Annotated in this window: 52 protein-coding genes; 32 read left to right on the top strand and 20 right to left on the bottom strand. The window is 64.7% G+C overall.

All coding sequences use genetic code 11. The features are described from left to right. Nucleotides 1-180: 180 nt before the first annotated feature. Together LJ737_RS23290 and LJ737_RS23285 are read left to right on the top strand one after the other, a co-directional pair. Nucleotides 181-504, top strand: a complete 324-nt coding sequence (locus LJ737_RS23290) for a helix-turn-helix domain-containing protein (protein WP_227769183.1) — start codon at nt 181-183, stop codon at nt 502-504. A 4-nt stretch (nt 505-508) separates the two neighbouring features. Then, nucleotides 509-1,786, top strand: a complete 1,278-nt coding sequence (locus tag LJ737_RS23285) for a type II toxin-antitoxin system HipA family toxin (protein WP_227769182.1) — start codon at nt 509-511, stop codon at nt 1,784-1,786. 55 nt (nt 1,787-1,841) lie between these two features. On the opposite strand, the gene LJ737_RS23280 is transcribed toward LJ737_RS23285, so the two are convergent. The 8 genes from LJ737_RS23280 to LJ737_RS23245 all read right to left on the bottom strand — a co-directional run bounded on the left by LJ737_RS23280 (nt 1,842) and on the right by LJ737_RS23245 (nt 6,071). After that, nucleotides 1,842-2,363, bottom strand: a complete 522-nt coding sequence (locus LJ737_RS23280; RefSeq protein ID WP_227769181.1) for a hypothetical protein — start codon at nt 2,361-2,363, stop codon at nt 1,842-1,844. Between the two features lie 45 nt (nt 2,364-2,408). Then, nucleotides 2,409-2,684: a hypothetical protein gene (locus LJ737_RS23275; RefSeq protein WP_227769180.1), complete on the bottom strand. Its 276-nt coding sequence runs from the start codon at nt 2,682-2,684 to the stop codon at nt 2,409-2,411. A gap of 55 nt (nt 2,685-2,739) precedes the next feature. After that, nucleotides 2,740-3,018: a hypothetical protein gene (locus LJ737_RS23270; protein WP_227769179.1), complete on the bottom strand. Its 279-nt coding sequence runs from the start codon at nt 3,016-3,018 to the stop codon at nt 2,740-2,742. Between the two features lie 78 nt (nt 3,019-3,096). Beyond that, nucleotides 3,097-3,663, bottom strand: coding sequence for a hypothetical protein (locus LJ737_RS23265; RefSeq protein WP_227769178.1), 567 nt, complete (start codon nt 3,661-3,663; stop codon nt 3,097-3,099). 241 nt (nt 3,664-3,904) lie between these two features. Next, nucleotides 3,905-4,300 (bottom strand): hypothetical protein, encoded by a 396-nt coding sequence (locus LJ737_RS23260; protein ID WP_227769177.1) that lies wholly within the window; start codon nt 4,298-4,300, stop codon nt 3,905-3,907. Nucleotides 4,301-4,344: 44 nt separating this feature from the next. Then, entirely contained in the window at nt 4,345-4,674 is a 330-nt protein-coding gene (locus tag LJ737_RS23255; RefSeq protein WP_227769176.1) for a hypothetical protein, read from the bottom strand. Between the two features lie 33 nt (nt 4,675-4,707). Then, nucleotides 4,708-4,998 (bottom strand): hypothetical protein, encoded by a 291-nt coding sequence (locus tag LJ737_RS23250; RefSeq protein WP_227769175.1) that lies wholly within the window; start codon nt 4,996-4,998, stop codon nt 4,708-4,710. Nucleotides 4,999-5,075: 77 nt separating this feature from the next. Next, on the bottom strand, nt 5,076-6,071 hold the full coding sequence (locus LJ737_RS23245; protein ID WP_227769174.1) for an ArdC family protein: 996 nt from the start codon (nt 6,069-6,071) through the stop codon (nt 5,076-5,078). A gap of 375 nt (nt 6,072-6,446) precedes the next feature. On the opposite strand from LJ737_RS23245, the gene LJ737_RS23240 reads away from it, so the two are divergent. The 5 genes from LJ737_RS23240 to LJ737_RS23220 all read left to right on the top strand — a co-directional run bounded on the left by LJ737_RS23240 (nt 6,447) and on the right by LJ737_RS23220 (nt 10,623). Beyond that, complete coding sequence (locus LJ737_RS23240) at nt 6,447-6,914, top strand: LexA family protein (RefSeq protein WP_110980514.1); 468 nt, start codon at nt 6,447-6,449, stop codon at nt 6,912-6,914. Nucleotides 6,915-7,522: 608 nt separating this feature from the next. Continuing rightward, nucleotides 7,523-8,338: a phosphatase PAP2 family protein gene (locus LJ737_RS23235; RefSeq protein WP_227769173.1), complete on the top strand. Its 816-nt coding sequence runs from the start codon at nt 7,523-7,525 to the stop codon at nt 8,336-8,338. A 97-nt stretch (nt 8,339-8,435) separates the two neighbouring features. After that, the gene (locus LJ737_RS23230) at nt 8,436-9,461 is read left to right on the top strand and encodes a YncE family protein (protein WP_227769172.1); all 1,026 of its coding nucleotides are present in this window, start codon (nt 8,436-8,438) and stop codon (nt 9,459-9,461) included. Then, nucleotides 9,458-10,174 carry a phosphatase PAP2 family protein gene (locus LJ737_RS23225; RefSeq protein WP_227769171.1) on the top strand — a complete coding sequence of 239 codons (717 nt, stop codon included), beginning with the start codon at nt 9,458-9,460 and terminating at the stop codon, nt 10,172-10,174. Before LJ737_RS23230 ends, LJ737_RS23225 begins: the two co-directional genes overlap by 4 nt. A 32-nt stretch (nt 10,175-10,206) precedes the next feature. Next, nucleotides 10,207-10,623: an EamA family transporter gene (locus LJ737_RS23220; protein WP_227769170.1), complete on the top strand. Its 417-nt coding sequence runs from the start codon at nt 10,207-10,209 to the stop codon at nt 10,621-10,623. Between the two features lie 16 nt (nt 10,624-10,639). Here the strand turns inward: LJ737_RS23220 and LJ737_RS23215 are convergent, their stop codons facing one another. The 3 genes from LJ737_RS23215 to LJ737_RS23205 form a co-directional block, all read right to left on the bottom strand. Next, complete coding sequence (locus tag LJ737_RS23215) at nt 10,640-13,786, bottom strand: efflux RND transporter permease subunit (RefSeq protein WP_227769169.1); 3,147 nt, start codon at nt 13,784-13,786, stop codon at nt 10,640-10,642. 149 nt (nt 13,787-13,935) lie between these two features. Next, nucleotides 13,936-14,949: an efflux RND transporter periplasmic adaptor subunit gene (locus LJ737_RS23210; protein WP_227769168.1), complete on the bottom strand. Its 1,014-nt coding sequence runs from the start codon at nt 14,947-14,949 to the stop codon at nt 13,936-13,938. 65 nt (nt 14,950-15,014) lie between these two features. Beyond that, nucleotides 15,015-16,334, bottom strand: coding sequence for a TolC family protein (locus tag LJ737_RS23205; RefSeq protein ID WP_227769167.1), 1,320 nt, complete (start codon nt 16,332-16,334; stop codon nt 15,015-15,017). A 212-nt stretch (nt 16,335-16,546) separates the two neighbouring features. Between LJ737_RS23205 and LJ737_RS23200 the strand changes: the two genes are divergently transcribed. The 12 genes from LJ737_RS23200 (at nt 16,547) to LJ737_RS23145 (ending at nt 34,367) form a co-directional block, all read left to right on the top strand. Beyond that, entirely contained in the window at nt 16,547-17,224 is a 678-nt protein-coding gene (locus LJ737_RS23200; protein ID WP_227769165.1) for a response regulator transcription factor, read from the top strand. A 99-nt stretch (nt 17,225-17,323) separates the two neighbouring features. Continuing rightward, nucleotides 17,324-18,571 (top strand): sensor histidine kinase, encoded by a 1,248-nt coding sequence (locus LJ737_RS23195; RefSeq protein WP_227769163.1) that lies wholly within the window; start codon nt 17,324-17,326, stop codon nt 18,569-18,571. A gap of 322 nt (nt 18,572-18,893) precedes the next feature. Next, nucleotides 18,894-19,370, top strand: a complete 477-nt coding sequence (locus LJ737_RS23190; protein WP_227769159.1) for a hypothetical protein — start codon at nt 18,894-18,896, stop codon at nt 19,368-19,370. Nucleotides 19,371-19,410: 40 nt separating this feature from the next. Continuing rightward, nucleotides 19,411-20,787 (top strand): TolC family protein, encoded by a 1,377-nt coding sequence (locus tag LJ737_RS23185; RefSeq protein ID WP_227769158.1) that lies wholly within the window; start codon nt 19,411-19,413, stop codon nt 20,785-20,787. Nucleotides 20,788-20,805: 18 nt separating this feature from the next. After that, complete coding sequence (locus tag LJ737_RS23180; RefSeq protein ID WP_227769156.1) at nt 20,806-21,996, top strand: efflux RND transporter periplasmic adaptor subunit; 1,191 nt, start codon at nt 20,806-20,808, stop codon at nt 21,994-21,996. A 3-nt stretch (nt 21,997-21,999) separates the two neighbouring features. Beyond that, the gene (locus tag LJ737_RS23175) at nt 22,000-25,095 is read left to right on the top strand and encodes an efflux RND transporter permease subunit (protein ID WP_227769155.1); all 3,096 of its coding nucleotides are present in this window, start codon (nt 22,000-22,002) and stop codon (nt 25,093-25,095) included. A gap of 329 nt (nt 25,096-25,424) precedes the next feature. Further along, the gene (locus LJ737_RS23170; RefSeq protein ID WP_227769154.1) at nt 25,425-26,048 is read left to right on the top strand and encodes a phosphatase PAP2 family protein; all 624 of its coding nucleotides are present in this window, start codon (nt 25,425-25,427) and stop codon (nt 26,046-26,048) included. 132 nt (nt 26,049-26,180) lie between these two features. Continuing rightward, on the top strand, nt 26,181-26,648 hold the full coding sequence (locus LJ737_RS23165; RefSeq protein ID WP_227769153.1) for a PepSY-like domain-containing protein: 468 nt from the start codon (nt 26,181-26,183) through the stop codon (nt 26,646-26,648). A 77-nt stretch (nt 26,649-26,725) separates the two neighbouring features. Beyond that, a complete protein-coding gene (locus LJ737_RS23160) occupies nt 26,726-29,209 on the top strand; it encodes a TonB-dependent receptor (RefSeq protein ID WP_227769152.1) in 2,484 nt (827 codons plus the stop codon). A 226-nt stretch (nt 29,210-29,435) separates the two neighbouring features. Next, a complete protein-coding gene (locus LJ737_RS23155; RefSeq protein ID WP_227769151.1) occupies nt 29,436-30,026 on the top strand; it encodes a recombinase family protein in 591 nt (196 codons plus the stop codon). A gap of 9 nt (nt 30,027-30,035) precedes the next feature. Beyond that, the gene (locus tag LJ737_RS23150; protein WP_227769150.1) at nt 30,036-33,056 is read left to right on the top strand and encodes a Tn3 family transposase; all 3,021 of its coding nucleotides are present in this window, start codon (nt 30,036-30,038) and stop codon (nt 33,054-33,056) included. Nucleotides 33,057-33,077: 21 nt separating this feature from the next. After that, a complete protein-coding gene (locus LJ737_RS23145; protein WP_227769149.1) occupies nt 33,078-34,367 on the top strand; it encodes a Y-family DNA polymerase in 1,290 nt (429 codons plus the stop codon). Here the strand turns inward: LJ737_RS23145 and LJ737_RS23140 are convergent. Then, entirely contained in the window at nt 34,364-35,278 is a 915-nt protein-coding gene (locus tag LJ737_RS23140) for a hypothetical protein (RefSeq protein WP_227769148.1), read from the bottom strand. The two genes, LJ737_RS23145 and LJ737_RS23140, sit on opposite strands and share 4 nt — an antisense overlap. 162 nt (nt 35,279-35,440) lie before the next feature. Between LJ737_RS23140 and LJ737_RS23135 the strand changes: the two genes are divergently transcribed. The 4 genes from LJ737_RS23135 (at nt 35,441) to LJ737_RS23120 (ending at nt 43,787) form a co-directional block, all read left to right on the top strand. Further along, nucleotides 35,441-35,770: a DUF6660 family protein gene (locus tag LJ737_RS23135; protein WP_183405467.1), complete on the top strand. Its 330-nt coding sequence runs from the start codon at nt 35,441-35,443 to the stop codon at nt 35,768-35,770. A gap of 177 nt (nt 35,771-35,947) precedes the next feature. Then, nucleotides 35,948-40,351: a CusA/CzcA family heavy metal efflux RND transporter gene (locus LJ737_RS23130; protein ID WP_227769147.1), complete on the top strand. Its 4,404-nt coding sequence runs from the start codon at nt 35,948-35,950 to the stop codon at nt 40,349-40,351. Between the two features lie 24 nt (nt 40,352-40,375). Next, a complete protein-coding gene (locus LJ737_RS23125; RefSeq protein WP_227769144.1) occupies nt 40,376-41,572 on the top strand; it encodes an efflux RND transporter periplasmic adaptor subunit in 1,197 nt (398 codons plus the stop codon). A 70-nt stretch (nt 41,573-41,642) separates the two neighbouring features. Further along, nucleotides 41,643-43,787 carry a heavy metal translocating P-type ATPase gene (locus LJ737_RS23120; RefSeq protein WP_227769142.1) on the top strand — a complete coding sequence of 715 codons (2,145 nt, stop codon included), beginning with the start codon at nt 41,643-41,645 and terminating at the stop codon, nt 43,785-43,787. 94 nt (nt 43,788-43,881) lie between these two features. Here the strand turns inward: LJ737_RS23120 and LJ737_RS23115 are convergent, their stop codons facing one another. Then, on the bottom strand, nt 43,882-44,136 hold the full coding sequence (locus tag LJ737_RS23115) for a hypothetical protein (protein WP_227769141.1): 255 nt from the start codon (nt 44,134-44,136) through the stop codon (nt 43,882-43,884). Between the two features lie 1,080 nt (nt 44,137-45,216). Between LJ737_RS23115 and LJ737_RS23110 the strand changes: the two genes are divergently transcribed. After that, nucleotides 45,217-45,513, top strand: coding sequence for a hypothetical protein (locus tag LJ737_RS23110; protein WP_227769139.1), 297 nt, complete (start codon nt 45,217-45,219; stop codon nt 45,511-45,513). Here LJ737_RS23110 and LJ737_RS23105 read toward each other — a convergent pair. Then, a complete protein-coding gene (locus LJ737_RS23105) occupies nt 45,510-46,412 on the bottom strand; it encodes a DUF3626 domain-containing protein (RefSeq protein WP_227769138.1) in 903 nt (300 codons plus the stop codon). The genes LJ737_RS23110 and LJ737_RS23105 overlap by 4 nt on opposite strands. Before the next feature lie 610 nt (nt 46,413-47,022). On the opposite strand from LJ737_RS23105, the gene LJ737_RS23100 reads away from it, so the two are divergent. The 5 genes from LJ737_RS23100 (at nt 47,023) to arsB (ending at nt 50,347) form a co-directional block, all read left to right on the top strand. Next, nucleotides 47,023-47,373: an ArsR/SmtB family transcription factor gene (locus tag LJ737_RS23100; protein ID WP_227769137.1), complete on the top strand. Its 351-nt coding sequence runs from the start codon at nt 47,023-47,025 to the stop codon at nt 47,371-47,373. A gap of 51 nt (nt 47,374-47,424) precedes the next feature. Beyond that, the gene (locus tag LJ737_RS23095) at nt 47,425-47,883 is read left to right on the top strand and encodes a DUF6428 family protein (protein WP_227769134.1); all 459 of its coding nucleotides are present in this window, start codon (nt 47,425-47,427) and stop codon (nt 47,881-47,883) included. Nucleotides 47,884-47,955: 72 nt separating this feature from the next. Further along, complete coding sequence (locus LJ737_RS23090) at nt 47,956-48,729, top strand: metallophosphoesterase family protein (RefSeq protein WP_183405458.1); 774 nt, start codon at nt 47,956-47,958, stop codon at nt 48,727-48,729. A gap of 12 nt (nt 48,730-48,741) precedes the next feature. Next, nucleotides 48,742-49,236, top strand: coding sequence for a GNAT family N-acetyltransferase (locus LJ737_RS23085; protein WP_110980500.1), 495 nt, complete (start codon nt 48,742-48,744; stop codon nt 49,234-49,236). Nucleotides 49,237-49,249: 13 nt separating this feature from the next. Further along, complete coding sequence (gene arsB / locus LJ737_RS23080) at nt 49,250-50,347, top strand: ACR3 family arsenite efflux transporter (protein WP_227769133.1); 1,098 nt, start codon at nt 49,250-49,252, stop codon at nt 50,345-50,347. 56 nt (nt 50,348-50,403) lie between these two features. Here the strand turns inward: arsB and LJ737_RS23075 are convergent, their stop codons facing one another. From LJ737_RS23075 to LJ737_RS23065, 3 genes are read right to left on the bottom strand one after another with little or no spacing between them, the layout of a single operon-like run. Then, nucleotides 50,404-50,652 carry a GDCCVxC domain-containing (seleno)protein gene (locus LJ737_RS23075; protein ID WP_110980498.1) on the bottom strand — a complete coding sequence of 83 codons (249 nt, stop codon included), beginning with the start codon at nt 50,650-50,652 and terminating at the stop codon, nt 50,404-50,406. Nucleotides 50,653-50,663: 11 nt separating this feature from the next. Then, entirely contained in the window at nt 50,664-51,290 is a 627-nt protein-coding gene (gene merTP / locus LJ737_RS23070; RefSeq protein ID WP_110980497.1) for a mercuric transport protein MerTP, read from the bottom strand. Beyond that, nucleotides 51,287-51,574, bottom strand: a complete 288-nt coding sequence (locus tag LJ737_RS23065) for an ArsR/SmtB family transcription factor (protein WP_227769131.1) — start codon at nt 51,572-51,574, stop codon at nt 51,287-51,289. Before LJ737_RS23065 ends, merTP begins: the two co-directional genes overlap by 4 nt. Before the next feature lie 24 nt (nt 51,575-51,598). Between LJ737_RS23065 and LJ737_RS23060 the strand changes: the two genes are divergently transcribed. Then, the gene (locus LJ737_RS23060; RefSeq protein ID WP_227769126.1) at nt 51,599-51,868 is read left to right on the top strand and encodes a hypothetical protein; all 270 of its coding nucleotides are present in this window, start codon (nt 51,599-51,601) and stop codon (nt 51,866-51,868) included. Nucleotides 51,869-51,924: 56 nt separating this feature from the next. Here LJ737_RS23060 and LJ737_RS23055 read toward each other — a convergent pair whose 3' ends face one another. The 3 genes from LJ737_RS23055 to LJ737_RS23045 all read right to left on the bottom strand — a co-directional run bounded on the left by LJ737_RS23055 (nt 51,925) and on the right by LJ737_RS23045 (nt 55,331). Beyond that, on the bottom strand, nt 51,925-52,089 hold the full coding sequence (locus LJ737_RS23055) for a hypothetical protein (RefSeq protein WP_162303730.1): 165 nt from the start codon (nt 52,087-52,089) through the stop codon (nt 51,925-51,927). 384 nt (nt 52,090-52,473) lie between these two features. Beyond that, complete coding sequence (locus LJ737_RS23050) at nt 52,474-55,032, bottom strand: toprim domain-containing protein (protein ID WP_227769125.1); 2,559 nt, start codon at nt 55,030-55,032, stop codon at nt 52,474-52,476. 77 nt (nt 55,033-55,109) lie between these two features. Next, nucleotides 55,110-55,331: a hypothetical protein gene (locus LJ737_RS23045; RefSeq protein WP_227769124.1), complete on the bottom strand. Its 222-nt coding sequence runs from the start codon at nt 55,329-55,331 to the stop codon at nt 55,110-55,112. A 413-nt stretch (nt 55,332-55,744) separates the two neighbouring features. Between LJ737_RS23045 and LJ737_RS23040 the strand changes: the two genes are divergently transcribed. After that, nucleotides 55,745-56,428 carry a hypothetical protein gene (locus tag LJ737_RS23040; RefSeq protein WP_227769123.1) on the top strand — a complete coding sequence of 228 codons (684 nt, stop codon included), beginning with the start codon at nt 55,745-55,747 and terminating at the stop codon, nt 56,426-56,428. Between the two features lie 57 nt (nt 56,429-56,485). Beyond that, on the top strand, nt 56,486-56,720 hold a 235-nt coding region (locus LJ737_RS23035; protein WP_227769121.1), incomplete at its 3' end, for a hypothetical protein.

Below are 56,720 nucleotides of genomic sequence, written 5' to 3'. Positions count from 1 at the left end.
CTTGCCTTCGGCTGGTGCGCCGTAGCTAATGGTGAGCGTCGTCGTAGTCAGGGAAAAAAGCCACAGGTTTTATACCGCTGCCAGTACAACCGGTTGCGGGACATGGGCAACGGCGGCAATTAAAATAATGCGCAATAAATTGGGCGCTATCAGGTATTTTTGCTCATCATATTGCGCATTATGCCAAAAGAATCCGTTGTCCTGTTACCACGATTGCAGCAGCTGCTGACGCAGACGGGGGAAAACATCCGCCTGGCCCGCCTGCGCCGCAAGCTCAGCGCGGCCCGGGTGGCGGAGCGCGCGGCCATCAGCCGCAACACCCTGCACGCCATCGAGCAGGGCGCTGCCACGGTGAGCATGGGGGCCTACCTGCAGGTGCTGTTCGTGCTGGGGCTGGAAAAAACCCTGCTCCAGCTGGCAGCCGACGACGTATTGGGCCGCAAGCTGCAGGATGCCGAACTGGTGGTTAGCGCCCGCGCCCCGAAACAATCTGCTGGCGAGTAGTTCCATGGCCAAAACCGCTGAACGCCGCCAGCTCTACGTGTACGCCGACTGGCAGGGCCTGGCCGATGGACCGCAGCTGATGGGCACGCTCTCGGCCGTGCCGGTGCGGGGCAAAGAAGTGTTTTCCTTTGCCTACGACGCGCAGTGGCTGGCCCAGCCGCAGGCCCAGGCGCTTGACCCGGCGCTGCAGCTGTTTGCCGGGCCGCAGTACCTGCCGGAAGACCAGTCCAACTTTGGCCTGTTCCTGGATTCCTCGCCCGACCGCTGGGGGCGGCTGCTCATGCGCCGGCGCGAAGCCGCCCTGGCCCGGCAGGAGGAGCGCCGCGAGCGGCCGCTGCTCGAATCGGACTACCTGCTGGGGGTCTTCGATGGCCACCGCATGGGCGGGCTGCGTTTCAAAACCGACCCGGCCGGCCCGTTTCTCAACGACAACCGGGCCATGGCGGCCCCGCCGTGGACGTCCCTGCGGGAGTTGGAATACGCCAGCTTGCAGCTGGAGCGGGTGGACGCGCCCCAGGACCCGGACTACCTTAAGTGGCTGTTTATGCTGGTCGCGCCTGGCTCCTCACTGGGCGGGGCGCGGCCCAAGGCCAGCGTGGTGGACGAGCACGGACAATTGTGGATTGCCAAGTTCCCCAGCGGGCAGGACGAGCACGACGTCGGCGCCTGGGAAGCCGTCGTGAACGAGTTGGCCCAGGCCGCCGGCCTGCAGGTGGCCACCGGCCGGGCCCAGCGCTTCAACAGCCGCCACCACACCTTCCTTTCCCAGCGCTTTGACCGCACGGCCACCGGCGAGCGGCTGCACTTTGCCTCGGCTATGACCCTGCTGGGCTACCAGGACGGCACGGACCACCAGGACGGGGCCAGCTACCTGGAACTGGCGGGCCTGCTCATCCAGCAGGGCGCCCAGGTGGCCGGGGACCTGACGGAGCTCTGGCGGCGCATCGTGTTCAACATCTGCGTCTCGAACACCGACGACCACCTGCGCAACCACGGCTTTCTGCTCACGCCCCGGGGCTGGCGCCTCGCGCCGGCGTTCGACCTGAACCCCATCCGCTACGGGCAGGGCCTCAAGCTCAACATCTCCGAAACGGACAATGCGCTCGACCTCGACCTGGCCCGGGAGGTAGCCCCCTACTTCCGCCTGTCGGCCGCACAGGCCGAAACGGTGCTCGCGCAGGTTGTGGCCGCGGTGCGGCAATGGCCGGACGTGGCCAGCCGGTATCAGGTCTCGCGCACCGAGCAGGAGCTGATGGCGGGCGCCTTCGAGGCGGCGCAGTAACCGGCAGAACAGCTCGCAGGCCGTTTACCAGCACGGAGCGCGTAGGCCGCAATGGCTAAAGTGGAGCCGGATACGTTGCCAGGCACCCCCGCTTATATGCTTCGTATTCGGGCTGGGCATCCGCCAGGTCGTCGGGGAATGCGTCGAACTGCTCGTCAGCATAAGCCCAAGCCCGAAGCTCCCGCCCTCTCTCCGCTACCGGGTCACGGTCGCGAGTACCGGGTAATGGCCGGTCAACGTCATCATGGGCGTGCCCCGATTCGTGCATGATGTCAAAAATCACTTCCCTTTTGCTGCCAAAACGGGGCTCTTTCTTTATCCAGAGATAAAAGGCCCGTCTCCCATCGGGGAGTGTCGTAGCACTACAGGTGGACCAGTCCTTGTCGTACAGGGAAAGCCCGATGTTCTGCGCGTAGGAATTTCTGATGAGTGCTTCGAGAATGCTATCATAAGCCGGGAGATTAACCCAGGCTTTAAACTCCTTGATTTTCATCTCGATTTGAGCGTCAGAAACCATACCGGAAGGGTCGCGGGAAATAACATCCAGCTCAAAGCTAGGCTCAGAGCGGTTAATCATCCCGGCACCGGGCACGGGGCATGATTTGTTGCCCATTGATACCCCTTACTCCGCGGCCGCTTCAGCGCGCACGACGGCAAAGAGGTCCTCTTCGGAGACATTGAGCACCCGCGCCAGCTGCTGCAGTTCGCCGACGGTGCAGGTACCGGGGCTGCGCTTGCGGGTGTCGTAGGTACGGGCCGACACGCCCCAGGCTTCCACGATGCGCTTGCGCGTACCGGCAACTTCCAGCAACTCGGCCAGGGTGGCGGGGTGGTGTACGCGCGGCGGGCTGGTCAGGGGCTCGGTGAAAGCCACGGTGGGGGAGGGCACTTTAGGCATGGAAGAAAGGCTAAAAAGGCACAGAATAAAGCGCGAAAGGTAGCCTGTCTACGTGCTAGCTGCTCACTTGGCTATAATTTCTTTTTCTTTCGGGCCCGTCTTCTGAGGCCAGCGTTTGCTCTTCCCAGCGCCCACACTCGGTCACGGCCAGGGCCAGCCACCGTTCTAGTCGGGCCGCATCGGTGCACCGGCGCATAAACGCTTCGGCGGCCTGCCGGCGAGCCGGCGCAATGGCCGGGTGCTGCAGGATGCAGCGCAGTTCCGTGCGCAGGGCCTCCAGTTGAGGGCAGAGGCCGGTAGCGGAGGCAATGGATGTATTCGAAGTAGCAGGCATCGGCGGTAAGCGGTGAGGAGTGAAACGGGCAGGCAGCGCGGGAGCCGCTCCGGTACCGGAGCGGCTCCCGCGCTGGGTTCAGCGCAGCAAAGCGGACTTCATCAGCAGCACCGGACCGGCCACTACGTCGACGGGCGAATAGTGCTCCAGGGGGTAGGTTTCGTACCACAGGGCCGTGGCCAGCGGGTTGATGGGGCGCCGGCGGTCTTTGCCCTCGTCGTCAAACACCAGGATGTAGCCCTCGTAAGGCCCATGCTGGGGGCAGTGCACGTCGATGTAGTTGGCTTCCAGCGCGGCGTACAGTTGGGCCAGGCCAAAGCTTTTGCGGCCCTTTTCGGGGCGTAGCTCGCGGGTGCTGCCGTCCACGCCCAGCAGCGTGGCGGCCCCCTCGGCGGGCAGCATGCCCGCGTGCTGGGTCAGGAAATACGTCCCGAGGGCCTGGCGAGTGGCGTAGGCAGCACCGCCTACTACCTGGAACGGGCCGCCATCGTAGCTCGTCGTCGGAAAGAGCTTGCCCGTGGTGCCACACAGGGCCACAATGTGCGCGGGCTGGCCGGGCGCGGTGCGCAGAAACAGGCGGGGCGGCAGCGGGAAGTTGGCGCCCTCGGGCCTCACCAACTCAGTGTTGTGCAGGCTGAAAAGCAACGGTTTGGCGACAATTGAACGGGGCGCATTTTCCATAATACAGAGCTGATTTATTGATGCTTGCCTCTGTATATTAAACGAAACAACCGCTCCGCTCGTTCTCTTTTTTACCTATTTTATGTATCTTTTTGCTCTTTTTAATCAGTCTTCTTTGCCCCACTGCCCGCATTAGGTGTCCCAACAAACAAGCGCAGCCGCCGAGTTTGGCGGCTGCGCTTGTTTGTTGGGACACGGCTGGAACTCAAGATTGCTCGGGACCGGCGTCAAGCAGCCCGCCGGAAAGGCGCCGGCGGGAGGTACGGCTGGTAGCGGGAGGGTCGGGTAGAGGCTCAAACCAGTCGCGGTAAGCCGTTGTCAGCCGGTCGGCCACGACGGCCAGGCGCTGCTGCTCGCCGGCGCGCTGCACCCAGATGTGGGCGCTGCCGCAGCCCACCTCGTAGCCGGGACCCAAGAGCTTCTTCACCGCCCCCGCCAGCCCGCGCAAATCGGTGGTATGGGTGTGAGCCTGCACGTGCCGGCGCAGGGCCAGCAGGCGGCGTTGTTCGGCCGCATTGACGGGTTGCTGCTCAATGGCCAGGTAGGCCTGCTGCGGAGGAAACGGGTTGGAGAGGGCGGCGGAGTTGGGTTGCTGGGGCATGGGAAGAGGGTAAACGTTAGGGAAAGCGCGGGTAGCAGGGTCGTTCAGGGCACGGCCAGGTAGCGCGGGTCCTGAAAGCCGGCCAGCAGCCGGGCCGTGGCAAAGGCGGCGAAATGGCCGCGGCGGTAGTCGGCGTGCAGCTGGCCCACGTGGGTAAACTCGTAGCGCAGGCCCGTATGCCCCAGGGGTACCAGGAACTGGTCGGCCTCCTCGGCGCTGAAGCCGCTCAGGTCGCGCCCGCCCCGGCTGAGCAGCAGCTGCACGCCGGGCCGCTCTCCCGGGCCGCGCTCGTAGACTTCGTAGATGAGGCCCACCGCGTGCTCGCGGGGGTAGAGCACGGCGTCGCCGACGGTTAACTGCTGGGCTGCGGGCATACGAATGGAAATAGCGTGAATGGCGGGAGCCCCTCAAAGCAGCAACAGGCGGTACTGCCCGGCCTGGTCTTCGCGGGTGGCGCGTACGGCTTCGCGGGCCAAGGGCCGCAGGGCGTTGACCAGCGCGTCAAGCACCTGAAAGTCTTCAATGGTGGCCACCCCCACCGGCAGGCGCTCGGCTACTTCGAGCGTGAGGCCTTCGCTGCTCAGGCCGTAACCGCGCTGCTGCATATCAGCTTCGATGTCGGTGAGCACGGCGGCTACCCGCGCGCGGTAGTGGTTCCAATCGGGGTCCCCGAAAACGGGGGCTTCACTTGCATTCATGGGGCGGTAGGGGAGAAGAGGGTGAAAAAGCAACCAGCCAGGTGGGCAGCCGCCGGCCGCGGCTGCCCGACCGGGGCTTATGCGGCCGCTAGCCAGCTGAGTTCAGCCGCTCTGTACTGTTGGCTCACTTCGTCTTCTTCGGGCACCAGCTCCACCACCCGGGGCGGCGCGGGAGCGGCCACCGGCTCGCCCTCCTCGACCACACCCAAAATAAGCTTGGCGGCGCGCTGGGCCTTGCTGGCTGCCTGTAGCACCAGCTTTTTGTCGTTTTTCAGACGCTCCAGCCAAGACTGGATGTAGGCCACGGCATTGGTCTCGGTCTGGGCCGTATCGAGCCCGGCCGCGGCGCAGAGAAAGGAAGCACCCATTTCGGCCGTCAGTTCCTCGCGGGCGTAGCTGGCCGAGCGCTTGCCTTCGCCGGCGGTCAGGTCTAGCCGGTCGAGCCGGGAAGCGTGGCCCGTGCTGTGGGTCAGCTCGTGAAACAGGGTCGCGTAGTAGCCTTCGGCGGTGGTGAAGGTGTCCCGCTCCGGCATGTTCACCAGGTCAAGCGCCGGGGAGTAGTAGGCCCGCTGGTGCAGGTGTTCAATGGCCGGGCGCCCGTCCCAGTTGCGCACAATGGCCTCGGCCGCCTCAATGGGCGTGTGCGCGTGGCGTTCCACCGCGGGCAGCACAAAGTCAATATTTTCGATGTCCTCTACTGAAAACACGGTGTAGTACTTCAGGAAAGGTGTTTTTTCTTCCTTGCCGGTTTGCTCGTTCTCGCGTACCGACACGTTGTAGTACACCACCGGGTGCCCCTTGGCGCCCTTGCGCACGTTACCGCCCAGGGCCAGGGCCTGCTTGAAGGTTAAAAAGAAAGGCAGCGCGCCGCTGAAGTGCAGCAGAAAGGCGTTGATGCCCGTGTAAGCCGCACCCGTGGCGTAGTTGCGGGGCAAACCATACACCGCGTTCCACGGCTTGCGCCACGGAATGATGCCGCCTTCCAGCGCGGCCACAATGCGGTCGGTTACAATCTGGTAAACGTCGGGGCGGGGAGTAGCGGTACGGGCGGCGTTCTTGCGGGTCTTTTTCATGATAAAGCGCTGTTTTCGTGGGCGTTTATTATACTTATTAAACGAAAAAAGCACCCTTATAGTTTTCTTTTTGCTCTATTTATTATATCTTTTTGCTCTTTTTACACCTCCTTCTTTCCCCCACTGCCCCTTTGTGGCTGCGTCGAAATGACGGTGTGACAGCAGCTTAAAAACCACTTTTTATAAGCGGCAGTGTAGGTTGATGAGCCTTCGGCCAGTCAGCTTGCGTGGTCGGTTCGGAGGGGGGCGTGACTGGGTAACACCCGGGGTATTGCCGGTAGCCTTTCCCAACTTTCGGCTACAATTTTTAGCCTTGTTTCTACTAATTTTATTAGCAGCACGTATTATTGTGGCCACGCCTATGCTACACCACCCATGCGCAACGTCGAATTAATCCCGGTCCACGACTCCCAAACCCCATTTTTGCTTCCTCTCTTTAGCTGCTCGGTGTCCGCCGGCTTTCCCTCGCCGGCGTCCGATTACACCGATGAGCTATTTGACCTGAACCGCCTGCTCCTGCGCCACCCCGATGCCACGTACCTGGTGCGGGTAAGCGGGGAGAGCATGAAAAACGCCGAGATTCACGAGGGCGACCTGCTGGCCGTGGACAAGCAGATGGAAGCCGACCACAACCACATCGTGGTAGCCGTGGTGGACGGGGAGTGCACCGTCAAGCGCTTGGTGTGCGAGCACGGCACCTGGTGGCTCAAGCCGGAGAACCCGGACTACCAGCCCTGGGAGATTCACGACGCGGGCGCCGTGCGCATCTGGGGCGTGGTGACCCACGTGCTGCACGAGCTCGTGCCCGGCAAACTGGCGGCCCTGCTGCGCACCCGCGACTAGCTATGTACGCCTTAGTTGATTGCAACAAGGGGTAGCACAATAGTAGGAACCAAAATTCCCGCTAAGCGGGGAAAGTACCTACAGGGCCAAGTATAGACCTGTCTACCGTGCCGAACAGGACTCTCGTGCCGTATGCTTATTTATAAAGCAGGTGTAGCGTAGCGGCTAGCATGAGCAGCTGCTCCGTTGTAACTGCTCCCGAATGTCTTCAGAATTGTACGCTAGTTTGCCACACAATATCCTCTCCTGTGGCCGCTACTACGCCTTTTTTTCGTCATACGCCCCACGTTACGGGTGCTTTGTCGCTCCCCCCGGTGCCGGAGCGGTACCCCTTTCACGACAATGATGCGTGTCCGATCGGGCAGGACGTCAAGCGCAGCGACGACTGGCAGTACTATGACCCACGCACTGTGGAGGAAACACGAGTACGCTGCGAGCACTGCGCCGCGTTGAGCCGGGCTGGCTGCTGATAACGGCGCACGACTAGCCGCTAGCCGTCCGCGATGCCGTCACCCGGAAGGTGTTCAGAATGTCTCCAGAATCGCCTCGTACACTGCCGCTGAGCCAACAGGCCGGGTCGGTCGGGGCTGGTTAAACTTCTGAAGACAATGGCGACACCTTTTCGTTTCGTATGGCTGCTGGCCGGTAGCCTGAGTATGAGCAGCGCGGCTTTGGGCCAAGTAACCCCGCCGGCCGCCGCGCCCGATACCACGCACAAGTTTGAGAACCCCGCAGGCGTACCGGCCGTCGTGAAAAAGCCCTGGTACCGGGGGAAGTTGGTGAAGGCGACCATCGTGCCGGCGGTGCTGATCGGTTACGGGGCGTATACCTTTAACGGGGGCGGCTTCTACACCAACCAGCAGGCCAACCGCGACATTCACCGGCTGTTCCCGACCTACCGCACCCACCTCGACAACGTGCTGATTTTCGCGCCCTACGCCGAATTGGGCCTGGTGGCGCTGGCCGGGGTAGAGTCGCGCAATGACCGCCTGAACACGTTGCTGGTCATCGGCAAGTCGGAGCTGATTATGCTGGCCTCGGTGTACGCCGTGAAAGCCCTGACCCGCGAGGAGCGACCCGACGGCTCGGACAACCTGTCGTTTCCGTCGGGCCACACGGCGCAGGCGTTTCTGGCGGCCAGCATCGTGCACAACGAGTTCCGCGACAAAAGCCAGTGGTACGGTATCGGGGCTTACACTATTGCCACGGGCGTCGGCGCGCTGCGCATGATTAATACCAAGCACTGGCAATCGGACGTGGTGGCCGGGGCGGGCTTCGGTATTTTGTCGGCCCACCTGGCGTACCTGTCGCACCGTAACCGCTGGGGCCGCAAGCCGCGCATCCTGAATGGTACCTCCTGGACGCCGACGGTGTACCCGGGCGGCGGTATGGGCTTGGGCATGACGTGGCATCCGACTAACTAGCCCAAGCCCGATAACAGTAGTCGGACGGTCGTCCAGATGGCTATGGACCGCACTCCGGCACAGATTAACTACAGGTTTGCCCGCTACGTTGGAGCGCATGAAAACCCTCCTACTTCTCTCCGCATTCGGCTTGGGCAGCATTCTGCCGGCTCGCGCCCAGGTATCCACTCCTGCCGCCTATCACTTGCTGCACACCACGACCGTGGGTGGCGAAGGCGGCTGGGACTACTTGGCCGTAGATGCCAGCGCCCGGCGGCTGTACCTGTCGCATGCTACGCAGGTAGAGGTGGTGGACTTGCGCACGCACCAGAAAGTGGGCACCATTGCCAACACGTCCGGCGTACACGGTATTCTGCCGCTGCCCAAGCTGGGACGCGGCTACATCACCAACGGCCGTGCCAACACCGTGACCATCTTCGATCTGAAAACATTGAAGCCGCTCGGCAGCCTGCCCACGGGTGCCAAGCCCGACGCCCTGCTGCAAGACGACTTCTCCGGCCGGGTGTTCGTGTTCAACAACGCGGGCAGCAGCGCCACCGTCATCGACCCGGTGACCGATAAGGTGGTGGGCACGGTGGCGTTGGGCGGGGCCCCCGAAGCCGGCGTAGCCGACGGCAAGGGCCGGATCTTCGTGAACCTGGAGGATACCAACGAAATCGTGGTGTTCGATGCCAAAACCCTGGTCGTGAAGCAGCGCTGGTCGGTGGCTCCGGGTGAGGAACCCAGCGGCCTGGCGTTGGACCGTAAACGCCACCGCCTCTTCAGTGTGTGCGCCAACGAAAAGGCCATCGTGCTGGACGCGCAGACCGGTAAGGTAGTGGCGCAAGTACCCATCGGCAAGGGCGTCGACGGGGTGGTGTTTGACGAGGTGACGCAAGCGGCCATCAGCTCGAACGGGGAGGGCACGCTCACCGTCATCTACGCCGATTCGCCCACCAGCTACCGCACCGAAACCATATCCTCAGCCCGCGGGGCGCGCACCATCACGCAAGACCCGACGACGCGTCGGCTCTACCTGAGCACGGCGGAGTTCGGCCCGGCGCCGGCCGCCACAGCAGAGGTGCCGCATCCCCGGCCGAGCGTGGTGCCGGGCACGTTTAAAGTGTTGGAGTTCGGACGATGAAGCAGCGGCTGTTCGTTTTTTACCAGAAGGCCCGGACGGCGCTACGTGGGCACGGTGCCCTGGTGGCCTTGCTGCTGCTGGGCATCGGGGCGCCGTGGTTCATCTTCGTGGAAGTGGCCGAGGACATCTGGGAAAGCGGCGGCTTTATCGGCGACCAGGCTATTCTGGAGTGGATTCACCAGCTGGAGAGTCCGGGGCTGGACCAAGTGGCGCTGACACTCACCACGGCCGGCGGCCCGGAGGTGATGTCCGTCGTAGGAGTTGCTATTGCGGGCCTGCTCCTGTGGCGGCATCGGCGCACGGAAGCGTTGTTTTTCGCCCTATCCGTAGGCGGGGCGGTGGCGCTGAACGTGCTGGCCAAGACCATTTTTGGGCGGCCCCGGCCGGCGCTGTGGGAGTCCATCGCGCCGGCCAAGTTCTACAGCTTCCCCAGTGGACACGCTATGGGCTCGGCGGCGCTGGCGGCGGCGCTGGGCTTCCTGCTCTGGCGCACGCGTGGGCGCTGGGTGGTGTGGATAGGCGGCGCGCTGTTCGCGCTGGGGGTGGGGTTGTCGCGCATGTACTTGGGCGTGCATTACCCCTCCGACGTGCTGGCCGGCTGGGTGTGCTCAGTAGGCTGGGTGGTGAGTCTGCACGTGCTGTTTTCGCCCGATTTTCGGCAGCTGCGCACCTGGTGGCTCGCCAGCCGGGCGTACTGGCGCCGGCCTGCGTAAAGCTGGCTTATTTCCTTTTTTCGCTCCTGCCTATGTGGTGGCTCTACGCGCTCCTCTCCGCCCTTTTCGCGGCCCTGACGGCCGTGCTGGCCAAAATCGGTATCAAGGGTGTCGACTCTAACCTGGCTACGGCCGTGCGCACCACCGTCATTCTGGTGCTGGCCTGGGGCATCGTCTACTTTCGGGGCAGTCTGAGCGAGGTGCACACTCTCACGCGCACCAACTGGCTGTTCCTGGGTTTGTCGGGCCTGGCGACGGGGCTGTCGTGGGTGTTTTACTTCCGCGCCTTGCAGCTGGGCAAGGTGTCGCAGGTAGCGCCGGTCGATAAACTGAGCATGGCGCTATCCATTGTGCTGGCGGTGGTGTTTCTGGGTGAAAAGCTCACCTGGCAGACGGGCCTGGGCGCCGGGCTCATCATCACCGGGACCATTGTACTCATCTGGGGATAATTGCCGCGGAAGGTAGTCATTCAGCTACTACCGCCTGCGGAGCTGCAGCTGCCGGCCCGCGCCCGTACGCCAGGCGTAACAGGCTGGGCAGCACCACCAGCAGCAAGGGCAGCGCCAGCAGCAGCCCCCCGATGACGGCAATGGCCAGCGGCTGGTGCAGCTGCGCGCCGGCCCCGATGCCCAGCGCCAGCGGCAGTAGCGCGGCAATGGCCGACAACGCTGTCATCAGCTTGGGACGCAGGCGGGCGGCAATGGCGTAGCCGATGGCCTGCTCCACGGGGGCGTCGCGGCGGGCGTCGTTGAACTGCTGCAGGGTGAAAATGGCGTTTTCGCCGATGATGCCCACCACCATGATCAGACCGGTGTAGGAGCCTACGTTCAACGGCGTCCCCGTCAGGTATAGCGCCAGGCTGCCGCCGGCGGGACCGAGCACGGCTATCAGCAGAATGAGCGCGGCGGCTTTCAGGTCGCGGAACAGAAACAGGCCCACGGCAAATACCAGCAGGCAGGCCGTGACCAGGATGGTGAGCAGCTCCTGGAACGACTGCTGCTGCTCGGCGTAGGAGCCGCCGAACTGGATGAAGTAGCCGGGCGGCAGCGCCAGGTCGCGGTCGAGTTTCTGGCGGATGTCGCTCATGGCCGAGCCCAGGTCGCGGCCGTTGAGGCGGGCGGTAATGGCGGTCATGGCCTGCAGGTTTTCGCGCTCCAGCTCCGCGTCGCCGGCCGAGACGCGCACCGTTGCCAGCTCATCAAGGCGGCGGCGTTGCCCATTGGGCAGGAAAATGGGTTGCTGCCGCACCTGCTGCAGGCTGGCGGTAGCCGCGCCGGGGTAGCGCAGGCGGATGTTGAGCAGTTGCTCGCCCTCCAGCACGTTGCCGGCCACCACGCCGGCCAGCTGGGTTTGCAGCTGGGTCTGAAAGTCGGTAGCCGTGAGGCCGAACTGCGCCAGGCGCGCCGGCTCGGGCCGCACGTCGATGGACGGGCCCACGCGCACGATTCCGTTGAATACGTCGGCCGTGCCGGGCGTGCTTTCCACGATGGCGGCCACCTTGTCGGCCAGGGCGTAGCGGGTGGCGGCGTTCGGGCCGAACAGCTTGATTTCGATGGGCTGCACGGTGCTCATCAGGTCGCCGAGCATGTCGCCGATAACCTGGCCGAAGTCGATGATCAGGGCCGGCTGCGAGCTTTCGATGCGCTGGCGGATGTCGTCGATGACCTCGTCGGTGCTGCGCTTCCGGTCGGTTTTGAGACGGATGAGGTAGTCGCCGCTGTTGGGCTCGGTGATGAAGAAGCCCATCTGCGTGCCGGTGCGGCGGGAGTAGCTGGCCACCTCCGGCACCCGCACGATGAGCTTTTCGGCCTGGCGCAGCATGCGGTCGGTTTCCTCCAGCGAGGTACCGGGCGGGGAGTTGTAGTCGAGCACGATGGCGCCCTCGTCCATTTCCGGCAGAAAGCCCGTGGCCAGGCGCGGAATGATAAACCACATCAGCCCGATGAGCAGTGCCACGCCCACGACCGAATACGCCGGGTGGCGAATAACCGAGCGCACCCACGGAATTTCGTGGTGGGCGGCTTCGGTTAGGCTGGCACCGGCTGCTTGCTCATCCGCTGAAGCCGCCGCGGCGGGCTCAGCAGGAGCAACCCCAGCCTGGAGCGCCTCCCCATTCGGCTTCTTTCCGCCGAAACCCATGCGGGAGAGCAACAGATACAGCACCGGCAGCCCCAGCCAGGCCACCAGAAAGGAGCAAATCAGCGCCACAACCATCGTAGTAGCCAGTACCTTGAAGTAGGCGCCGGCCACGCCGCCGAGCAGGGCGAAGGGCAGGAAAATCACGATGGTGCTCAGCGACGAGCCCACCAGCGCCGGCAGCAGGTGCTGCACCGAGCGGGCCACGATTTCGCCCGTCGAGGCTTCCGGGTGCTCTTCCCCGACGCGGTGCAGCTGCTCCACCATCACCACCGCGTCGTCAATCATCAGCCCGATGGCGGCGGCGACAGCGCCCAGCGTCATGATGTTGAACGAGTACCCCAGGCCGAAGTACAGCACCGCAATGGTGAGGGCCAGGGCAATGGGAATGGCCAGCAGGATGGTGAGCGAGGCGCGGAAGGAGCGCAGAAACAGCGCCGTCACGACCAGCGCCAGCGCCAGTCCGATCCAGAGTGCGTCCTGCACCGAGCGCACCACTTCCGACACGAAATCCGACTGGTCGTAGTACGGGGCGAGGCGGATGCCGCGGGGCAGCCCGGCCTGCAGCGCCTTGATTTTGGCCCGCACCCCGGCCGCCACCTGCACCACGTTGGCATCGGGCTGGCGCAGCACCCCGATGAGCACCGCGTCGTGGCCGTTGGCGTTGATGCGGGTGTACTCGGGCTGCTCGCTGATACGCACGGTGGCCACGTCGGCCAGGCGCACCACGCGGCGGCCGTCGTTGCGCAGCACCACGTTTTCCACGTCCGATTTATCGGTGATGGTGGCGTCCGTCACGGTGAGGTAGAGGCGGCGGTAGTCGGCCAGGTAGCCGTTCGACTGCACGAAGTTGGTCTGCCCCAGCATGGTACTCACGTCGACGGGTGTGAGGTTGAAGGCAGCCAGCTGGTCGGGCAGCAGCTCTACCTCAAACTCTTTGGTGCGCCCGCCTTGAATCTGCACCGCCGACACGCCGTCGACCTGCGAAATGAAGGGCTTGACGGTGAGCAGCGCCAGCCGCCGCAGCTCCAGTGCCGAGCGGCCGGGTCCTTCCAGCGTGTAGCCCATCACCGGCAGAATGGCCGGATTCATGCGCTCCACGCTGATGTTGGTGCCGGCCGGCAGGTCGCTGCGTATCTGGTTGAGCCGCGACTCAATGTTCTGCTGGCTGCGCACCACGTCCACGTTCCAGTCGAGGTAGGCCGATATTTCGCAGCTGCCGCGGCTGGTGGTGGAGCGCAGCAGCGTGAGGCCCGGCACCTGCTTCATGGCGTCTTCCATCGGCTTGGTCACCGTTACCATCATCCGGTCGACGGGCTGCAGGCCGCTGTCGGCAATGACTTTCACCTTTGGGAAGGTGACTTCCGGGAACAGCGCCACCGAGATGCGCCGGTACGCCAGCACCCCCAGGGCAAGGCCGAGCGCCAGCACGACGGCAATAGGGGCCTTGTAAGCTTGAAAAACGGACGAACGCATGTGGTGGAGCGGGGTTGGCGACTACGTGACCGTCAGGCAGGGATGAGCGTCGCACCAGACGAATCCCATGCTGCCTGTCGGGTAGCACTTCCCGCGTTGAAGGATGATGAGTGAGTGGCTGGCAGCTTGGCCCGGGACGACGGTGCGGATTACTCCGTGGCCGGCTTGCCCGGCAGCTGCACGGCGGCGGTATCGTCGAGGCCGTAGTTGCCGGTCAGCACGATGCGGTCGGTGGGGGAAAAGCGCGGGCTGCGGATGACCACCCGGCCGTCCTGCTCCGGGCCAGGGCGCACGGCTACTTTCACGGCGGTGCTGTCGTTGAGCAGGCGCATCACCCAGAAGCTCGTTTGCGTCTCGTCGCTGAGCACGGCTTCGCGGGGCAGCGTGGCGGCCACCTGCGTGGCGGTTTTGTCGAGGTCGACGGTGACGGTGAGGTTTTCGGGCAAGGCCGGGACCGGGCCCAGCGGGCGGATGGTGTAGCGCTGGGTCTGGACGGTCACGTCGGCGGCGGGCAGCGGCTCGGTGACGCGCCCTGGTAGCACGCGACCGTCTGGTAAGGTGATACGGCAGCTTTGGCCGGGGTGCACGTAGCGCAGCTGCGTCACGGGCACGTCGAGCACGAAGCCGAAGCGCGACTGGTCGTACACCGTGCCGAGCGGCTCGCCGTCCTGCACGTAGTCGCCAGCCAGCTTATCGACGGTGGCCATGACGCCATTGCGCGGGCTCGGAATGCGGATGATACCGCTGAAGCGCAGCTTCGGGTCACCGGTCAGCTGGTCCAGGTGCAGGGTGCGCGACTCCTTGGTCTGGAGCGTGAAAACCGTCTGGCCCGCCCCGACGTGCTGGCCCAGCACCGGCACCGGGGCCACGAGGTAGCCAGTCGTCGTAGCGCGCAGAATGTCCTTGGCCGGGTACGCCGTGACGCCCGTCAGGTGTAGCACGTCCGTCACGGTATCGGTCTGCACTCGGCCCACCGTCACGGCGGCGCGGGCGTGGACTTCTTCTTCCGCCGCCGCTTCATCGGCTGCTGGGTCGGCCGCGCCGCCGCAAGCCTGCAGCAAAAGCAGCGGCAGCAGCAGGCGTACGCCCCAGGTCAGCTGGCCCAGGAGAGGCGGAGCCGTGGTGGCACGAATGGCAGATGGGATGAAAAGGCGAACAGACATGAAATCAGGAGAAAAGCGACGAGTACAGTCCACGAAACGAGAAGCCAGCAGCACGGAGGACCGGCTCACTCGCCCAGATAATCCAGGGCGAAGAGGTTGCGCAGCCGCTCGGTTTCGGCCTGCGTAAGGCTGAACTGAAAGCCTCGGTAGCTACTGACCAACTGCAGGTAATCAAGGATGGTGATGTCGCCGGTGGTGAGCTGCTGGCGGCCGGCGTCGACCAGGGCCGCGGCAATGCCCAGCTGCCGGCGGATGCTGGCAATGAGCTGGTCCGACTCGCGGGTGAGGCCTTCGAGCTGCTGGTACTGCTGGCGGCGCTGGGTGGTCAGGAAGGCGCGGTAGCCCGTGCGAATCTGCTCCGAGATGCGAATCCGCTCGTAGCTGAGCTGGCGCTGGTGGCCGTCAAAAATGGGGAGCGTCAGCGTGAGTCCCCCACTGAAGCCTACGTTGTGGGTGAGGTAAAGCGGGGCTGGGTTGGCCGACTGTAAACCCGCGTCGAGCACCCAGTTGAGCTTGGGGCGGTAGCTCAGGTCCACGGCTTCGCGGTCGAGGCGGAGGCGCAGCGAATCGAGCGTGTACTGGCGCTGGGTGATGGAGCCCAGGCCGGCCAGCGTGCGGTGCGTGGGTGGCTGGGGCTTGTTGAGCAGTACCAAAGCGGTGTCGCCCGAGCCGGCCAGGTAGCGGAGTGTGCCCAACTCGCGGCGGTACGTCAGCCGGGCCTGCTGGGTGGTGACTTCCTGGTTGCGCACGGAGGCGTAGAAAGCCAAGTATTGCGTCTGCTTGTACACGCCGCCGTTGACCAGCTTGCGCAGTAGCGCATCCTGCTGGTTGAGGGTGCGCAGCAGTTCCTGGTTGTAGGTCCACTGCTGCTCGGCGGCGTAGGCCGTCAGAAACTGGTCGGTGACGGTGCGGCGTAGGTCCAGCGCGGCCAGCTGCCGGTTGTTGCGCAGCACCAGGCCCTGGCTTTCGAGGATGCGGTAGTCGTTGCGCAGCACCGGCCCGCCGAGCACCGGCTGGGTCGCCCCGACGTAAGCCGCGTAGTTGCCGCCGTTCGATACCGCCTCGTCGTAGCCGAAGCCGCCTTCGCCGTTGGGGCGGCGGTGGATGATGGGCGCGGCCACGGCTGCCCCGTTGCCCGTAATCTGGGGGCGTTGCTGGGCGCGGCGGCGGAGGCTGTCGAGGCGGTTCTGGGCTACTTGTCCGGCGAAATCGCGCAGCAGTGGGCTGGTCGAGCGAGACAAGGTCAGGAACTCGTCGAGCGTACGTAGCTCCTGCTGGGCCTGGGTGGCGGTAATGCTCAGCCACAGCAGCCCGCAGGCTACGGCAAGCCGGCCACTAAGGCGACCAAAACGGAAAGCGAAAGAGGAAAACAAGAGTCGCAGCATTGGGAAGTGCAGCAAATGAACCGCCCGATTCTGACGGAATGCTGGAGTTGCCAGGAGGGTTTTAACCCTATTTTTAATTCCTGGCGGCAAGCGTGGTACGCCGCTCTTCCCGAAGCTGTTGCGCTGACAGCCAACTACAATTTTTCCTCAGAATTCAAGCTTTGCTTGCCGCTCTCTTTTGTTTTTCCGTCCGCTGTTAGCTGTTTGCAGACTTGAAAATTCTCATTGTCGAAGACGAAGCGCCGCTGCGCGCCTCGCTGCTGGAATATCTGCGCCACGACGGCTACGTGTGCGAAACGGCCGAGAATTACCGGCAGGCGCACGATAAGATCAAGCTTTACCAGTACGACTGCGTGCTGATGGACCTGACCCTGCCCGACGGCAACGGCCTGAACCTGGTGCGCACCCTTAAGGCCGACAAATCGGCCGCCGGCGTGCTCATCCTCTCCGCCCGCGACGGGCTCGACGACAAGATTCAGGGCCTGGAGCTGGGCGCCGACGACTACTTGGCCAAGCCCTTTCACCTGGCCGAGCTGAACGCCCGCCTGCGCGCCATTCTGCGGCGGCGGCAGTTTCAGGGGCAGCGCCACCTCGCCTTCCGCGACCTGACGGTGTGGCCCGACCAGGCGCTGGTGCAGGTGAAGGAGCAGCCCATCACGCTCACCCGTAAGGAGTACGATTTGCTGCTGTTTTTCCTGGCCAACCCCAACCGCGTGCTGACTAAGGAAGCCATTGCCGAGCACATCTGGGGCGACGCGGCCGATATGGCCGACTCCTTCGACTTCATCTACACCCACCTGAAGAACCTGCGCAAAAAGCTCCAGGACGCCGGCGCCGACAACTACATCCGCACCATCTACGGCCTGGGATACAAGCTGGAAGCCGAATAGTATTGACGCGTTTTTCGTTGCTCGTTATTCGTTTTTCGAGTCCGGAATTTACCGCGTAACGGTAGTGGCTGACGAAAAACCAACAACGGAAAACGAAGAGTGAAGCTTCTCACCACCACCAACCGTTATTACCTGGCGCTGGTCACGCTGCTGTTTGTGCTGGGCACAGGCGCGCTGTACGTTGGCATTCAGCACGTACTGGCTGAAGAGGTTGACGAGCAACTGCAGTTTCACCGCGACTATCTGCGACAACACATCCGCGAAACGGGTGTACTTCCGCCCATTACCAATCCCAATGAGCTGACCATCAGCCGGCAGCCGCGACCCGCGGGTTTGGGCGATACGCTGATTTACGACCCTGCGGAACGTACGATGGTGCCCTTCCGGGTGGTGTCGTTTTCGCTTGACCTGCAGGGCCAGCGCTACTGGCTGACCCTACGCAAGTCCTTGATCGAAACCAGCGACGTGTTGGAAGTCGTGCTCGGGGTGATGCTGACCGTGATGGGCGGGCTGATGCTGTGTTTGGTGTTGCTCAACCGCTGGCTCTCGCGCTGGCTGTGGGCGCCGTTTTACCGCACGCTGGCTTCACTGCGCCAGTATCGGCTGCAACAACCCCAGGCGCTGGAGCTACCCGCCACGCCTATCGACGAGTTCAGCGAACTGAACCAAGCCTTAGCCCAGCTCACCCAACGCGTGACGGCCGATTACCAGGCACTAAAGGAGTTCACCGAAAACGCGGCCCACGAAACGCAGACCCCGCTGGCCATCATGCAGGCGCAGCTGGAGCAGCTCATGCAGCTGCCCAACCTGCCCGAAGGCGCCGCGCAGCCCGTGCGGGAGCTGTACCGGGCCGCGTTGCGTCTCTCGCGGCTGCACCAGGCCCTCACGCTGCTCAGCAAGATTGAGAACCGCCAGTTCACCGAGGCCCGGCCGGTGCAGCTCGACGTGTTGGTGCGCGATAAGCTGGCGCAGCTACAGGAGTTTCTGGAAGCTAAACAGATCGAGCCGGTGCTACAGGTAGACGCCCCTTTATCCGTGGCCATGCACCCGGCCCTGGCTGATTCGCTGGTGAGCAATTTGCTGCAGAACGCGGTGAAGCACAACGTACCCGGCGGCCAGCTGCGCATCCGTCTGGATGCCCACGCGCTGGAAATCCGCAACACCGGCCTGCCGCTGGACGGCGACCCCGCACAGCTGCTCGGCCGCTTCCGCAAGCACAACGCCGCTTCCGACTCGCCCGGCCTGGGCCTGAGCATCGCCCAACAGATCTGTGGGCTCTACGGCGGGCAGCTGCGCTACACCTTCAGTCCGGATGGCGCTTGGCACACACTGCGGGCGCAATTCTGACACGTTCGTCGTCTCGTACTCTCCGCTTCAACGAAGTCGGCCCGCCCTGTTTTACCAGAGCGGGCCGACTTTTTTTCTGGGCTCCGATTCACTCAGTCGGCCACTGCAAACGAATCGGGGATGCGCCCACAGATTCTCTACAGAATGGGAGCGTAGAGTTGCAGAAAGGTTCTTCACGAAATCTTCATCTACTGATTAAGTACCAAAGCCAAAAAATTAAAATGGCATTAAAAGTCATTGTGAAGCTGCAATTAGTTGCCGAGTGCAAAACAGCACCTCCTTCCGCCGGCCTTGGCTACTTGGTTGCCTGACATCTGACCACATGAAAAAACTACTCAACGCAGGTACGGTGCTGGGCATCATCGGGCTAGGCGCCTGGCTATGGGGTCGGGAGGTCGGCTGGGTGACGACGCTCGACCAAGCCACCATTCCAGTAGCCATCACCGGTGCCCTGCACCGGGCATACCCCAATGCCGCTGCCGTCGTCTGGACGAAGGAAGGCGCGGAGTACGAAGCCGAGTTTGCCGACGGCCAGACGCGCTGGAAAACGTGGATCATGCTCAACCCAGCCGGCCAGATAACAGAAACGGAGCGGCAGATACCGCCGGCGCAGCTGCCCGGTCCCGTGCGCCAGCGGCTGGCAACGCACCACGCCGGGTACCAGCTATCGGAAGCCGCCGTCCTCGTCCGGGGCGGTGATACGCTTTACGAGGCCGAACTCGCCCGCGCGGGCCGCGCCCACGACCTGTACCTGCGCGCCGATGGCACGGAAGTACTCCACCCTGAAACCGGCGACTGAGGCCGCGCTCGGATTCATGTTCCACCCATTGCTGACCGCATTGAAACGCTCTCCTTCAAGTTCCACCAGCCGTCTTGCACCGGCCGCCGTCCGGCTGCTGCGTGCCTGCCGGCTCTGGATGTGGGCGCTGCCGCTGCTGTTAGCCGGCTGCGTCAGTACCAAATCCTCCTACGACCGGGCGCACGTGGCCGGCCGGCTGCAACGCCGCGCCGGCTACGAACTGGGTACCGCCCGACCTCCTGCCGCGCCCTTGCCCGCACCGCTGGAGCTACAAACTGGGCTCAGCGAGGAAGCCGTCACGCGCCTAGCTCTGACGCGCAACCCCGCGTTTCAGGCCGACCTGGCGACGCTGTCCCTGGCGCAGGCCGATTTGCAGGATGCCGGCCTGCTCACCAACCCGGTGCTGTCGGCCGTTACTTCATATGGGACTGCCCCGTTTACGCTGGCTCTGAATTTCGCCGCTGATTTGCTGTGGCAGCGGCCCTTGCGAGTGGGGGCAGCCCAGCTGGAAACCCAGCGCGTGGCCGAAAGCCTGGTGGCCCGCGGCCTGACGGTGGGCCGCGACGCGCAGGTGTCCTACGCCGACGTGGGCCTGGCCGACGAGCGGGTGCGCATTGCCCAGGAAGCCATTCGGATGCGGGCGGAGGTGGCGCGTATCGTCCGCTCCCGTTATCGAGTCGGTGAAGCCAGCGAGCTGGAAACCGTGGCGCCCAGCGCCGACTCCCTCCGCGCGGTAGACGACTACCTGCGGGCCCGCCGGGATGCCCAGGTAGCGCGCCTGCGGCTGCTGGCTTCGCTGCGGCTGGATTCGCTAAATGCCGATTCCGTGCGCTTTACCCCAACGAGTACGGCTCCCGCCACCGTGCCACCACTGCCCGCGCTATTGGACTCGGCGTACGCGGCCCGGCCCGACCTGTGGGCTGCCCGCATCGGTATCGAAGCGACTGGACGGCGGCTGAAGTGGGAGCGGAGCCGGGTGTTTTCGTTTGTGCTGTCCCTGAATGCCCGCCTGAACGACCCGAACCCGATTCACCTCGGACCGGGCGCGGCTGTCGGGCTGCCCATATTCAACCGCAACCAGGGCCGTATCGCGCGGGTGCGGGTTGAGCTGGAACAGGCCGCGTGGCAGTACTTGGCGCTGCGCCAAACAGTGGGGCTCGACGTACGCGAAGCCTACGCGCAGTACGAGCAGGCCAGCCGCAGCGTGGCGCTGTGGGACAACAGCTACCTGCCCAGCCTGCAGGACGCGCTCCGGCGCTCCACCAACGCCTTCGTCAACGGCGACTTCCCCTACGTGCAGGTCGCCGAAACCACCCGGCAGCTGCTCGACGCCCGCCAACGGGCTGCCGAAGCCCGTGCCGACCAACGCCGCGCGCTGGCCCGGCTCCGCTACGCCGTGGGCGGTGCCCGCTTCTAATCCTCACTACTTCTGCTGATGACCTTCCATAATCCACTTCTTTTTCGTCTGCTGCCCGTAGTGGGCCTGCTGAGCCTGGCCAGCTGCGGCAAAGACGAGAAGCCCCCGCACCAGAGTCCTTCCGAAGTGCAGAACCCGGTCAAGGAATCGGACCTGACGACCGTGAAGATTACCCCGCAGGCGGAAAAGCGTCTGGGTATTCGCACGGTAACGCTCACAACCGACCAAGTGCAGGCCACCCGCGAAGTCGGCGGCGAAATTCAGGCCGTACCGGGGCAGGCTGTCACCGTGGTGGCGCCAGTGCAGGGCACCCTGCGCGGTGGTAGCGGGCTAACGGCCGGCCAGCGCGTGCGTCAGGGGCAGACCTTGTACCAGCTGGTGCCGCTCCCGCCCGAGCGCGACCTGCTGACCCTAAACCAGGGTACCGAGCAGGCGCGCATTCAGCTGCGTGTTACCCGTGCCCGATTGCAGCGGGCCGAGGAGCTGCTGGCTGACCGGGCGGGCAGTGTCCGGGCCCGCGACGATGCCCGCGCCGATGTGGCGCTGGCCGAGCGTGCTCTGGCCGACGCGCAAGCCCGGCAGGCGGCCATGAGCGGCAATACCGGCGGCGGGCAGACGCTACCGATCAAGGCCCCGCTGAGCGGCGTGGTGCAGCGCGTGGCGGTAGCGCCGAACACCATCGTCACCACCAACACGGTGCTGGTGGAGCTGGCGGCGCTGACTAAAGTATGGGTGCGCGTGCCGCTGTTCGTGGGGGACCTCCGCCGCCTGGGCGCCGATCAGACCGTATCCGTTCGGCCGCTCAACGGCGGTGCTCCCCGCCTGGGCCGTCCCGTGGAAGCTCCGACTCTGGGTGCTACCTCCGGCACGGCCACGGCCGACGTGTTCTTTGAGGTCGACAACACCGACGAAGCCTTCCGGCCCGGTGAGCGGGTGGCCGTGGACGTGAAGCTCAGCACTGCTGCCAACGCCAGCAACGGCGGTACACCGGCGTTGACTATTCCGGCCGCCGCGCTGCTCTACGACGCCTCGGGCGGGCAGTGGGTGTACGTGCGCACGGCCCCGCAGCAGTACACTCGGCAGCGGGTGGAAGTGCAACGTGCCGTGGGCGACCAATTGGTGGTGTCGCGCGGGGTGCAGGCCGGGGCCGTCGTCGTCACCGACGGCGCGGCAGAGTTATTCGGAACCGAATTTGGCGGAAGCCACTAGTGTATGAAGTGGTTGGTAGAAACGGCGCTACGGCTGCGCCTGGTCATCGTCGTACTCTTCAGCGTGATGCTCGTCGCGGGCCTGCAGGTGGTGCGCAATACTCCGCTGGACGTGTTCCCGGAGTTTGCCCCGCCCTACGTGGAAGTGCAGACCGAAGCGCCCGGCCTGAGTACCGCCGAGGTGGAAGCCTTGGTGAGTGTGCCGCTGGAAAATGCGCTGAACGGCACGCCCGAGGTCAAGAAAATCCGCTCCAAATCGGTGCTAGGGCTGTCGTCGGTGGTGCTGTACTTTCCGCAGGGCATCGACATCAACGACGCCCGGCAGGCCGTGCAGGAGCGCCTGAGCCGGGTGGCGCCCACCTTGCCTTCGGTTGCCCGACCGCCGGTGATGCTCTCGCCGCTTTCGTCCACCAGCCGGGTGCTTAAAATTGGGGTATCGTCGGACAGTCTCTCGCAGGTGGAGATGACGACGCTGGCCCGCTGGAGCATTCGGCCGCGCCTGATGGCCGTGCCCGGCGTGGCCAACGTCGCCATCTGGGGGCAGCGCGACCGGCAGTTGCAGGTGCTGGTGAACCCCGAGCAACTGCGCAACCTGGGCCTGACGCTGGCCGAAGTAGAACAAGCGGCGGCCGACGCGACGACGCTGGCCGGTGGGGGCTTCGTCGACACGCCGAACCAGCGCCTGGCGTTGTCGCAAAGCGCGGCCATTCAGTCGGCTGCCGACCTGGCCCAGGTGCCGGTGACCTTCCGCAACGGCGTGAGTCTGAAGCTGGGCGAAGTGGCGCAAGTGGTCGAAGGTTTCCCGGCGCCCATCGGCGACGCGGTGATTAACGACGGTCCCGGCCTGCTGCTCATCGTGGAAAAGCAGCCCGGCGCCAACACGCTCGACGTGACCCGGCAGGTGGAAGCTGCCCTCGACGCCATGCGCCCCGGCCTGAAAGGGCTGGAAATTGACTCGACCATCTTCCGCCCCGCGACGTTCATTGAAATGTCGCTCGACAACCTGAACAAGTCCCTGCTCATCGGCTGCGTGCTGGTGGTCGTGGTGCTGCTGTTCTTCCTCTACGAGTGGCGCACGGCCCTCATCAGCGCGCTGGCGCTGCCCACCTCGCTCATTGCCGCCGCGCTGGTGCTGCGCTACTCCGGCCGCACCATCGACACGATGGTGCTGGCCGGCCTCATCATTTCGCTGGGTGAAGTGGTCGACGACGCCATCATCGACGTGGAGAACATCATGCGTCGGTTGCGGCTGAACCGGGAAGCCGGCTCGCCCCAAACCCCTTTCGCGGTAGTGTTCGAGGCGTCGATGGAAGTGCGCTCGGCCGTGATTTACGGCTCGCTCATCGTTGCGCTGGTGCTGCTGCCCATCTTTTTGCTGCCGGGCTTGTCGGGGGCGTTTTTCCAGCCGCTGGCGTTTTCCTACGTGCTGGCCATCCTCGCCTCGCTCTTCGTTGCCCTGACGCTGACGCCCGCCTTGGCGCTGCTACTGCTGCCCAAAGCGGCCGAGAAGCAAGCCAAGGAAGCCCCAGTGGTGGCCTGGCTGAAGCGACACTACGGCCGCCTGCTTCCCGCCCTGCTGGCGCGCCCCAAGCGCGTGGCCTGGACGCTCGCGGGCGTAGCGGTGGCGTCGATGCTCACGCTGCCGTTTTTCGGGCAGGAGTTTCTGCCCAACTTCAAGGAGTACGACTTCCTGATGCACTGGGTGGAGAAACCCGGTACCTCGCTGCCGGCTATGTCGCGCATTACGGTGCGGGCCAGCAAGGAACTGCGCGCCATTCCGGGCGTGCGCAACTTCGGCGCCCACATCGGCCGGGCGGAGGTAGCCGACGAGGTAGTCGGCCCGAACTTCACCGAGCTGTGGATTTCCGTGGACCCCAGCGTGGACTACGAGGCGACGGTGGCCAAAATTCAGGAAGTGGTGGACGGCTACCCCGGCCTGTACCGCGACCTGCTGACCTACCTGCGCGAGCGAATCAAAGAGGTGCTGACCGGCACTTCGGCCACGGTGGTGGTGCGCATCTTCGGCCCCGACCTCGACCAACTCTACACCAAGGCCAAGGAAGTGGGTAGCCGGCTGGAGGGCGTCGACGGGGTAGTGGACCTGAAAGTGCAGCAGCAGACGCTGGTGCCGCAGATTCAAGTGAAGCTCCGGCCCGAATCGGCGGCGCGCTACGGCCTGAGCCCCGGCGACCTGCTGCGGGCCATCGGCACGCTGGTGCGCGGCCGCAAAGTGGGCGAGATTTACCAGGAGCAGAAGATTTTCGACGTTGCCGTGTGGGGGCAGCCGGCCGTGCGGGCCGATTTCGGGGCCGTGCGCGACCTGCTGATTGCGGTGCCCAGCGGCGGCTCGGTGCCGCTGAGCGAAGTGGCCGACGTGCGCATCGTGCCCACGCCCAACGAAATCACCCGCGAAGCCTCCTCCCGCCGCATCGACGTGACGCTGAACGTGCGCGGCCGCGACCTGGGCTCTGTGGCCCGCGACGTGCAGGCGCAGGTCGACCAGGTGCAGTTCGGCGCCGGCTACCACCCCGAAATCCTGGGCGAGTACGCCGAGCGACAAGCCTCGCAGAATCGGATGCTGATGCTGGTGGGCCTCTCGCTCATCGGCATCTTTCTAGTGCTCTATACCGATTTCGGCACCGTGCGGCTGGCGGTGCTGGGGATACTGAGTTTGTTCTTCGCCGTGTCGGGTTGCCTGCTGGCTGCGTTTCTGACCGGGGGCGTCCTCTCGCTCGGCTCCATCGTGGGCTTCATCACGGTGCTGGGCGTGGCGGCCCGCAACAGCATCATGCTGGTGAGCCACTACCAGCACCTGGAGCGCGAAGAAGGCATGTCCTTTGGCAAAGAGCTGGTTATTCGCGGGTCCTTGGAGCGCGTGTCGCCCATCATTATGACAGCCCTGACGTCGGTGCTGGCGCTGCTGCCCATCATCGTGAGCGGCAACGTGCCGGGCGCCGAAATCGAGCACCCCATGTCGGTCGTCATCCTGGGCGGCGTCGTCACCTCCACGGTGCTGAACCTGCTGGGCATGCCGGCCCTGTACTGGGCGTTTGGGCGGCCGAAAGCACCGGAGCCAGCCGCTGCGACGCCCACGTCCTGAACCAACGGCCGGGTACCACTTCAGATTTACTCCAGAATTGCCCAGTAAACTGCGGCTCGGGTGCTGCCGGCACCCGAGCCGCTTCGCCCTCCATCTTCCTCATTGATTGCCGGATGCTCCCCCCGACAACCCGAATGCTCGTACGGGGCGGCTGTTTGCTGCTTCTGCTGTGGTGCAGCCGGCCATTCAGGCTCGCCGCCCAAACGCCTACTGTCCGCTGGCTTACCCAGTCCTGGCAACTCGGGCGCGAGCCGACCGACACACTCCGCCGGTCAGCGGACGCGCCCCGGCCGCGCTTCACCGCACGCCCCGCATTCCGGCGTACCATCGTGCCGGCTACGCTGCTGACGCTGGCCGTGCTCGGCACCGAGAAAGTGGACGTGCTGGAATCCGACGAAGAGTTGCGCGAGGAAGTGCACGAGCACCTGCGCATCCGCACCAACCTCGACGACCAGCTGCGGCACGTGCCGGCCTACGCCAGCCTGGGGTTGAGCTTGGTTGGGGTGAAGGGCAAACACAACACGTTGAATCAAGCCCTGCTGTTCGGGCTGACCTACACCATTAACAACGCGCTGACAAGCAACCTCAAGCGGCTGACCCACGTGGAGCGGCCGCTGGGCAACAGCTTCGATTCGTTTCCAAGCCAGCACACCAGCGCGGCGTTTTCGGCGGCCACGTTTCTGCACAAGGAGTACGGCGGGCGCAGTATCTGGTACAGCGTGGGCGGCTACACGGTGGCCACGGCTACCGGCGGCCTGCGCATTGCCAAGGACAACCATTGGCTGTCCGACGTCATGGCCGGAGCGGCGGTGGGCATCGTATCCACTGAGCTGGCGTACTGGGCGTACCCCTGGCTGCACCGGCAGCTACGCAAGGGCCTTGGCGACCGAGCCGTGGTCATTCCCAGCTACCTGAACGGCGCTGCGGGAGCAACCGTGGTGGTCATGCTGTAACCCGTGCGGCTGAGACAGACAGCATTTTCGTCTGGAGCAGAATCGCCGGTTTGCGGTGGATAGATGACGCCAGAAAAATCACAGAAACGGGGTGTAGGATTGCAGCGTCAACCATGTAACCCGCATTGCCCCATGAAAAAAACGTTGTTGCTGCTGGCCCTGACTACGGGGGCAGCCGTTGCAGTCCAGGCCCAGGAGCTGACGGCCAAGCAAGTACCCGCTGCCGTAACGGCTGCTTTCCACAAAGCCCACCCGGCGGCCAAGCAGGTAAAGTGGGAAAAGGAAGACGGCAACTACGAGGCCGAGTTTAAGCAGGGCGCCGAGGAGCTGTCGGTGGTGATGACGGCGGATGGGAAGCTGCTGGAAACCGAGACGGAAATCCGGGTGGCGCAACTGCCGGCGGCCGTGCGCGGCAAGCTAACCAGTGCCTACGCCGGCTACCAGGTGACGGAGGCGGCCAAAATCGTGACGGCGGCCACCGGCGCTACCACCTACGAGGCCGAGTTGCGCAAGCCCGGCAAGAAGATGGACGTCATTTTCGACGCCAGCGGTGGGGTAGTCAAGACCGAAGCCGACGATGCAAAAGCCGATAAGAAGTAGTACCGGAGTGAACGTGAGTGAGTGAATGGCCGGGACGGAGCCTGCTGCAGGTTTCGTCCCGGCTACCTGTTGAACGAATGAATACATTTTTTCGCCTGGAGCGCCTGAAGTGCCCGTTTTGGGTGGTGTTGATAGTACTGCTCACCCCACTGGCGTCGCGGGCCCAGTCGACGGCTACCGTGCGCGGGCTGCTCTATGACGCGGCCACCAACCAACCGCTGCCTTTTGCCAACGTGGTGCTGCTGCGCGCCCAGGATTCCAGCTTCGTGGCCGGCGCCCAAACCGCCGAAAATGGCGCCTTTGTGCTCGATAAAGTAGTTTTCGGCAGCTACTCCCTACGGGCCACGGTGCTGGGCTACCGCCCCGGCCGCAAGCCCGTGACGGTAGCCTCGACTGAAGTAGCGTTGGGTACGTTGCGCCTGCGCCCAACGGCTACCCAGCTCCAGGACGTGGTCATCCAGGGCGAACGAGCGGTGGTGCAGGCCGGCCTCGACAAGAAAGTGGTGAGCGTGGCCAAGGACCTGACCGCCGTGGGTGGCACCGCCGCCGACGTGCTGCAGAACGTGCCCTCCGTGACGGTGGACCAGAACGGGGCGGTGAGTTTGCGCGGCTCCAGCGGCGTGACCATCTTCATCGACGGCAAACCCTCGGGCGCGGCCGGCGGCGGCCGGGGCGTCTCGCTCGACCAGATTCCGGCCTCGCAGATCGAGTCGGTGGAAGTCATTACCAATCCCTCGGCCCGCTACGATGCTGAAGGGGCGGCCGGCATCATCAACATCGTGCTCAAGAAAAACCGCCGCGACGGGCTCAACGGGCAGGCTACGGCCGGCGTGGGCACCAAGGACAAGTACAACGGTGCGCTGAGCCTGAACTACCACCGGGGTCCGGTGAACGTGTTCCTGACCTACGACGGCCGCCAGGACCGCCGCACCGGCTACGGCTCCCTGGACCAGACCATCACCAGCACCGACGCGGCCGGCGCCAGCACCCGGCGTGTACTGCGCCAGAACCGCCAGGGCGTCGTCTACAACCAGTCGAACGCGCTGCGGCTGGGCCTCGACTACAGCCTCACGCCCGAGCAGACGCTGACCCTGTCGGTGCAGCCGCGCTACAACGCGGGCCACAGCTGGGAGAACATTGCCTCGCGGCAATTCAATTTCGCTGATACTCGCAGCTACGCCGACAGCCTGGGCACGACGGACCGCAGCAACACCGCCCGCAGCACCAACCGCTCGGCCGACGTGACGCTGGATTACCGCCGCACCTGGACCGGGCAGAAAGGCCGCGAGCTGACGGCCAGCGCCATCTACACGCCCCTGCACGGGCAGAACACCATCGACTCGCGCCTGTACTACCTTGAAGGTGGTGCGAAACCTGGGCAGCAGCAGCACTTCGACAACCGGCTGCACCAGGGTTCGGGGCAGGTGGACTACGTGCAGCCACTGGGCGAGAAAAGCCGGCTGGAAACCGGGGCCAAGAGCCTCTGGCGCCAGTATGATAACGACTACCGCTTTCAGAGCACCCTGCCGCTGGCCTTTGATCCGTCGAACCACTTTCTGTACCAGGAGTACATTCAGGCCGCCTACGCGACGTATGGCAACGCGGTGGGCCACCTGAGCTACCAGGCCGGCGTGCGGGCCGAGCAAACCAACACCCACGGCCACCAACTCTCGACCGGGCAGCAGTTCCGGCGCAGCTACCTGAACGTGTTTCCCAGTGCCGTGCTCAGCTACGAACTCAGCCAAGACCAGCAGCTACGCCTGAGCTACTCCAAGCGCGTGCAGCGTCCCGACCAGGGCGAGCTGAATCCCTTCACCGACCGCTCCGATCCGCTCAACCTGAACACTGGCAACCCGCTGCTGCTGCCCGAATACATCCACGCCGTGGAACTGGGCCACCAAAAGTTCTTCGGCAAGAATAACTCGCTGACCACGACGGCCTTTTACAACGTCGAAACGCAGACCATCAAAGGGTTTCGGGCAATTATCACCGACCCGCTGACCGGCAACGTGGTGACCAATAACATCCGCCTGAACTTGGGCGACGAGACGAACTACGGCCTGGAACTGATCGGCGCCACCAGCCTGACGTCATTCTGGAAGCTCAACGGCACGGCCTCGGCCTTCCGGCGCATCATCAAAGGCACCGGCCCGAGCACCGACATCAACAACAGTAACTTCGTATACACCGCCCGCGTCAACACCACGCTCACGCCGGTGAAGAAGCTCGATGTGCAGGTGTCGGCCAACTACCGCTCGCCGGTGGTGTCGGCCCAGGGCCGCCGCCTGACCACTTTCAACACCGACGTGGCCGCCAAGTACGCCGTGCTCGGCGACCGAGGCAGCCTCTCCCTGCGCGTGTCGGACGTGTTCAACACCCTGCGCTTCAACTTCACTGCTTACGGTCCTAATCTCGACGCCGTCAGCCGCAACAAGCGCGAGTCGCGCATTGCTATATTGACATTCAGCTACCGTTTCGGGCAGGATGGAGTCGAGAGCAACCAGCGGCGGCGGCCCCAGCAAGGGCCTTCAGATGCGGGGACGGGGAGCGGATTTGAATAGCAACCTAGCGGATAAATTCCGTCTAGCGTGTTGTTCAGGTTGGGGCTACCGGTTGGTCAACTAATTTTAGAACAACACAGCATCTCACAAAACGGGCGTTATTTCGACCCGGTGACCGCGGCCGTTTGCGAGGTGCTTGAGTACGGCAATAACTGTCTCATATGGTGTTCTCACGAATCAACGACTCGCTATCTTCGCGCTCGTTGACTTCCTGAGAATACCGCCTATGATTTTCGGCTACGCTCGCGTCAGTACCCCCGACCAGCAGCTGCACCTGCAGACCGATGCCTTACAAGCTTACGGGTGCGCCGAGGTAGCCCAAGAAAAAGTGTCGTCCGTGAAAGAGCGTCCGGCGCTCCAGCACTTGCTGACCCGCTTGCGGGCGGGCGACACGCTCGTGGTCTGGAAACTGGACCGGTTGGGCCGTTCGCTCAAAGACCTGGTCACGCTGGTGACGGGTTTTCAGGACAAAGGCATCCACTTCGTCAGCCTGCAAGATCACCTGGATACCACCACGGCACAGGGCCGGCTCATGTTCAACCTGTTTGCCTCGCTGGCCGAGTTTGAGCGCGACATCATCCGCGAACGGACGCGCGCCGGACTGACGGCCGCCCGCGCCCGCGGCCGGCAGGGCGGGCGGCCCAAAGGCTTGTCGAAAGAAGCGTTGTCCAAGGCACAAGCCGCCAAGACGCTGTATTTGCAGCAAGACAAAACGGTGGCCGAAATTGGCCAGTTGCTGGGTGTTGGTCGGGCCACCATCTACCGCTACCTCGCCCACTTGGGCGTTCCGACGGGTGGCAGCCAAACCCACCCATAAGCGCTGCCCATGCCCGTTGAATTTCTCAGCGACGAGCAAGCCGCTCGCTACGGCCAGTACCACGCCGACCCCAGCCCGGAGCAGCTTACCCGGTTCTTTTACCTGAGCGCGGCCGACCAGCAGTTTCTGGCGGCCAGGCGTTTGCCCCATACCCGCCTGGGTTGCGCCGTGCAGTTGGGGACGCTGCGTTTTTTGGGCACCTTTCTGGTCGACCCGTTGCAGGTGCCGCCCGTCGTGGTGCAGACCTTGGCCCATCAACTCGGCCTGGCGCCGGAGCAACTGGCGCCGTACGGCGACCGGCCCAATACCGGCTACGAGCACCAGCCCCTGATTCAGGACTACCTGCAGTACCACGCGTTTGACGGCCGGCAGGCCTTCCGCCTCACCCGCTGGCTCTACGCGCAGGTGGCCACCAGCACCGTGCGGCCGAGTGTGCTCTTCGATTTGGCCACCGCGTACCTGGTGGCCCAGCGCGTGGTGCTGCCCGGCGTCACGGTGCTGGCCCGCCTGATTGCTCGCGTGCGCGAGCGCACGGGACGTCACCTTTACCGCCAACTGCGCGCCCGGCTGAACCCGGCGCAGCAAGCGGTCCTGGAAGCGTTGCTGCGGGTGGGGCCGGGCGAGCGCCTGACCCCGCTGGAAGTGCTGCGCACGGCCCCCACCCGGGTTTCCGCCCCCGCTTTGGTGGCCGCCCTGCGCCGCTTGGACCAGATTCGGGCGCTGGGCGTGGGCGAGGTGCCCGTGCAGGATTTGCCCGAAGCCCGGCTGGCGCGCCTGGCCCGGCACGCCCAGTCTGCGTGGGCCCAGACCCTGCTGCGCATGAGCGAGGAGCGCCGCTTGGCCACGCTGCTCGTGTTCGCCCAAACGCTCGAACGCACGGCCACCGATGACATCTTGGACCTGTTTGACGGGCTGATGGCCACGCTGGCCCTGAGCGGGGAAACCACCCGCCGCCGCGAGCGCCTGCGCTCGCTCAAGGATTTGGACCAAGCGGCCCTGGTGCTGGAGCAGGCCGTGCGCCTGCTGCTCGACGAGGACGTTCCGGACGCCGACCTGCGCCAGCACGTGCTCAAACGCTTCGGCCCGGATGCCCTGCGCAAAGCGGCGGATGCCGTGCAGGAATTGGCCCGTAGTGACGAGGACCCGCTGGTAGAGGCGCTCAGCAGCCGTTACGCCACGGTGCGGCGCTTTCTGCCCGCGCTGCTGCGCGGGGTGGTGTTCGAGGGTACGCCCGCGGCCAAGCCCCTACTCGATGCCTGGTGCTTTCTGCAGGTCCAGGAGACGGGCGGCCGGGGTCTCCCGAAGTGGGCGAGTGCACCCCGCGCGGTGGTACCGCGCCGGTGGGCCCGGCGCGTGTTTCCCGCTAAAGGCCAGGTCCATCCGCCCGCCTATACGCTCTGCGTGGTGGAGCGCCTGCACCAGGCGCTGCGCCGCCGCGACGTGTTCGTGCGCCGCAGCGAGCGCTACGGCGACCCGCGGGCGGAATTGCTCCGCGGCCAGGCCTGGGAGCAGGTCCGCGACTCGGTGGCCCGGGCCCTGGAGCGATCCACCGACCCACAGGTCGAACTGGCCCGCTGGCAAGAGCAGCTGGCGGCGGCCTATACGGAGGTGCGCACGAACTTGCCGCACAACTCGGCTCTGCAGGTACTCGAGCAAGACGGGCAGCCTTACGTCGCGCTGAGCGCGCTGACGGCCCAAGGCGAGTCGGACCAGTTGCGTTCGCTGCGGGCGCAACTGGCCCAGCGCCTGCCCCAGGTGGAGCTGGCGGCCCTGCTGCTGGAAGTGGACGCCTTCACCGGCTTTGCCAGCGCCTTCACCCACGTGGCGGATGGCCAGCCCGCGGCCCCTGACCTGCCGCTCAGCCTCTGTGCCGTGCTGCTGGCCCAGGCCTGCAACCTGGGGCTGAAGACCGTGGCCCGGGCGGACGTGCCGGCCCTGACGCTGCCGCACCTCTCGTGGGTGCAGCAAAACTACCTGCGGGTGGAAACGCTCACGGCCGCCAACGCCCGGCTGGTCGACGCCCAGGCGCAGCTGCCCCTGGCCCAGGCCTGGGGCGGCGGGGAAGTCGCCTCGGCCGACGGGATGCGGTTCGTGGTGCCCGTGCGCACGATTCACGCCGGCTGGAACCGCAAATACTTCGGCTCGGAGCGCGGCGTGACCTACTACAACTTTACCAGCGACCAGTTCACGGGCTTTCACGGCATCGTCATCCCCGGCACCCTGCGCGACTCGCTGTTCATCCTGGCCGGGCTGCTGGAGCAGCAAACCAGCCTCGACCCGCGGGAAATCATGGCCGATACCCACGGCTACAGCGACGTGGTGTTCGGCCTGTTTGCCCTGCTGGGCTACCGCTTCAGTCCGCGGCTGGCCGACTTGCCGGACCAGCGGTTCTGGCGCCTGGAAAAAGAGGCGGATTACGGGCCGCTCAACGCGCTGAGCCGCCACGTGGTCAATGCCCGGCTCATCGCCGAGCACTGGGACGACATGCTGCGGCTGGCCGGCTCGCTCAAACTCGGCAAGGTCAAGGCTACGGCCGTGATGCGCACCCTGCAACGGGCCGGCACCCTCTCCGGGCTGGGGCGGGCCGTGGCCGAAGTCGGGCGGGTGGAGAAAACGCTCTACCTGCTGGCGTACGTGCGGGACGAAGCCTACCGCCGGCGCATCCTGGTGCAGCTCAACCGGGGCGGGGGGCGGCACGCCGTGGCCCGGGCCGTGTTCCACGGCAAAAAAGGCGAGCTGCGCCAGCGCTACCGCGAGGGCATGGAAGACCAACTCGGGGCCCTGGGCCTGGTCGTCAACGCCTTGGTGCTGTGGAATACTCGCTATCTGCAGCAGGCGCTGGAACACCACCAAGCCGTGGTGGAACCGCCGGAGCCCGGCGATGTGGCCCGCCTCTCGCCCTTGCTGCACGAGCATATCAACATGCTGGGCCGCTACGACTTCACCCTGCCCGAAGGCATCGCCGCCGGCGAGTTGCGCCCGCTGCGCGACCCGACCAGTTTGGAAGAACGGCTCGCGCAACTGCCCTAACGGGAATTTCTGTTCTTACTCTTGCGCTACCCCAACAACTTCTACGTGAGCTGCGAGCGGGTTTTTCAGCCCCGGCTCGAAGGCCGGCCCGTGGTGGTCCTGTCGAATAACGACGGGTGTTTGATATCCCGCAGCGCGGAGGCCAAGGCCCTGGGCCTGCAGATGGGGGAGCCCTATTTTCAGGTCAAGCCTCTGCTGGAGCAACACAACGTGGCCGTATTTTCCAGCAACTACGCCCTCTACGGCGACATGTCGCGCCGGGTGATGTGGTACCTGAGCCAGGTAGCGCCGGCGGTGGAAATTTACTCCATTGACGAGGCCTTTCTCGACCTGCACGGCATGGAGCGCTTCGTGGTCAGCAGCCTCGACACCTTTGCCCGCACCGTGCGCGCCAACGTGCTGGCCCGCACCGGCATCCCTACCTGCGTGGGCATCGCCCCCACCAAAACCCTGGCCAAGCTGGCCAACCGTCTGGCCAAGAAAAACACGGAGATGGGCGGGGTATGCTACCTCGATACGGCCGAGCGTCGCCGCTGGGCCCTGGAGCAGGTGGGGGTGGAAGATGTCTGGGGCATTGGCCGGCAGTATGCCCAGAAGCTGCATGCGGCCGGCATTACCACGGCGGCCGGGCTGGCCGGCTGCTCGGAAACCTTTGCCCGCAAGTACCTGGGCGGCGTGGTAGGGGCTCGTCTTGTGCGCGAGTTGCAGGGCTATCCGTGCCAGGGACTGGCCCCGAGCGAAGACGGTACCTTGTCGCGCCGTACGCTCTGCTGCTCGCGCACCTTTGGCCGGCCGCTGACCGATTTTCCCGACGTGATGGGTGCCGTCAGCGCCTTTGCCTCCCGGGCCGCGGAGAAGCTGCGCCGGCAGGGCGACGCGGCACACCTGATGACCGTCTTTCTAAGCAAAAGCCGTTATGGCCTGGAGCCGCCTCCGTATTCCTGCTCCGCCGTGCTCACGCTGCCAACTACAACCAATGACACCCTTGAGCTGGTCCGCTTTGCCCGGGCAGCACTAAAACGCCTCTGGCAGCCGGGCAACCGCTACACCAAGGCCGGCGTGATACTCGACGGCTTGGAGCCGGAAGGACAACCACAGCTCACCCTGTTTGAACCCGCGCCCGTTTCGGAAAAGCGGGCCAAGTTGATGGCCGAGCTCGATGCGCTGAACCGTCGCTTTGGCAAAGGCACCGTGAAGCTGGCTGCGCTGGTGTTGCCCCCCAGCCAGGCTCGCGCGCCCTGGGAGGGGCAAGCCCAGTGGCGCACGCCGCAATACACCACCCGCCTGGAAGACCTGCTCTTGGTCAGCTAAGTGCGTGCCTTAGCCGTGTCAGGATGCCCGTAAGAAGCGGACAAACGCTTTCGAAGCAGGCAATCAATCTTAAGGGAAGAATCTGATTCAAAGCTGTCCTCGAACACGAGCAAGCCGTCAACGCCTTGGGGCAGCAGCGGCAGGAGCGCCCGAAAGTCGTCGGTGTCAGGCGCCAGCAACGCTTTGAGATGGAGCACATCCATGAACACTTTGTTCACGGCCAGGAATACCCGCCCATTCAATCCGCTGTGGCCATCCTGGCCGAATTTATCGGCCAGCTTATTTCTGATTTTGAGCTCGAAGCTCTCGTCATCCTGCTTCAGGTCGATAACTTTCAGCGGGTACTCGTCGGACTCCAGCTCGCTCGCGCTGTCCGCCTCGAGGAGCTTGTTGGGCATGTACACTTCCACGTGAAAGGTATTGCCCCTGGCCGTCTGCACGCTCAGGTCAATGTCCCGCTTTTTGAGCGTGGTCAGCAGCTTGAATTTCGTTTCGAAGCTCACCCTATACCCCCGCTGGTGCAGCGCATACGCCAGCGAAAGCTCGCTCATGGTAGCCAAGAAGTACAGGCCTTCCAGGTTCGTTATCTTTTCCAGGAAGCGCTTGTCGGCCGGTAGTTCAGGAAAAGCCCGCAAGTATACTTCCAGCTTCCGCAGCAGCCGTCTGTAGTGCGCAAAAAGGGCGTCGTCTCGCCCAGTCCGGATGCTGTACCCGGTCATAACCGATACATTCAGCAGATTCAGCTTTTCGCCGTTCCCGCCTAGAAAATCATCCGGGCTACGCTGGGAGCGCAGCGTGCCGGTCCACATCCTCACCACTTTGGCGCCGATAACCCCGCGGAGCCACGGGAACAGCTGGTAGCACAGCTCAAGATGGGCAAGGATATCAGCTACATCCGTAAACAAGCTCATGCTGCTGGGATAAGGGCGGGGGCCAGGTTGCTTTTGCTGTTGAAGTTACTCGGTTTCGGCACTAGACGGGGAAGTTCCGCGCAGCTCAATCAGGAACCTTTGCCTGCCGAAGCGGGTACAAGCGGTAGCCGACAATTACCAGCTGTCGTTACCTTTGCCCCGATGCGTCTGTTGTCCCTGTTTTTCGCCTTCTACTTCGCGTGCCTGTCGACGATGACCTGCACCGACGAAGTGCCGGTGTCCCAGGACCAGGCGCACACCACCATCGCCGCGGCGTCGCATGCCGACGGCGGCACGGATGCACTGGGGGATTGGTGCTCCCCGCTGTGCCAGTGCCACTGCTGCCCCGGCGTGGTCATGCCGGTGCCGGCTACCCCGGTCCTGCCGCAAGCCGCCCTGCCGGACTGGTCCGAGGCCCAGCGCCACGCCTTTCTCGTGGTAGCCGCTCCAACGCGGGCATCCGGGGCCGTGTGGCAGCCGCCCCAGGCCTAGCCCTTCCCTATTCTTCCTGCTGACTTCCTTCAGGTAGCCTGAGCACGTGCGCGTGTTCAGGCTGCCGGCATATGCTCGTGGTAGCCATATGCCGCGAAAGTGCCGCGTGCTCCGCCGCCCTGGGCCGGGGCCAGCAGGTCGTGACCGAAGTGTTAGACCTAACCCCCACAGCAACGGATGTTTGACCGGCTGATTCATTTTTCCATTCATAACAAGCTCATCATCGGGCTGCTGACGCTGGCGCTGGTCGTCTGGGGCGGCTACTCGCTGAGTCGGCTGCCGATTGACGCGGTGCCCGACATCACCACCAACCAGGTCGTTGTCTACACGGTGGCCCCGTCGCTGGCCGCCGGCGACATCGAGCGCCTGGTGTCCTTTCCCGTCGAGCAGAGCGTGGCCACGATTCCCGGCCGCCAGGAAGTGCGCTCGTTTTCGCGCTTCGGCCTGTCGGTGGTCACCATCGTCTTCGAGGACCAGGTTGACATTTACTGGGCCCGCCAGCAGGTGGCCGAGCGCCTGCGCGAGGCGGAAAGCCAGATTCCGCCCAGCGTTGGCCGCCCCGAGCTGGCCCCCGTCAGCACCGGGCTGGGCGAGGTGTACCAGTACCTGGTGCGCGCCAAGCCCGGCTACGAGCAGCGCTACGACGCCCGCGAGCTGCGCACCATTCAGGACTGGATAGTGCGGCGCCAGCTGCTGGGCACGCCCGGCGTGGCCGACGTCGCCAGCTTCGGCGGCCAGCTCAAGCAGTACGAAGTCCGGTTGGACCCGGCGCGCCTGCGCGCGTTGAACGTCACCACCGAGCAGGTGTACCAGGCCGTGGCCGCCAACAACCAGAACGCCGGCGGGGCCTACCTGGACCAGAAGCCCACGGCCTACTTTATCCGCACCGAGGGCTTGGCTGAAAATGCCGCCGACCTGGGCAACATCGTTGTGCGCACCACCCAGGGCGGGCTGCCCGTGCTCGTGCGCGACGTGGCCGACGTGCGCGTGGGCTCGGCGGTGCGCTACGGGGCCATGACCCGCAACGACGAGGGAGAGGTCACCGGCGGCATCGTCCTCATGCTCAAAGGGGCCAACGCCAACGAGGTCATCCAGGCCGTGAAGCAGCGGATGCAGACCGTGCGCAAGTCCTTGCCCGAAGGCGTCACCATCGACGTGTACCTGGACCGCTCCGACTTGGTGGGCCGTGCCATCAGTACCGTGAAAACCAACCTGATTGAGGGCGCGCTCATCGTCATCTTCGTGCTGGTGCTCTTCCTCGGCAACTGGCGGGCCGGCCTGGTGGTGGCCTCGGTCATTCCGCTGGCCATGCTCTTTGCCATCGGCCTGATGCGCTTGTTCGGCGTGTCGGGCAACCTGCTCTCGCTCGGCGCCATCGACTTCGGCCTGGTGGTGGACGGGGCCGTTATCATCGTCGAAGCCATCGTGCACCGCCTGCACGGCGGGCAGCTGCAGGTGCCGGCGGGCCGCCTGAATGCCGCCCAGATGGACGAGGAAACCTACCACGCGGCCAGCAAGATTCGTTCCTCCGCCGCCTTTGGGGAAATCATCATCCTGATTGTGTACCTGCCCCTGTTGGCCTTGGCCGGCATTGAGGGCAAGATGTTTCGCCCCATGGCTGAAACCGTGGCTTTTGCCATCATCGGCGCCTTCATCCTCTCCCTGACCTACGTACCGATGATGTCGGCGCTGGTGCTGAGCCGCTCCACGGCCAGCACGCGCACGTTCTCCGACCGCATGATGGGCTGGCTCGAAGCCCGCTACCGCCCGGTGCTGGCGTGGGCGCTGCGCCGCCAGGCCCTGGTGCTGGGCTCGGCCGCCGTACTGTTTGCCGGGGCGCTGCTGCTGTTCCGCACCCTGGGCGGGGAGTTCATCCCGCAGCTCTCGGAAGGCGACTTTGCCGTGGAGATGCGCACGCTCACCGGCTCCTCGCTGAGCTACACCATCGACAAAAGCCAGCAGGCCGCCGCCATTCTGCAGCGGCAGTTTCCCGAAGTCAAGGAGGTGGTCACCAAAATCGGCGCCGCCGAAATTCCCACCGACCCCATGCCGGTGGAAGGCGGCGACCTGATGGTTATCCTGGAGAAAGACCCGCGCAAGTGGACCTCGGCCCGCACCCAGGAAGAGCTGGCCGAACAGATGGCCGAGGCGCTGCGCGTGATTCCGGGCATGACTTTCGGCTTCCAGCAGCCCATCCAGATGCGCTTCAACGAGCTCATCAGCGGCGCCAAGCAGGACGTGGTGCTCAAAATCTACGGCGAAGACCTGCAGCTGCTGGGAGCCTACGCCCAGCGCGCGGCCCGCCTGGTCCGGCAGGTGGAAGGGGCCGAAGACGTGTACGTGGAGCAGGTCACCGGCCTGCCGCAAATCGTGGTCAAGCTCGACCGCAACCGACTGGCCCGCTTCGGCCTGAACGCCGAGGACGTGAACCGCACCGTGCAAACCGCCTTCGCCGGCCAGACCGCCGGCCAGCTCTTCGAGCAGGAGCGGCGGTTCGACGTGGTGCTGCGCCTGGCCCCGGAGCTGCGCCAGAACATCAATAACGTGCGGCAGCTGCTGGTGGCCACGCCCCGCGGCGAGCAGATACCGCTGGAACAGGTGGCCACGGTAGACCTGCAGGAGGGCCCCAACCAAATTCAGCGCGACGACGCCAAGCGCCGCATCACGGTGGCCTTCAACGTGCGGGGCCGCGACGTGGAAAGCGTCGTGCGGGAGCTGCAGGGCAAGGTCGATGCGCAGCTGCCGCTGGCCCCGGGCTACTACACCACCTACGGCGGGCAGTTCGAGAACCTGCGCCAGGCCACCGAGCGCCTGGGCATCGCCGTGCCCGTGGCCCTGCTGTTGATTTTTGTGCTCCTGTTCTTCACGTTCCGGTCGCTGAAGCAGTCGGTGCTGATTTTTACGGCCATTCCGCTCTCGGCCATCGGCGGGGTGCTGGCCCTGTGGCTGCGGGGCATGCCCTTCAGCATTTCCGCCGGGGTCGGCTTCATTGCCCTGTTCGGGGTGGCCGTGCTCAACGGCATCGTGCTCATCGGCTATTTCAACCAGCTCAAAGCCGAAGGCCGCCAAAACCTCTACCAGCGCATTCTGGAAGGCACGCAGGTGCGCCTGCGCCCGGTGCTGATGACGGCCACGGTGGCCTCGCTGGGTTTTCTGCCCATGGCCCTGTCGCAATCGGCGGGGGCCGAAGTGCAACGGCCGCTGGCCACCGTCGTGATTGGCGGCTTGGTCACGGCCACCCTGCTGACCTTGCTGGTGCTGCCGGTGCTCTACGCGTGGTCCGAGCGCATCGCCCAGCCGGCCGAAAAGCCAACGCCGGCCCCGGTCCTGCCGGCTTCCCTGGTCCTGTTCCTGGGCTTGCTGGGCTTGCTTGGCGGGGTGCTGACGGGCCCGCCAGCGCGGGCCCAAGGTTCCCTAACGGCCACCCAGGCCGTCAGCCAAGCCCTGCAAGCTAATGGCACGGTGCAGGCTGCGCAACGCGCGTTGGAAGCCCAGCAGGCCCTGCGCCGCACGGCCTACGACGTGGGCCGCACCACCCTCGTCGGCACGTACGGCTCCATCAATTCGCCCCAGCCCGACAACGTGGTGAGCATTGGGCAGTCGCTGGCGCTGCCCGGGTACTACCGCGCGCAGGCCGGCCTGAGCCAGGCGCAGGTTGCGGGGCGGGAGCAGCAGCTGGCACAGGTACAAGCCGAGTTGCGCCGGCAAGTGCGCCGCAGCTACGAGCAGGCGGTCTACGCCCGCCACCGCCTGCGCACCCTGCGCGGGCAGGACAGCATCTATTCCGAGTTTCTGCGGGCAGCGCAGTTGCGGTTTAAAACCGGCGAGGTGAACCGACTGGAACCGGCCAACGCCATCATCCAGCAGGGCGAAACCCAGAACCTGCTGGCCCAGAGTCGCGCCGACCTGGTGGTGGCCCAACGGCAACTGCAGGCGCTGCTGCAGGCCCCGCAGGCGATTACCGTCGCCGACAGCACCCTGCAGTTACTGCCCCCTCCCCCCGCCGACACCGCCCGCTTGGCGGCCACGCCCCAGGCCCGAGCCCTGCAGCAGCAGATAGCCGAGCGACGGGCTGAAACGCGGCTGGAACGGGCCCGGGGCCTGCCCGAGGTAAGCGTGGGCTATACGAACCAGTCGCTGCGCGGCGTCTACGAGGAAGGCGGCCGCCCCGTGACCTACGGGCCCGGGGACCGGTTCCACAGCGTGCAGGCTGGGGTGGCCCTTCCGTTGGTGCGGGGGCCGCAGCGCGCCCGCGTGCAGGCGGCCCAGCTGCAGGAGCAGGTGGCCGCGGCCACCTACCAGCGCTACCGAGCCGAAGCGGCGGCCCAGCTGGACGAGCTCCGCACGCGCCTGCAGGAGCAGCAGCGGCGCGTGCGGTTTTACGAGCAAACGGCCTTGCCCCAGGCCGCCGCGATTGTCCGGCTAAGCCAGCTCTCCTACAAAGCCGGCGAAACCACCTATTCCGAGTTGCTGCTCAACCTGGAGCGCGCCCTGAGCGTGCGCACGGCCTACCTCGATGCCGTGCTGCAGCACAACCAGACCGTCATTGACCTGGATTACCTGCTCGGCGCCGCCCAGTAATCCTTATCCTTCGGACTTTTTCTCATGAATAAAATAGCATCCCTGTTGCTGCTGCTGAGCCTGTCGCTGGCCGGCTGCAGCAAGGAAAAACCTGAATCCGCCGACGCGGAAAGCACCGACGCCCGGAAAACAGAAGCGGGCGAGGCCTCGGCCGGAAACGCCGACGAAGCGGCCGAAGCCTCGGATGTAGTGACGCTCTCGCCGGCGGAGCAACAGGCCGGCGGCCTGAAAACCGGGCGCGTGAGCACCCGGGCGATGGGCGCGGGCCTGGCCGTAAACGGCACGCTGGACGTGCCGCCGGAAAGCGCCGTGTCCATTACGGCGCCGCTGGGCGGCTACGTGCAAAGCACCGAGCTGCTGCAGGGTACCCGCGTGCGCAAGGGCGAAGCCCTGGCCGTGCTGCGCAACCCCGAATTTGTCACCCTGCAGAAGGAGTACCTGGAGCTGCGCAGCCGCCTGAAGTTTGCCAACGCCGAGCTGGCCCGCCAGCGCGAGCTCTACCAGCAGGAAGTGGCACCGCTCAAAAACTACCAGCGGGCCCAGGCCGAAGCGGAAGCCCTGCAGGTGCAAACGGCCGCGCAGGCCGCGCAGCTGCGCATCGCCGGGCTGCCGGTGGGCGGAGCCATCACCACCACGGCCACCCTGCGGGCGCCGCGGGCGGGCTTCGTGCGGGCCGTGAACGTGACGGTGGGCCAGAGCGTGACGGCCACCGAGCCCCTGTTTGAAATCGTGGACCCCGAGCACCTGCACGTGGAATTGGTCGTCTTCGAGAAGGACGTGGCCCGGGTGCAGAAAGGGCAGTTGATACGCTTCACGCTGGCCAGTGACTCCGCCGACTCCCGCCGCGAGCGAACCGCCCGGGTATACCTGGTGGGCAAGGCCATCGGCGAGGACCGCACCGTGCGCGTGCACGGCCACCTCGACCAGGAAAACGACCCCGCCCTGCTGCCGGGCCTGTACGTGCGGGCCACCATCGAAACCGGCCGCTCCGACGCCACGGCCCTGCCCAATGCCGCCCTGGTGCGCTTTGAGGGCAACAACTACGCCTTTGCCGTAGAGGCGCCCGGCCGCTACCGGATGGTGCCCGTGACGCTGGGCCGCAGCGAAGACGACTACACCGAAGTCACCCTGCCGGAAACCGTGCCGGCGACAACCACCTTCGTTACGGACGGGGCCTACTCGCTGCTGGCCAAACTGAAAAACGCCGAAGAGGAAGAGTAGCCGCTTCGCCTGGCGTACGGCCCCTCCCGGCCACCGTTCTTGTTTATTCATCCCACACGCGTATTCTCCAATGCCTGACCCTGCTTCCCCCGATACCAACGACGAGCTCAACACCGCCAAGCAGGTGAATCTCGAAAACGTGGGCGCGCTCAGCCGCGACCAGCTCACCCCCGACGCGGCTGCGGAGCCCGAAGGCCACGATGTGCCCGGCCACGACCACCGCGCCCCGCACCGCCCCCCCGGCAAGCGGGTGGTGAACCTGGCCGGCCAGCCCGTCATCGCCTCCCCCGCGGCTGCCCGCAACCAGCAGGAGGACAACGCGGACGTTAACCCGTATCTGCTGCCGGGCATCAGCCTGCTGCTGCTGCTGGCCGGCATCGCCCTGGACTATTACCGGGTGGGGTTCTTCGCCGGCTACGTGCGGCTGGCCTGGTACGCCGTGGCCTTTCTGCTGGTGGGCTGGAAAGTCATTCGCTCGGCGCTGCAGAGCATTCCGTCGGGCAATGTCTTCAACGAGTTTCTGCTCATGAGCCTGGCCACGCTCGGCGCCTTTGCCATCGGGGAGTACCCGGAAGGCGTGGCCGTGATGCTGTTCTACACCGTGGGCGAGCTGTTCCAGGACGCGGCCGTGAACCGGGCCAAGCGCAGCATCCGGGCATTGCTGGAAATTCAAGCCACCGAAGTCACGGTCTTGCGCGACGGGCAGGCCGTGGTGCTCGACCCCAAGCAGGTGGCGGTGGGCGACACCATTGAGGTGAAGCCCGGCGAGAAAGTGGCCCTCGACGGTACGTTGGTCCAAGGCCCGGCCTCGCTGAACACCGCTGCCCTGACCGGCGAATCGGTCCCCCAGACCAAGCAGGCGGGCGAGCCGGTGCTCGCGGGCATGGTCAACCTCGAATCGCTGATTCAGGTCGCCGTAACGGCTGGCTACCAGGACACCAAGCTGGCCAAAATCCTGGCCTTGGTGCAGGACGCGGTGGGGCGCAAGGCCAAGACCCAGCAGTTCATCACCAAGTTTGCCAAGACCTACACGCCCATCGTGGTGCTGCTGGCCGCGCTGCTCGTGGCTGTTCCCTACTTCGTGGTCGAGGACTACGCGTTTCGCGACTGGCTTTACCGGGCCCTGGTGTTCCTGGTTATTTCCTGCCCCTGTGCGCTGGTGGTGAGCATCCCGCTGGGCTATTTCGGCGGCATCGGCGCCGCTTCCAGGGCGGGCATTCTCTTCAAGGGTTCTAACTTTCTGGACGCGATGCGCGAGCTGGACACCGTGGTCATGGACAAAACGGGTACCCTCACCCAGGGCGTGTTTGCTGTGCAGCAGGTGCAGCCCGCGCCCGGCACGGCACCAGAGCAGCTGCTGCGCCTGCTGGGGGCGCTGGAAACTAAGTCGACCCACCCCATTGCCAAGGCCGTGGTCACGCACGTGGGCGCCGCCGCGGCTGGCGTGGCAGTGGAAAACGTGGAAGAAATTGCCGGCCATGGCCTGCGCGGCCGGGTGGACGGGCGCGACGTACTGGCCGGCAACACCAAGCTGCTCGCCAAATTCGGTGTGGCCTATCCGCCCGAGGTGGACCAGGTAGTGGACAGCATCGTGGTGGCCGCCGTCAACGGGCAGTACGCCGGCTACCTGACCGTGGCCGACGCCCCGAAGGAGGACGCGGCCCGCGCCGTGCAGGAGTTGAAAGCCGATGGCATCACGAAGCTGGTCATGCTCTCCGGCGACAAGGACAGCATCGTGCAGCGGGTGGCCACTACGTTGGGCATCCCCGAAGCCCACGGCGGGCTGCTGCCCGAAGACAAGGCCCGCTACGTGCAGCAGTATAAGGACGCGGGCCATAAACTGGCCTTCGTGGGCGATGGGGTGAACGATGCGCCCGTGGTGGCCCTGGCCGACGTGGGCATTGCCATGGGCGGCCTGGGCTCGGACGCCACCATTGAAACGGCCGACGTCGTCATTCAAACCGACCACCCCAGCAAGATTGCCACGGCCCGGCGCATTGCCCGCGCCACGCATACGGTGGTGTGGCAGAATATCTGGCTGGCCTTTGCCGTGAAAGGTGTGGTGCTGGCCCTGGGCGCCGGCGGCGTGGCCACGATGTGGGAAGCCGTGTTTGCCGACGTAGGCGTGGCCCTGCTGGCTATTCTCAACGCTTGGCGCATCCAGCGCATGAACTTCACCGACTCAACCGGGGCGCCGGCAACGGCCCACCAGTAGTCGCCTACCTCGTTCAGTTGGAACAGCCCCGCAGAGCCGGCCAGGTGCAAACTTGGCTGCGCGAGCAAGGACAGCGCGTTAACCGGGGCCCCGCTCACGGTCGTTGCGGCCGGCGAGCCCGTTGGGGGCGCTGCGGCGCGGCCACCGGTACCGGTGCCGCCACTACTTCGCGCACCACGGAAAAGCTGTAGGTAGTCACCTGTTTGCCGGGCTGCGCCAGCAGGGCCGGAGCGCCAGCCACCGGCTCCAGGGGCCGCGTGACTTCGCGGTACAGTTGCACGCCACGGTAAGCGGCATAAAAGGCCCCGGCCAACAAGGCCAGCAGGGCAGTGCAGAGGGCAATCTTCATGCGGTTCATGCTATTCGCAGGTAGAAATTACGGGCATCAGGCGCCCGGTTGTGGGGTGAGAAACAGGGTTGGGGAGGCCCGCGTTAAAGCGTGTCGCCGGCGGTAAATAGCCCCGCATCACCGCGCCGGACCGGCAACAGGGTAATAAGGGCGACAGGTGTCGGGAGGTGGGTCAGAAGCATGGCCCCGCGGGGAGGGTGCGGGCAAAGGTGGCGCCGGGCCGCGAACGGTTCATCTGATACAGCTCTAGCCGCAATCGACTGTCTGGCAGCTTTTTGCCTGAATTTGCGGCCGTATTCGCACGAAAAACCCAGCGGCAACGGCGGCTGCCGGCACCGTGAAGCAGGGGGAGAAGACACAACCCGGTCAGGCGGATGTGCCAGGGCCAGCGGACTGGTCGGCGGGGCAGAAGAGGGGGAGCGTTTCATCGCTGCAAACCTGCTGCCCGCTGCTCGTCAGAAAAAGGACACAAAAAGCGTATTCGTTACTTGCAATTGGTACCAACGCCAAACGCCCATGTCCCTCCACGATACTTCCCAAATTGCCTGTGAGTACTGCCGGCGAAAGTTTGTTCCCAAGAAGCGGTGGGTGCAGAAATACTGCGGCAGCCCCTGCCGCGTGGCGGCCTGTAACCAACGGGCCGGGCGGGCACATCCACTCGAAAGTCAATCCGCGGGCAAGGCCCGTCGCCGAAAGGAGCGGGGCCGTACGCCCTCGGCCGTGGCGGACAAGCCGCTTGTGGCAGGCCATGAAGCCATCCTGGCAGCCTTGGAGCAGCTCACGGAGCGCGTAGCAGCCATGGAACAAGGGCAGCAGCAGCTCCTGGCTTTCCTTCGCACCCGGCTCTGAGCTATCAGGCAGCACGGAATACGAAAAAGCCGCTCCGGTGAGGGAGCGGCTTACGCGTTGGGAGGCAAACGGCCAATCTACCCGCATACCGCGGTTGGGCCGGCGCGGCGCTCCGCCGGCTGGCGGGCGCGCTCAAAACCGCGGGCTTACGTATAACTTTGCTTAGCCGGTACCGGTCAGTTTAGGATGAAAGCATTGGGTTTTGACGACAGCGTTTTCCCGCCCCTGCGCGTGGACTCCACGCATCCGCAGTACCCCCTGGGCCTGGGGGAGGAAGTGGAGTGGTTTGCCGAACCGGTGCTACTCGGCCATTTCGCCACTGCGCCCGCTGTTCCATTGCTGGCCCTGGGGCTCAGCAATGCCATTCGCCCCGCGGCTTTCGCCGCACTGGTCGTGCAGGTAGCAGGCGAAGCCGGCCCGCCCATGCTGTGGGCCAAGCTGCTAAAATTCGGCCAGCCCTTCCCGTTCACAACGAACGAGGCCGGCCTGGCCGAACTTTACCGGCGCTACGGGTTACGGCAGGGTTAGGTACCGAACTCTCGGACATCAATGCCCGCTGCCCGGCAACGGTCGCAAACGTCCGGCGGGACATCTTGCAGTTGCTTGGTCAAGAGGCAGTCAATGTCGGCCAAGCCAACGCCCCCGTGGTACTGAGCCTCCACGTAGCGGAACTCCAGCTCCTGCATGGTAGTGGCAGTCACCATTCTGCCCAGAAAGCACCGTACGTAGCCTGACACGTTCGGAATCAGCGCCGTGACCGGCAGATTGGTGTAGGCGGCCGGGACCACGGCCCTGTCGAGGGTATCGGTAATAGACAGCGTCGTGCGGCTGAGCATATGCGGCCGGAGCCGCAAAGCAAAACGTCCGTACTGCTCTACTTCCGCGGGTTCATACCCAACGGTCGTGAGGTAACCGTACACCGGTCGTAAGCGCGGGTCCAATTCCAAATCGTAGCCGAACAGCTCCGCTTCCAGTTCCGCCCGCACATGCGGGGCGTAGGCCCCGCCGGACGTTTGGGTTTCGAATTGGGTCTGCAGGCGCTGAACGTTCAGGATTTGCCGCAACACTTGCTGCTGGTGCGCCAAGGGCAACGCGTTGCCGATGCGCAGCTGTGGCTGAGCCATTGCCAGAATACGCCGGACGTTAGCCGCCGCCCGCGCCAAGTCGTCTGCCAAGGCCTGCGGGGTAGTCAACGACTGAAGTTTACCCCGAACGGCCAGGTCCCAGTGCTTGGCTTGCTGCTCTACGTGGAGCCTGACATGCGGCAGCAACTGCGACTCCAGCGCCGGCGCCGGGCTCGCATTCACATCCGCGACCGGAGTCGGCGGTAAGGCTAGGGTATCAGAAGGGCAACGCTGAACAGCTTCTGGATGAGTTTCGCCCGTGCGGGCGGCGTTGAGTACTGGTGTTTCATGTTCGTTCTTCAATGAATGATGGAGGATTTTTTGGTTGCCGCAGCGAGGTATGGTTGTGTCGCCTTGGCGGGGTGGAACCTTGCGGTTCCGGTTATTGCCGACCCGGTGCGGTAAGGCAACGGGCCGGCTTGGGCTCGGACGCAGGTCCGAACAGGTTTCTACCTAGGAATACGTAAAAACCGGCTCTGCTTGTAATTCGGCCAGGAAATGCCGGTGAGCAACACGTCCACCAGAGGGCCGACCGAGCGCACATGGAGGCCCCCTTTGCCGCTGGCAGGGGGCCAGCTGGCGCGCGTGGTTGAGGATGTAGAAGCGAGCTTTCATGAAGGTTATATCAGTAAATAGGGCGGGGTTTGCCCAGGCGTCGAAAAAAATCCAAGTTTCTTAGTTAATGCATTGATTATTAGATAAATAAAATTATTTCCTTCGTCACAATCAATTGACTGTAAGCGGCGCGGGTGCTGGAGTTTGCGCGCCTTGGTTCCGACCACCTCACCAAGCGCTTGTAGGCGCCTGCGGCTGAATGCATGTAGTTGGCAGTGAAAAAAAGTTGAAAAAAACTTTATGACGTAAACATGCGTCATATTATGTCGTATATTTGCAACATACTTCACAGCCTGCCATGACCTACGCCAAAACCGCCGCCTTTACCGAAGAGCAACAACAGCTGGCCCGCGTGGCGAAGGCGCTGGCGCACCCGGCCCGCGTGGCCATCATTCAATTGCTTGCCTCCAAGCAGACGTGCATTTCCGGCGACATCGCCGCCGAGCTGCCGCTCTCGCGCACCACGGTTTCGCAGCACCTGCAGGAGCTCAAGGCCCTGGACCTCATCCGCGGGGAAATCGACGGGCTGACGGTGTGCTACTGCCTTAACACCGAGCTGCTGCAGCAGGTGCAGCAGCTGTTCACGGCCTTCTTCATTGAAGCTACTGCCAGCCCGGCCTGCGGGCCCGCGGATGCGTGTAGCTGCTGATTCCGCGCTGCTGCCCTTTTCCTTCACATTCATAACCCAACCGCTGTACCCATGAACATCGCCGAAATGAAGCAGTCCCTTGCCGGACTCGACGCCGTGAACTTTCGCCTGCCCGACGGCACCTACCTGCCGGCGCACTTCCACGTGACGGAAGTGGGCCTGGTGAGCAAGCATTTCATCGACTGCGGCGGCGTCGAGCGCCGCGAAACCGTCGCCAACTTCCAGCTTTGGGAAACCGGCGACTACGACCACCGCCTGGCGCCCCAGAAGTTTCTGCATATCCTGAAGCTGTCGGAAAAGATTCTCGGCCGCGAGGACCTCGACATCGAGGTCGAATACCAGCAAGCCACCATCGGCAAGTTCGGCCTGGCCTTCGATGGCACCGATTTCGTGCTCACGCCCAAGCACACCGCCTGCCTGGCCCAGGAGGCCTGTGGCATTCCGGCCCAGGACCTGGCCCTGCCCCAACTGCAGGTAGCCGGCTGCACGCCGGGTGGCGGGTGCTGCTAACGGATTCAGCGGCGCAGCCCTCCCGGGCGGCGCCGTTTCTCTGTTCCCTTCTTCCCCTCTTTTCTCTCTTCCATGACAATTGCCTTTTTCTCCGACGTGCACGGCAACCTGCCGGCCCTGGAAGCGGTGCTGGCCGATATGGACCGGCGCCGCCCGGACATGATTTTTTGCCTGGGTGACTTAGTGGGTTACGCCCCCTGGCCGAATGAAGTGGTCAACGAGGTCCGCCGGCGGGGCATCCCCACGCTGGCCGGCAACTACGACCAGGGCATTGGCCTGGCCAGCGAGAACTGCGGCTGCGCCTACAAAACGGACACGGAGAAAGACCTGGGCGCCCAGAGCATTGCCTTTACCAACCAGGTGGTCGGGGCCGATGAGCGGCGCTACCTGCGCTACCTGCCCAAGCACATGCGCCTGGACTTTCAGGAAGAGCCCTGCACGCTGAGTTTGCTGATGGTGCACGGCTCACCCCGCAAAATCAACGAGTACCTGTTCGAGGACCGGCCCGAAGCCAGCTTCCTGCGCGTGCTGCAGGAAGCCCAGGCCGACATCCTGCTGTTTGGACACACCCACAAGCCCTATCACCGCACCTTCGCCTACGAACACGCGGGCGAAACCCGCTACCGGCACGCGCTCAACATCGGCTCGGTGGGCAAGCCCAAAGACGGCGACCCACGCGCCGCCTACCAACTGCTGCACCTGGACGAGCACACCATCCTGACGGACCCCGGCAGCGTGCGCTCGGAGCTGGTGCGCGTGGAATACGACGTGGAGAAAGCCGCGCTGGCGGTGGAGGCCTCGCCGCTGCCCAACGAGTACGCCGACATGCTGCGCAAAGCCTACTAACCCGTTTCTGCCATGACCATTATCCCGATGACGGACGCCCACTGGCCGGCGGTGAAGGCCATTTACGAAGCCGGCATGGCGACCGGTAATGCCACGTTTGAAACCCAGGCGCCGGCTTGGGAAGCCTGGGACAAAGCCCACCTGGACCATAGCCGTCTGGTGGCCGTGGACGAGGCCGGCACGGTGCGGGGCTGGGCGGCGCTCTCGCCCGTGTCGAGCCGCTGCGTGTACGGCGGCGTGGCCGAAATCAGCATCTACATTGCTGCCGGGGCCCGCGGGCAGGGCGTGGGCCGGCAACTGCTGCAGGCCTTGATTGCGGATTCGGAAGCGCACGGCATCTGGACGCTGCAGGCCGGCACCTTCGAGGAAAACCACGCCAGCATCGGCCTGCACACGCAGGCGGGGTTCCGCATCATTGGCTACCGCGAGCGAATTGGCCAGCACCACGGCGTGTGGCGCAACACGGTGCAAATGGAGCGGCGCAGCCCAACCGTAGGCGTTGCGTAAGACAGCTATTTTTATGACGACGCTGAATCAACCGTTACCCGCCGCTCCGGCCCCCGCCGCCCTGGCCGAGAAAAAGCTCTCGGGCCTGGACCGGGGCCTGACGCTGTGGATATTCCTGGCCATGGCGCTGGGCGTGGCGTTGGGCTACTTCGTGCCCGGCATGAACGAGGCGGTGAACTACTTCTCCGTGGGCACCGTGAACGTGCCGCTGGCCCTGGGCCTGATGCTGATGATGTACCCACCCCTGGCCAAGGTGAAGTACGAAGAGCTGCCCAAGGTCTTCCGGAACACGCGCATCATCGGGCTGTCCTTGTTTTTGAACTGGATACTCGGGCCGCTGCTCATGTTCTTGCTGGCCGTCTGGCTGCTGCCCGACAAGCCCGCGTACATGATGGGGCTGATTCTGATTGGCATTGCCCGCTGCATTGCCATGGTGCTGGTGTGGAACGACCTGGCCAATGGCTCCCGCGAGTACGCGGCAGGGCTGGTGGCGCTGAATTCCATCTTTCAGGTGCTGTTCTACTCGGTGCTGGCCTGGCTCTTCATCACCGTGCTGCCCTCCTTCTTTGGCCTGAAGGGCTACGCCGTGCACATCGGCATCGGAGACATCGCGCAGAGCGTGCTCATCTACCTTGGCATCCCGTTTGCCGCGGGCTTCCTTTCTCGCACCCTCCTGCGCCGCCTGAAGGGCAACGACTGGTATGAGCAGGTGTACCTCCCGGCCATTAGCCCGATTACGCTCGTGGCGCTGCTGCTGACCATCGTCATCATGTTCAGCCTCAAAGGCGAAACCATCGTGCAGGTGCCGCTCGACGTGCTGCGCATTGCCCTGCCGCTGGCTTTGTACTTCGGCATCATGTTCGTGCTCAGCTTCGCGGCGGGCAAGTACCTGGGGGCGGGCTACGCGGAGAATGCCAGCATCGCCTTCACGGCCACGGGCAACAACTTCGAGCTGGCCATTGCCGTGGCCATCGGGGTGTTTGGGCTGAATTCGGGCCAGGCGTTTGCGGGCGTGATTGGGCCGCTTATCGAAGTGCCGGCGCTGATTGCCTTGGTCAACCTGGCCTTCTGGTTCCAGCGGCGCTGGTATGGCGGGAACCACGTGGCCTAGCCCGCATAAGGGGCCGCGTAGCAGCAGCAAAGCGCGAAAGAAACCGCTGCAGGTAGTTAGCAACAGCCGCACGCGCCATTACCCTGCACCTGAACAGGGGGGCAGGGCACTGTGCCGTAGGAGCAGTACACGCAGCAGTCGCCGGTTAATGGCTTGAGCACCGTGTGACAGCCCGGGCACTCGTAGAAGTACTGACAGGCATCGGTGGGCATCTGCTCGGCTTGCTGGCGCTGGCACACCGGGCAAGTGAGCACGGAGGTCAGCGTGACGGGGAGCGGGGGAGTGTCGGACGTGAGGGGAATCATAATCGAAACACTTAACGGGAAGATGTGGGATTCAGCACCGAATAGCCGGTGCCGATAATGGCCTGCTCCACTTGGGCCACGGACGTGACGGCGGCATTGAAGCGCACTTGGGCCGTGCCCCGTTCATACGACACCTGCACGCTCTGCACGCCCGGCAGCTGCTGCACGTCGTGCTCTACGTGGCGGGCGCAAGCCTCGCACGTCATGCCCCCAATGCGGTAAGAACTGGTCTGCCAAAGGGCCGCGCTGATGGCCACCACCGGTTTGGGCGTAGCCGACGGGTAGAATTGGGCGCCGTAGTAAGGGAAGGCCAATAACAACCCGGCCAGCGCGGTGATAACGCCCAGAAAGCCCCGCGACTGCATCGGGGAGGACTTGGCTGGCACAGTGCAGCCGCAGTCAGCGGCGGCGGCGGGGCGGTGCCGCAGCTGTTGATACCAGGCGAAGCCCAGCACCCCCAACGTCAGCGCCACCAGGTAGGGACGCAGGGGCTCCAGCCACGAAAAGGTTGAGACCACGCCGCCCAGACCGCCGACAATTGCCAGCAACGGGGTAATGCAGCACAGCGAGGCCGCCAGCGCCGCCAGCAGGCCGGTTCCCGCCAAGGACTTGGTGGAAGTCGAAGCAGGTTGTTTCATGATACAGAGGCAGTAAGAGGGATTGAAACAGAAGCCAGCAGGGGCTCCACCAAGGGCCGCAGGGCGGGCGTCAACGTATAGAACACGGTCTGGCCGACTTTACGCGCCTGCACCACGCCGCCGTCCTTGAGCTTGCGCAGGTGCTGGGAAATGGCCGACACATTCATCTGCAGCACGTCGGCCAAGTCACACACGCAGAGTTGCTGCTGGTCGAGCAGCAGGAACAGCATCTTCAGGCGCACCTCGTTGCCGGCCAGGGCCAGCACCGCCGCGATGGATTCCAAGCCCGGCGCGGCCGCGGCCAGCCGTTGCTTGCCGTGTTCAATGTGCGCGGCATCAGCAAAGACCCGAATGCAGGAAGTGGCCATAACGCTATTTTTTCGCTAAGTTACTGTTTTCTTATTAAAGCAAACGCTAAAATAAGTAATAAAAAGAGAGCAGAAGTCGCCTACTCCTTTCTTATCAACACATCGGATGGCTTAGCAGCAACCGAACGTATTATTGCCGCAGCAGGTGCCGTCGGCGCAGCAATCATCGGGTTCGTTGTTCATGACAATCGAGTGATTAAGGTGAGGTAAGCCGTACCAACTTAGTACGCCCCATAGACGACCGACCTGAAAAAAGACGCTGCTCGCTAGCAGGCGAAAAACAAATACCGCCCCCGCACCACCTTCAGGCCCCGCACCAACCGGCATTCAGCGCGCATAAACAGACGCAGCACCAGGCAGCCGTGCTCGTCCACCAGCAGCAGGCTCAGCTCCCGGTGTAAGTGTGCGTAGCCTTTGTGCAAACGTCCCATGCACGAAAATTATACGCCGATGGGCAATGTTCTTGGCATGACCGGGCAGCAGGCGTTTAGCTGTCCGTTGCCCTGGCTCACTTGCTGATGGACTCCCGCCACTCGTCGTGGCAGGCGCCCAACGTAGCCAGGTCAATCCTACCGGCAATGTACTGGGCATGTAGCTCTGCCAGCCATGCAGGCTCCTGATAGGGCCCCTGGCTGCGGGTAATACCCAGGGACTGATTGACAATATGCTCACGCTCTTCCCGGGTTTGTTCGCGCGGGCCAAACTGAGGGGTGGGGGATAGGGGCGTGTCCATACCGACTCAACACGCAAAGCGCGAAAGAGTATCCAAGCAAGCCCCATTCCTTCTGGGTTCAGGTCATGATGCCCCTACGGGGCTAGCGCGTTAGTTCGGCGCGGTTACTGCCGGCTTCGAGGGACTGCTGTCTGCGGGCCGTTTCCTGCCGCTCGACCCGGTGGCTGGCGTGTTCCACCACCTCGCTGCCCGGCTGCGCCGCCACGGCATCCAGGGCCCGGCTAACCTGCGCCGCATCCGGTTGGTCGGTGCGGTAGGAAACTTTAATTTCCGAGTGACGCATGCCCTGCCCGTCGGTGGTGCTTTGCACCTCGCTGGCCTTGGCCCCGCTGGCTACCAGCGCCTCCTTCACGGCTTCGGCTTGCCCGCGGGCCCCATCCGGCGGTGCTACTTCGTCCACGCGGACGAGTACCTGGCGCTCCACGCCCGCTCCATCCCCCGACCCGGTTTGCGCCGCTTCGCCGGCGGCCTGCTCACGCGTGGGTCCGGTGCGCGGCTGCAGGGTCGCACCAGCGGCCGCCTGCTGCCGCTCCACCCGGTCCTGTTCGCTTTCGGTGACGCTGACGCCCACGTACTTTTCATTGCCGGCCGCGGCCCGCGCGTTGGTGTTGGTCACGATGGCGTGAATCAGCGCGATTTCGGGCTGCTCGTTGCGGTAGTACATATCGAACTCAGCCCGGCGGATACCCTGCTCATCCACCGTGCTGCGGATGGCGCTGGTGCGGATATACCCGTCGCTTTCCAGCACGGCCTGCCAAGCTTCGGCCCGGCCCGTGGTATGGGGCGCCAGTTCATCCACCCGCCAAGTAGCCACCTTATCAACCCCAGGGTGGTCAGGCGCTTGCGCAACCACTGCCACGGCAGGTGCTCTGGGTGCCGGTGCAGCCGTCAGCTCTTCCTCGCTGGCGCGGCGCCCAGTAGGCGGCGGGTTGTCGTTCATCCAATCCTTAAGTAACACCACCCCAGCCTCTTTGAGGTGGGTGAATTGGGCAGTCTGCTCCTGAGCCTCTTGCTCGCTGCGGTAGGAACGGGTTGGCCGCGGTTCCGCCTCAGTTACAGCTGCTCCGAACACGGCTTGGCTAAAACGCTTATCGTCCCGCTCACGCTCCTGCTGCGCTTCGGGCGTGTTTTCCCGCTCGCGCTGGGCCTGGCGCTCCAAGGCCCGCTGTTCGCGCTCCTGGCGCTGGGCTTCGGCCAGCCGCTGCTGCCGCTCCGACTCGCGCTGCTGCTCTTCGCGCTGGGCTGCGGCCCGGATTTGCTCGGCGCTCAGGCCCTGGTTGGTATACTCCAGCTCTTTGTTGAAGTCCTTGGCCAGCGGGTAGTCCACCCGCAGAAAGCTTTCCTGCTGCCGCTCGACCGCGGTGCGCAGCTGCTCCCGCTGCCGGTACAGCTCCTGGGCCACGACTTCCAGCTGGGCCGTGTCGGCGCGGGCCACCGTGAGGCGCACAATGGTGGCCTGCTCGGTGCTGCGCTGCACTTCCACGGCGAGCGACGGACCGTCCTGCTGGGTCTGGTTGATGTGCTCCACCCGCTCGCGCAGCTGCTGCACCTGGCCCCCGCCTTGCTCGGCCGAGTCGTGGTGAAAGGTCACCTTCAGGCTGGTGTGGTACTTGTCGCTGGTGGCGTGCCACTCCACCGGCCGGGAGGCCTCGCGGTAGGCTTCCTGCTCGGCGACGGGCACCATCGGCCTAGCCGGCTGCAGCTCGTTGAGGTAATTGATGTTGAACTGCCGGCCGCCGGCGTCGCGGTCGTTGGCAAGCACTACCTCGCGGGGCTGCTGCTTGTCGATAACCCGCTGAATCAAGGCTACCTGCGCCTCGGTGGGCGTGCCGCTGGTGGCAATGTAGAGCGTGTTCTTCGGGTCCTGCGCGTGCTTGAGCTGGAAGTGAGACAACGAGTCGATGGCCGACTCGCTGACTACCACGCGCTCCACCGGGGTGTCTTTGCCCTCAGTGGGGTGGGATACCCAGATGCCGTTTTTGGGCAGCGGCAGCAGGCTTTTGTAGTGCTCGTTCTTCTGCTCGACGCTGGCCAGGCCATGCTCGTTGTAGAGGGGGAAAGCCGTGTTTTTGTGCTCGTTCTGCTGCGCGGTAAAAATGCGGCCCTGAAACGCGGGGTTGTCCAGCGTCTCGTCGGTAATGCCGCGGCCGTGCAGGTAGCTGCGGTCGGTTAGCTCCTTCTTCACGCCCAGCACCTCGGAAATCAGCCGGGTGCGGCGCTCTTCTTCCGCCTGCCGGTCCCGCTCCGGGTCGCCCACGGGCAGGCTGCTCAGGCGGGCCGTGTCCGGCGGGGTGGCGTATTGAGTCGGACACTGGCGTGCCGGGGCAGGGGCGCCGTCGAGGTACTCGCGCAGTTGCTGGCGCACCTGACCCAGGTTGAGGCCGTGGCCGTTGCCGCCCCGGGTTTTGGCAAAGTCGATGATGGAGCCCGCGTCGCGGTCGTCCCCGGTGTTCAGGTACACCTGGTGGTCGCCCTTGCGGGTGACGATGACGTGCTCGTCGTCTTTGACCAGGTGGTGCCAGTCGCCGCGGCGACTTTCCTTCTTGATGGTGTAGCCCTGGCGCTGGGCGTAGTCCACCAGGTCTATGTCGCGCTTGAAGCGGTCGAGTTCGGAGGGGTCGTTTTCCCGGGGTGCGTTCATGGGGTGGGGAGTGGAGCCGGACAGCGCCGGCTCCTCCCGCCCCCGAATCGGGCGTGAGAAGGAAAGCTATCCGGGGGTTAGGTGGTGGGCGGGGTGCCGGCGGCCCGCTGGGCGGCCGCGTCGAAGAAGGCCAGCTGCTCGCGGAATTGTGCTAGAAGCTCCGCGCTGCCGAACACGTACTGGTTGGCGCCGCTGCCGATGTCGATGCGCACGATGTCGGTGGGCACGCCCAGGGCACGCAGCACGCGCTGCACCAGCCGCGGCTCGTCGCGCTTGAGCTTGCCGTTTTTCAGGTTCACGACGTTGGTATAGGTCAGGCCATGCTGGGCGCAAAAAGAGGTTAAATCGCCTTGAGCAAGGGCTTTTAGCCGGAGCTGGACGTAGCGCAGGCACTCGCTGTAGGGCGCGGATAGGCTTAAATCAGGAAACCCCAAAGGGGCGGAAACGTGGTCGGAGGGTACCATGCGAAGGGGGCTCACTGCTGGAGGCAGTGGGGGTGAAGTATCGGAGAGATTCCCCAAAGGACGCATATCGGGCTTAGAAGCCGCACCGCCTTCGTGGAAAAACTCAAATCTTCTGCCCAATTACCGGTCAGGTACCCGCATGGGCAGGGGCCTGCTTCGCCGGTAGCCGCATCATACGACTAAACAATTTTTAGGTTTTTACTAACTTTTCACTAACACATTAACGCGTCCTGCCGTAAGGGGGCGGTATGCGTTCGGGAATACTCTTACTGGTGGTTGTCTTGGCCCTGGCCGCGCTGGCGGCCCTGCTCTGGTGGCGGTTCAGGGGCGGCGGCATGCCGGCGGCTCCGGCCGCGACGGCCACCCGCAACCATCATTCCCTGCGCACCTTTCACTACCAGCCCGCCGGCGCTACTCCCCAAACCGCGGTTCCCGCGGCCGCGGCTGACGCCGCCGCGGCGCTGGCCAGTCTGCTGCCCCCGGAAGACCTGGAGGTAGCGGAAGCAGCGCAGCCGGCCGAAGCCGGGGTCGCGGCCGCCGGCTCAGCCGACGGCGCGGAATCTATCCCTGCAGAAGCCACGGAAGCCGCAGAAGCTACTGCTGAACCGACTGCCGATGACGCGCCGCGGCCGGCTTCCATTCGCCACGCGGCCGGGGCCGTTGCCGTGCTGCTGGACGCAGTAGATGAAGCGCCCGCAATGGCGCCACCGCCGGTACCAGACCCGGATGAGGAGCCGGCCGAAGCCCTGTTTCACAACCCCATCACCGCGCCGGCGCCCACGGCCAACGACCAGGCCAACCGCGCGGCCGAAATCGCCCTGCGCCAGCAGCGGCGAGCCCGCATGAGCAAGGACGCAGCGGCCCAGCGGGCGGCCCTCACCGGGCTGTTTCCCGGCGCCGGCAGCCCCGTGCCCTCCGCCAAACCCTCCTAACTGCCACACCTGCTTTTCGGGGAGATAAGCGCCCCGTTTTCACCCAACCTCCTTCCTATGCTAACCAACCTTCTTTACCGGGCCCGTACCCACGCCGCAACGGCAACCGAAGCATTGCACACGCTGGCCGCGGCCAGCCACACTTACCAGCCGTCCAAAGCCGAGCAGCGCGTCGCGGCCCTGCTCACCACCCTAGCCCTGGCCACCAGCCCGGCCCGCGCCCAGCTGGGCGGCGGGGGCGCCGCGGCCGCCCTCGAAGGCGTGCAGGAAACCGTCGTGGGCATCGTGCAGG

The organism is Hymenobacter sp. 15J16-1T3B (assembly GCF_020711235.1).
Classification (GTDB): Bacteria; Bacteroidota; Bacteroidia; order Cytophagales; family Hymenobacteraceae; genus Solirubrum.
The sequence above is the reverse complement of the archived record's forward strand: the minus strand, read 5'-3'. Positions and strand labels throughout refer to the sequence as shown.

Coding starts and splice junctions, on each gene's coding strand:
- LJ737_RS23290 (WP_227769183.1), top strand. CDS start 181: ATGCCAAAAGAATCCGTTGTCCTGTTACCACGATTGCAGCAGCTGCTG.
- LJ737_RS23285 (WP_227769182.1), top strand. CDS start 509: ATGGCCAAAACCGCTGAACGCCGCCAGCTCTACGTGTACGCCGACTGG.
- LJ737_RS23280 (WP_227769181.1), bottom strand. CDS start 2,363: ATGATTAACCGCTCTGAGCCTAGCTTTGAGCTGGATGTTATTTCCCGC.
- LJ737_RS23275 (WP_227769180.1), bottom strand. CDS start 2,684: ATGCCTAAAGTGCCCTCCCCCACCGTGGCTTTCACCGAGCCCCTGACC.
- LJ737_RS23270 (WP_227769179.1), bottom strand. CDS start 3,018: ATGCCTGCTACTTCGAATACATCCATTGCCTCCGCTACCGGCCTCTGC.
- LJ737_RS23260 (WP_227769177.1), bottom strand. CDS start 4,300: ATGCCCCAGCAACCCAACTCCGCCGCCCTCTCCAACCCGTTTCCTCCG.
- LJ737_RS23255 (WP_227769176.1), bottom strand. CDS start 4,674: ATGCCCGCAGCCCAGCAGTTAACCGTCGGCGACGCCGTGCTCTACCCC.
- LJ737_RS23250 (WP_227769175.1), bottom strand. CDS start 4,998: ATGAATGCAAGTGAAGCCCCCGTTTTCGGGGACCCCGATTGGAACCAC.
- LJ737_RS23245 (WP_227769174.1), bottom strand. CDS start 6,071: ATGAAAAAGACCCGCAAGAACGCCGCCCGTACCGCTACTCCCCGCCCC.
- LJ737_RS23240 (WP_110980514.1), top strand. CDS start 6,447: ATGCGCAACGTCGAATTAATCCCGGTCCACGACTCCCAAACCCCATTT.
- LJ737_RS23235 (WP_227769173.1), top strand. CDS start 7,523: ATGGCGACACCTTTTCGTTTCGTATGGCTGCTGGCCGGTAGCCTGAGT.
- LJ737_RS23230 (WP_227769172.1), top strand. CDS start 8,436: ATGAAAACCCTCCTACTTCTCTCCGCATTCGGCTTGGGCAGCATTCTG.
- LJ737_RS23225 (WP_227769171.1), top strand. CDS start 9,458: ATGAAGCAGCGGCTGTTCGTTTTTTACCAGAAGGCCCGGACGGCGCTA.
- LJ737_RS23220 (WP_227769170.1), top strand. CDS start 10,207: ATGTGGTGGCTCTACGCGCTCCTCTCCGCCCTTTTCGCGGCCCTGACG.
- LJ737_RS23215 (WP_227769169.1), bottom strand. CDS start 13,786: ATGCGTTCGTCCGTTTTTCAAGCTTACAAGGCCCCTATTGCCGTCGTG.
- LJ737_RS23210 (WP_227769168.1), bottom strand. CDS start 14,949: ATGTCTGTTCGCCTTTTCATCCCATCTGCCATTCGTGCCACCACGGCT.
- LJ737_RS23205 (WP_227769167.1), bottom strand. CDS start 16,334: ATGCTGCGACTCTTGTTTTCCTCTTTCGCTTTCCGTTTTGGTCGCCTT.
- LJ737_RS23190 (WP_227769159.1), top strand. CDS start 18,894: ATGAAAAAACTACTCAACGCAGGTACGGTGCTGGGCATCATCGGGCTA.
- LJ737_RS23180 (WP_227769156.1), top strand. CDS start 20,806: ATGACCTTCCATAATCCACTTCTTTTTCGTCTGCTGCCCGTAGTGGGC.
- LJ737_RS23175 (WP_227769155.1), top strand. CDS start 22,000: ATGAAGTGGTTGGTAGAAACGGCGCTACGGCTGCGCCTGGTCATCGTC.
- LJ737_RS23165 (WP_227769153.1), top strand. CDS start 26,181: ATGAAAAAAACGTTGTTGCTGCTGGCCCTGACTACGGGGGCAGCCGTT.
- LJ737_RS23160 (WP_227769152.1), top strand. CDS start 26,726: ATGAATACATTTTTTCGCCTGGAGCGCCTGAAGTGCCCGTTTTGGGTG.
- LJ737_RS23155 (WP_227769151.1), top strand. CDS start 29,436: ATGATTTTCGGCTACGCTCGCGTCAGTACCCCCGACCAGCAGCTGCAC.
- LJ737_RS23150 (WP_227769150.1), top strand. CDS start 30,036: ATGCCCGTTGAATTTCTCAGCGACGAGCAAGCCGCTCGCTACGGCCAG.
- LJ737_RS23140 (WP_227769148.1), bottom strand. CDS start 35,278: ATGAGCTTGTTTACGGATGTAGCTGATATCCTTGCCCATCTTGAGCTG.
- LJ737_RS23135 (WP_183405467.1), top strand. CDS start 35,441: ATGCGTCTGTTGTCCCTGTTTTTCGCCTTCTACTTCGCGTGCCTGTCG.
- LJ737_RS23130 (WP_227769147.1), top strand. CDS start 35,948: ATGTTTGACCGGCTGATTCATTTTTCCATTCATAACAAGCTCATCATC.
- LJ737_RS23125 (WP_227769144.1), top strand. CDS start 40,376: ATGAATAAAATAGCATCCCTGTTGCTGCTGCTGAGCCTGTCGCTGGCC.
- LJ737_RS23120 (WP_227769142.1), top strand. CDS start 41,643: ATGCCTGACCCTGCTTCCCCCGATACCAACGACGAGCTCAACACCGCC.
- LJ737_RS23115 (WP_227769141.1), bottom strand. CDS start 44,136: ATGAAGATTGCCCTCTGCACTGCCCTGCTGGCCTTGTTGGCCGGGGCC.
- LJ737_RS23100 (WP_227769137.1), top strand. CDS start 47,023: ATGACCTACGCCAAAACCGCCGCCTTTACCGAAGAGCAACAACAGCTG.
- LJ737_RS23095 (WP_227769134.1), top strand. CDS start 47,425: ATGAACATCGCCGAAATGAAGCAGTCCCTTGCCGGACTCGACGCCGTG.
- LJ737_RS23090 (WP_183405458.1), top strand. CDS start 47,956: ATGACAATTGCCTTTTTCTCCGACGTGCACGGCAACCTGCCGGCCCTG.
- LJ737_RS23085 (WP_110980500.1), top strand. CDS start 48,742: ATGACCATTATCCCGATGACGGACGCCCACTGGCCGGCGGTGAAGGCC.
- arsB (WP_227769133.1), top strand. CDS start 49,250: ATGACGACGCTGAATCAACCGTTACCCGCCGCTCCGGCCCCCGCCGCC.
- LJ737_RS23075 (WP_110980498.1), bottom strand. CDS start 50,652: ATGATTCCCCTCACGTCCGACACTCCCCCGCTCCCCGTCACGCTGACC.
- merTP (WP_110980497.1), bottom strand. CDS start 51,290: ATGAAACAACCTGCTTCGACTTCCACCAAGTCCTTGGCGGGAACCGGC.
- LJ737_RS23055 (WP_162303730.1), bottom strand. CDS start 52,089: ATGGGACGTTTGCACAAAGGCTACGCACACTTACACCGGGAGCTGAGC.
- LJ737_RS23050 (WP_227769125.1), bottom strand. CDS start 55,032: ATGAACGCACCCCGGGAAAACGACCCCTCCGAACTCGACCGCTTCAAG.
- LJ737_RS23040 (WP_227769123.1), top strand. CDS start 55,745: ATGCGTTCGGGAATACTCTTACTGGTGGTTGTCTTGGCCCTGGCCGCG.